The organism is Azospirillum sp. (genome assembly GCF_035627195.1).
Classification (GTDB): Bacteria; Pseudomonadota; Alphaproteobacteria; order Azospirillales; family Azospirillaceae; genus Azospirillum.
The window spans coordinates 1-42953 of sequence record NZ_DASPMG010000113.1; the positions used below are offsets into that span (position 1 = coordinate 1).

General features: G+C 70.3%; 32 protein-coding genes. 11 read left to right on the plus strand and 21 right to left on the minus strand.

The genetic code is table 11. The annotated features are described in order from the left end of the window. Positions 1-229: 229 nt before the first annotated feature. Both VED21_RS10175 and VED21_RS10180 read right to left on the minus strand, forming a co-directional pair. On the minus strand, positions 230-460 hold the full coding sequence (locus VED21_RS10175; RefSeq protein ID WP_324882231.1) for a hypothetical protein: 231 nt from the start codon (positions 458-460) through the stop codon (positions 230-232). A gap of 74 nt (positions 461-534) precedes the next feature. Beyond that, on the minus strand, positions 535-1143 hold the full coding sequence (locus tag VED21_RS10180; RefSeq protein WP_324882232.1) for a HupE/UreJ family protein: 609 nt from the start codon (positions 1141-1143) through the stop codon (positions 535-537). Positions 1144-1791: 648 nt separating this feature from the next. Between VED21_RS10180 and VED21_RS10185 the strand changes: the two genes are divergently transcribed. The 3 genes from VED21_RS10185 (at position 1792) to VED21_RS10195 (ending at position 3728) form a co-directional block, all read left to right on the plus strand. Next, entirely contained in the window at positions 1792-2109 is a 318-nt protein-coding gene (locus VED21_RS10185) for a hypothetical protein (RefSeq protein WP_324882233.1), read from the plus strand. A 52-nt stretch (positions 2110-2161) separates the two neighbouring features. Beyond that, entirely contained in the window at positions 2162-2668 is a 507-nt protein-coding gene (gene nikR, locus VED21_RS10190) for a nickel-responsive transcriptional regulator NikR (protein ID WP_324882234.1), read from the plus strand. A 130-nt stretch (positions 2669-2798) separates the two neighbouring features. Then, on the plus strand, positions 2799-3728 hold the full coding sequence (locus VED21_RS10195) for an NAD-dependent epimerase/dehydratase family protein (RefSeq protein ID WP_324882235.1): 930 nt from the start codon (positions 2799-2801) through the stop codon (positions 3726-3728). Here the strand turns inward: VED21_RS10195 and VED21_RS10200 are convergent. Continuing rightward, on the minus strand, positions 3709-4173 hold the full coding sequence (locus tag VED21_RS10200) for a hydrogenase maturation protease (protein ID WP_324882236.1): 465 nt from the start codon (positions 4171-4173) through the stop codon (positions 3709-3711). The genes VED21_RS10195 and VED21_RS10200 overlap by 20 nt on opposite strands. After that, the gene (locus VED21_RS10205; protein WP_324882237.1) at positions 4170-5048 is read right to left on the minus strand and encodes a LysR substrate-binding domain-containing protein; all 879 of its coding nucleotides are present in this window, start codon (positions 5046-5048) and stop codon (positions 4170-4172) included. Before VED21_RS10205 ends, VED21_RS10200 begins: the two co-directional genes overlap by 4 nt. Before the next feature lie 106 nt (positions 5049-5154). Between VED21_RS10205 and VED21_RS10210 the strand changes: the two genes are divergently transcribed. Further along, the gene (locus tag VED21_RS10210) at positions 5155-6069 is read left to right on the plus strand and encodes a DMT family transporter (protein ID WP_324882238.1); all 915 of its coding nucleotides are present in this window, start codon (positions 5155-5157) and stop codon (positions 6067-6069) included. Here the strand turns inward: VED21_RS10210 and VED21_RS10215 are convergent. The 5 genes from VED21_RS10215 to VED21_RS10235 are packed head-to-tail and all read right to left on the minus strand — an operon-like array spanning position 6044 to position 10708. Continuing rightward, on the minus strand, positions 6044-7360 hold the full coding sequence (locus VED21_RS10215; RefSeq protein WP_324882239.1) for a Ni/Fe hydrogenase subunit alpha: 1317 nt from the start codon (positions 7358-7360) through the stop codon (positions 6044-6046). The genes VED21_RS10210 and VED21_RS10215 overlap by 26 nt on opposite strands. Beyond that, on the minus strand, positions 7350-8129 hold the full coding sequence (locus tag VED21_RS10220; protein ID WP_324882240.1) for an oxidoreductase: 780 nt from the start codon (positions 8127-8129) through the stop codon (positions 7350-7352). The genes VED21_RS10215 and VED21_RS10220 overlap by 11 nt, the downstream gene beginning before the upstream one ends. Positions 8130-8131: 2 nt before the next feature. After that, complete coding sequence (locus tag VED21_RS10225) at positions 8132-8992, minus strand: FAD/NAD(P)-binding protein (RefSeq protein ID WP_324882241.1); 861 nt, start codon at positions 8990-8992, stop codon at positions 8132-8134. A 41-nt stretch (positions 8993-9033) separates the two neighbouring features. Further along, on the minus strand, positions 9034-9510 hold the full coding sequence (locus tag VED21_RS10230; protein WP_324882242.1) for a cyclic nucleotide-binding domain-containing protein: 477 nt from the start codon (positions 9508-9510) through the stop codon (positions 9034-9036). Between the two features lies 1 nt (position 9511). Further along, positions 9512-10708 carry a 4Fe-4S dicluster domain-containing protein gene (locus tag VED21_RS10235; RefSeq protein ID WP_324882243.1) on the minus strand — a complete coding sequence of 399 codons (1197 nt, stop codon included), beginning with the start codon at positions 10706-10708 and terminating at the stop codon, positions 9512-9514. Between the two features lie 194 nt (positions 10709-10902). Here VED21_RS10235 and VED21_RS10240 point away from each other — a divergent pair, with 194 nt between their 5' ends. Continuing rightward, on the plus strand, positions 10903-11727 hold the full coding sequence (locus VED21_RS10240) for an HNH endonuclease (RefSeq protein WP_324882244.1): 825 nt from the start codon (positions 10903-10905) through the stop codon (positions 11725-11727). A gap of 7 nt (positions 11728-11734) precedes the next feature. Here VED21_RS10240 and VED21_RS10245 read toward each other — a convergent pair whose 3' ends face one another. From VED21_RS10245 to exbB, 6 genes are all read right to left on the minus strand, one after another. After that, the gene (locus VED21_RS10245) at positions 11735-12907 is read right to left on the minus strand and encodes a PepSY-associated TM helix domain-containing protein (RefSeq protein WP_324882245.1); all 1173 of its coding nucleotides are present in this window, start codon (positions 12905-12907) and stop codon (positions 11735-11737) included. 25 nt (positions 12908-12932) lie between these two features. Next, entirely contained in the window at positions 12933-13616 is a 684-nt protein-coding gene (locus VED21_RS10250; protein WP_324882246.1) for a Fe2+-dependent dioxygenase, read from the minus strand. A gap of 98 nt (positions 13617-13714) precedes the next feature. Further along, on the minus strand, positions 13715-15919 hold the full coding sequence (locus VED21_RS10255) for a TonB-dependent siderophore receptor (RefSeq protein ID WP_324882247.1): 2205 nt from the start codon (positions 15917-15919) through the stop codon (positions 13715-13717). A gap of 136 nt (positions 15920-16055) precedes the next feature. Then, positions 16056-16907, minus strand: coding sequence for a TonB family protein (locus VED21_RS10260; RefSeq protein WP_324882248.1), 852 nt, complete (start codon positions 16905-16907; stop codon positions 16056-16058). Positions 16908-16921: 14 nt separating this feature from the next. Further along, complete coding sequence (gene exbD / locus VED21_RS10265) at positions 16922-17359, minus strand: TonB system transport protein ExbD (RefSeq protein WP_324882249.1); 438 nt, start codon at positions 17357-17359, stop codon at positions 16922-16924. Positions 17360-17365: 6 nt separating this feature from the next. Further along, positions 17366-18220 (minus strand): tonB-system energizer ExbB, encoded by an 855-nt coding sequence (exbB, locus tag VED21_RS10270; protein WP_324882250.1) that lies wholly within the window; start codon positions 18218-18220, stop codon positions 17366-17368. A 695-nt stretch (positions 18221-18915) separates the two neighbouring features. Between exbB and VED21_RS10275 the strand changes: the two genes are divergently transcribed. Together VED21_RS10275 and VED21_RS10280 are read left to right on the plus strand one after the other, a co-directional pair. Continuing rightward, positions 18916-27114 carry a hypothetical protein gene (locus VED21_RS10275; protein ID WP_324882251.1) on the plus strand — a complete coding sequence of 2733 codons (8199 nt, stop codon included), beginning with the start codon at positions 18916-18918 and terminating at the stop codon, positions 27112-27114. 23 nt (positions 27115-27137) lie between these two features. Then, complete coding sequence (locus VED21_RS10280; RefSeq protein ID WP_324882252.1) at positions 27138-29153, plus strand: O-linked N-acetylglucosamine transferase; 2016 nt, start codon at positions 27138-27140, stop codon at positions 29151-29153. Here the strand turns inward: VED21_RS10280 and VED21_RS10285 are convergent. The 5 genes from VED21_RS10285 to VED21_RS10305 form a co-directional block, all read right to left on the minus strand. Then, positions 29116-30552 (minus strand): efflux transporter outer membrane subunit, encoded by a 1437-nt coding sequence (locus VED21_RS10285; RefSeq protein WP_324882253.1) that lies wholly within the window; start codon positions 30550-30552, stop codon positions 29116-29118. The two genes, VED21_RS10280 and VED21_RS10285, sit on opposite strands and share 38 nt — an antisense overlap. A 5-nt stretch (positions 30553-30557) precedes the next feature. Further along, on the minus strand, positions 30558-32507 hold the full coding sequence (locus tag VED21_RS10290; protein WP_324882254.1) for a MacB family efflux pump subunit: 1950 nt from the start codon (positions 32505-32507) through the stop codon (positions 30558-30560). Further along, a complete protein-coding gene (locus VED21_RS10295; RefSeq protein WP_324882255.1) occupies positions 32504-33676 on the minus strand; it encodes an efflux RND transporter periplasmic adaptor subunit in 1173 nt (390 codons plus the stop codon). The genes VED21_RS10290 and VED21_RS10295 overlap by 4 nt, the downstream gene beginning before the upstream one ends. Positions 33677-33799: 123 nt before the next feature. After that, positions 33800-34003: a DUF2892 domain-containing protein gene (locus tag VED21_RS10300; protein WP_324882256.1), complete on the minus strand. Its 204-nt coding sequence runs from the start codon at positions 34001-34003 to the stop codon at positions 33800-33802. After that, positions 34000-34293: a metalloregulator ArsR/SmtB family transcription factor gene (locus VED21_RS10305; protein WP_324882257.1), complete on the minus strand. Its 294-nt coding sequence runs from the start codon at positions 34291-34293 to the stop codon at positions 34000-34002. The genes VED21_RS10300 and VED21_RS10305 overlap by 4 nt, the downstream gene beginning before the upstream one ends. Before the next feature lie 114 nt (positions 34294-34407). Here VED21_RS10305 and VED21_RS10310 point away from each other — a divergent pair, with 114 nt between their 5' ends. From VED21_RS10310 to VED21_RS10325, 4 genes are read left to right on the plus strand one after another with little or no spacing between them, the layout of a single operon-like run. Continuing rightward, entirely contained in the window at positions 34408-35457 is a 1050-nt protein-coding gene (locus VED21_RS10310) for an efflux RND transporter periplasmic adaptor subunit (protein WP_324882258.1), read from the plus strand. A gap of 11 nt (positions 35458-35468) precedes the next feature. Next, positions 35469-38744: an efflux RND transporter permease subunit gene (locus tag VED21_RS10315; protein WP_324882259.1), complete on the plus strand. Its 3276-nt coding sequence runs from the start codon at positions 35469-35471 to the stop codon at positions 38742-38744. Continuing rightward, on the plus strand, positions 38741-40771 hold the full coding sequence (locus VED21_RS10320) for a M3 family metallopeptidase (RefSeq protein ID WP_324882260.1): 2031 nt from the start codon (positions 38741-38743) through the stop codon (positions 40769-40771). Before VED21_RS10315 ends, VED21_RS10320 begins: the two co-directional genes overlap by 4 nt. Before the next feature lie 32 nt (positions 40772-40803). Next, positions 40804-41805 (plus strand): aldo/keto reductase, encoded by a 1002-nt coding sequence (locus tag VED21_RS10325; protein ID WP_324882261.1) that lies wholly within the window; start codon positions 40804-40806, stop codon positions 41803-41805. A gap of 23 nt (positions 41806-41828) precedes the next feature. Here VED21_RS10325 and VED21_RS10330 read toward each other — a convergent pair. Beyond that, the coding region (locus VED21_RS10330) for a helicase-related protein (RefSeq protein ID WP_324882262.1) at positions 41829-42953 on the minus strand (1125 nt) is incomplete at its 5' end.

Sequence of the window (42953 nt, forward strand, 5' to 3'; positions counted from 1 at the left end):
GACCGCGACCGATGGTCTCTGGACCGTCCATTTCGCCGCCGAGGCGATCGCGCAAGTCGACTTGCGCGATCGCCTCGGTTCGGTCCAACCTGTCAACCATGTCTCCGAACACCTGTAAACCAAGTGTCCGGTCTGAACAGCGCGAGCCGCAAACCCAACGTCCTTGGCGATGCGAGGAATGTTGGGTCCAGACCCAACCTACGCGTTCGTACCGACCTTCCTGAAGGCCCTACGCCAGAACGTCCAGGAACATGCCGCGGCGGTAGTTGCGCGGCAGCGTCAGGATGCCGTTGACCACGAGGCTGGCCAACTGGCGCACCGTGGGGATCTTCTGCCGCCCCCCGGCCCCGCCGACCCGACCGGGGCCGCCCGGCGGTCCAGGCGGCAGCACGCGTCCGCCGCCCACGTCGGTGCGGACGGTCTCGTTGCCCCAGTCTGCGATGCGGCGTGTCTCGACCATGGATTCAACTTACCGCAAATCCCCGCCGCCGGCAATCCGGCGGCGGGGGACAAGAACGTGACGATGGAGCGAGGTCAGGCGACCAGCAGCAGGCCGGTGGCGGCCACGCCGGCGCCGGCGAGGCGCACGGCCTTGGCACCCAGGCCAGCCCACAGCGGGCGCGCCGTCGCCGCCGCGGCGAGCGCGATACCGGCGGCGTGCAGCAGCACCGTGGCGGCCAGGAAGCCGGCGGCGTAGAGCAGCGGCGAGGCCGCCTCCGGCACCTCGGCGCCGTGCGCGTGACCGTGGAACACGGCGAAGGCGCCGACGACCGCCATGCCCAGCGCCAGCGGCGGGCGGACGGCGAAGGCGACGGCGCTGCCCAGCGCCATCAGCGACGCGGCGATGCCCAGTTCCACCGCCGGCAAGCCGATGCCGTCCAAACCCAGGTAGCCGCCCAGCGCCATGGCGCCGACGAAGGTGGCCGGCATCAGCCACAGGGCGCGCCCGCCGCGCTGCACGGCCCACAGGCCGACGGTGACCATCGCCAGCAGATGGTCGAGGCCGCCGAGCGGGTGCATGAACCCGTGCGCCAGACCGGCGTCGTGGGCGCCGAAGGTGTGCGCCTGCGCGGTGCCGGCCACGGCGGAGAGGGCGAGAGCGGCGGCAAGACCGGCGGCGAGCCGGCGGTGGGCGTGCGTCATGGAAGGCTTCCTTGTCCCCGGTTTGGAAAGGTCCGGCGGTTTCCCAACGGCAACCGGCGGCTGGGCCGTATGATGCTTTGCAAAAACTTCCTACGCAAGCGCGCGTTGGCGAGAACATCTCACAACGCCACGCAACCTGATGCAGCATACCCCCTGTCCACTGGGTGACGGCACGCCGGGGGATCCACATCGAATCACGATGTGACGCACCTGGACAGGTCATCGCGCCGCGGCCAGGCCGGACGGGCATGCCCGCATGCCCGCCGGCGTCGATCGGTACAGGTGGCTTGCGGCCTCCCGCGACCGCTCCAGGGTCGCTCTGGTCCACGGCAAAGCACAGGAGGATCCGCCATGTTGACGCGCCTTGCGTTTCTGTTGGCATTCGGCCTGAGCGTGGCTGCGTGCGGCGGCTTCACGGGAGACGGCGGAAGTGCGCTCTCGGGAAGCCATGCGTCGCCGGTCGGATACTGACGGGCACGGCCATGAAAGGGGTGCTTCGCCCCCCTTTCATGGCATGGAGCTTTCCCGAAGTCCCAGGACTTGTCCCTTATTGAAGGCGTCCCTTCCCGAGGCCGGTGATAGAATCGGTGCCGCGTCGATCGCCCCCTCGGGGAGGAGGGCCGGATGCGCCGCACGCGGACAGCCGCCATGCTCTTGGTCCTCACACTGCTGCCGGTGCCCACCCTTGCCAGGGATGAAGGGCTGCCGGATGGTAGGGTTTGCGCCGACGCCAAGCCGGCCAGCGAGGCGGAGGCCAACGCGCTCTGCCAATCCGGCAAATGCCGGCCCGGCCCCTCCGTGCGCGCCCGACCGCCGGTCTGGTACTGCACGGCGCGGGAAATGGCCTGCGCCCTGCCCGGCGCCGAGGGGGCCGGTGCCGACGCCCTGATCACGCTCGACGGGACACGCTACCAGTGCCTCGATCCCGGCACGGGGGGACACCACCGGTTCGCTCCCATCCGCTGACCGCGCGTGCTATGCAGGACCGTGGGAGCGGAACGAACCGGAGAAGGGCACCATGGAACGCGTCACCGTGTCGCTGGACGAGGACCTGCTGGCCCAGTTCGACGAGTTGATCCGCCGCCGTGGCTACGCCAACCGGTCGGAGGCCGTGCGCGACCTGATCCGCGCCGAGTTGGAAGCCGAACGGCTCGCGCACGGGCAGGCACAGCACTGCATCGCCTCGCTCAGCTACGTCTTCAATCACCACGAGAGGGAGCTGGCGCGCCGCCTGACCCAGGCGCAGCACGACCACCACGACCTGACGCTGTCCACCATGCACGTGCACCTGGACCACGACAACTGCATGGAGGTGACGGTGCTGCGCGGGCCGACCGACGCCGTGCGCGCCTTCGCCGATTCCCTGACGGCCGAACGCGGCGTGCGGCACGGGCAGCTCAACATCGTGCCGGCCGACATCAACGTGTCGCACCACCACAGCCATGCCCATGGGGAGCGCGACCATTCGGGGCACGGCCACGGGCACGGGGGCACCCCGCACGTCCACAGCCATCCGAAGACCTGACACCCAACCGGCTGCCCACCCTGCGACGCCGCCCCCCACCGAAGAGGTTTTGTCCCACGGCCGCCGGATCGCCTATCAAAGGTTGCCATGCCGCACGGCGTTGCGGCGGAACCGGAAGGAGGGCGGCGGGATGGCGCATTATCTGGTCACCGGCGGCTGCGGGTTCATCGGATCGCACCTGACCGACCGCCTGCTGGCCGAGGGGAACTGCGTCACCATCCTCGACGACCTGTCCACCGGCCGTCTGGAGAACAAACCCGTCGGCGCCCGCCTCGTGGTCGGCGACGTGGCCGACGCGGAAGCCGTGCGCCAAGCCATCGAGGGCGTGGACGGCGTGTTCCACCTGGCCGCCGTCGCCTCCGTCCAGCGCTCGCGCGAGCTGTGGGCGGAGACGCACCGCACCAACCTGACCGGCGCCGTCACGGTGTTCGAAGCGGCGCGCACCGCCCGCTTCGGCGAGCCGGTGCCGGTGGTCTACGCCTCCTCCGCCGCCGTGTACGGCGACAACCCGCACACGCCCCTGGGCGAGAACACCCCGGCGCAGCCGCTGTCCGCCTATGGCGCCGACAAGCTGGGCTGCGAGCTGCACGCCCGCGTGGCGTGGGAGATCCACGGGGTGCCGACGGTGGGCTTCCGCTTCTTCAACGTCTATGGCCCGCGCCAGGACCCGAACTCGCCCTACTCCGGCGTCATCTCCATCTTCGCCCGGCGCGTCGGGCGCGGCGAGGACGTGGACATCTTCGGCGACGGGGAGCAGGTGCGCGACTTCATCTTCGTCGACGACGTGGTGCGTTTCCTGTCCGGCGCCATGGCGCGCCGGCCGCGCGGGGCCGGCGTGTTCAACCTGTGCACCGGCCGCCCGACGTCCATCAACATGCTGCTGGCGGTGCTGGAGGAGCTGGTCGGCAACCGCGTGCGCCGCCGCCATCATCCGGCGCGGGCCGGCGACATCCGCGTGTCCATCGGCGACCCGACCAAGGCGCGCACCACCTTCAACATGGCCTGCCGCACCGGCCTGCTCGACGGCCTCGGCCAGACCGTCAGCTGGGCGGCGGCGTAACCGACCCGACACCCGTTTCGGCCGCGATGCGGCGGGCGACCTCGTCCGCCGCCGCGGCGACGGCCGGCGTGAGATCCTCGCCGAAGCCGAACTCGGCGCCCTCGATGCCCCAGATCACCAGATCGCCCGGCAGCCGGCCCAGCGCGCGGGCCATCTCCACGGCCTCCGCCACCCCGAACAGGTGACTGGAATAGCGGAACAGGCCGCGCGGCAACTCCTGCGTCCCCGCATCGAGGCGCACGAACGTCCCAGGCTCCGCGCCCGACTGCGTGGCGTCGACGACGATCACCCGCTCCGCCCCGCTCCACGTGTCCATCAGCCCGGCGCCTTCGCCGGAGTGCTCCCGCACGGCGATGCCCAGCGCCGCCAGCCGGTCGGCCACCGCCGGGCCGACGCCGTCGTCGCGGCGGTAGCGGTTGCCGACACCGAGAATGAGCGGGCTCACGCCGCGTCCTCCGCCACCGGCAGCCGGTCGACCAGCGACTGCTTCAGCATCTCGACGACGAGGCGCACGCCGTCGCCCGCGTGCTCCGCGGTCAGCAGCGCCATTTCCGTATCGGGGAGCGGCGGCAGCCCGTCCGCGGGCCCGAGCACGCGCGCGGACGCCGGCACCGCCGAGCGCGCCAGCACGCTGACGCCCAACCCCGCCGTCACCGCCGCCTGCACGCCGGACAGGTTGGGGCTGCAATAGGCCACCCGCCAGCGCCGGCCGGCGGCATCCAGCTCGTGCACCGCGCGGTGCCGGTAGACGCAGCCCAGCGGGAACAGCACCAACGGCAGCGGATCTTCCCTGTGCACCTCCTCCCCAGGCGTGCCGACCCAGCACAGCGGCTCCCGCCACACGGCGGTGGCGCCGGGGCGGCCGGGCTCCTGCTTCAGCAGCGCAGCGTCCAGGTCACCCGTCTCGAAGGCGGCGCGCAGGCGCGCACTGATGTCGCAGCGCACATCCAGGCGAATGCTGCGGTTGCGCCGCGCGAACGCCGACAGCAGGCGCGGGAGCCGGTCCACCGCGTAATCCTCCGGCACGCCCAGGCGCACCACCTCCACCGTCTCCCGCCCGCCGGACAGCGCCGCGCGCGCCTCGTCGTTCAGCGTCAGCATGCGCCGCGCGTAGGCCAGCAGCCGCTCCCCCTCGTCGGTCAACTCCACGGAGCGCGTGCCGCGATCGAGCAGCGCCACGCCCAGCGACTCCTCCAGCCGGCGCACCTGCTGGCTGATGGTGGATTGGGTGCGATGCACGCGCTCGCCCGCGCGGGTGAAGCCGCCGGTCTCCACCACCGAGACGAAGGTGCGCAGCAGCGTCAGGTCCAGTTCGGCCATCGGGGAGCATCCATTTTTCGAATGAATTCCATCATACCATTTCATTTCCGAATGAAAAGCCTCTCGCATAGCCTCATCCCAGCAACGACAGACGACGGAGGACGGAATGACGGCGATCAGCGAAGCGATGGAGGATCGGCGGCCGGCGGCGCCGCTGACGATGGTGGTGCCATTCTGCCTGGGCTGGAGTTCGGCCTTCGCGGTGGGAAAGATCGGGCTGCTCGACGCGCCGCCGCTGCTGTTCCTGGGCGCGCGCTTCCTGCTGGCCGGCGGGGTGCTGCTGGCGGCGGCGGCCATGCTCGGCCACCTGCGGCGGCTGGACGGACGCGGCTGGGCGGTGCTGGCGGCGCTGGGCGTGGTCAACACCGCGCTCTACCTGGGGCTCAGCTTCACGGCGATGAAGACGGTGTCGTCGGGGCTGGTCACCATCATCGTCAGTTCCGCCCCCGTCCTGACGGCCGGCGCCGCGGCCCTGCTGCTGGGTGAAGCGCTGACATGGCGCAAGGCGGCGGGGCTGGCGCTGGGCGTGCTGGGTGTGGCGCTGATCGTGCGCGGGCGGCTGGGCATCGGCGCCGACGACCCCGGCGGCATCCTGCTGGCGGTCGGCTCGCTGGTCGCGATGGTGGCGGGCTCGCTGCTGTACAAGCGCTTCGCGCCGGCCGCCGGACTGGTGGTGAATGGCGGCGTGCAGGCGCTGGCCGGCGGCTTGGCGCTGGTGCCGGTGGGCTTGCTGCTGGAGGATCCGGGGGCGGTCAACGTCACCGCGTCACTGGCGGTGTCGCTGGTCTACATGGTGCTGGTGGTGTCGATCGGCGCGCACCTGCTGTGGTACGCGCTGCTCACCCGCACCACGGCGACGGCGGCCAGCGCGTACCATTTCCTGATGCCGCCGCTGGGCCTCGCCTTCGGCTGGCTGCTGCTGGGCGAGGCCGTGCAGCCCTGGGACCTGATCGGCATCGTGCCGGTGGCGGCGGGCATCTGGCTGGTGACGCGCGCTACTCCCGCTCCACGGTCAGTTTGAGGAAGTGCGTGGCGCAGGAGATGCAGGGGTCGTAGTTGCGGATCGTCTGCTCGCAGCGCCACTTCAGGTCCTCGTCGGGCAGGTGCAGGTTGGCCTGCACCACGCCCCACAGATCGCGCTCGATCTGCTTCTGGTTCTGCGAGGTCGGCGGCACGATGCGGGCGGTGAGGATGCGCCCCTCCCCGTCCAGGTCGTAGCGGTGCCAGCAGAGGCCGCGCGGTGCCTCGGTGCAGCCGTGGCCTCGCCCGGCCCTGATTTCGATGGAAGCCGACGGCGGGTCCGGTTCCTCATACGCCTCGGCGATCTTCAGCGCCTCTTCACACGCGTACAGCGTCTCCACGGCGCGCACGACGATGCTCTGGAACGGGTTGCGCACGATTGTACCGAGCCCGGCCTCCTTCGCCGCCTGCTTGGCCAGCGGCGACAGCTGCTCGTGATTCAGCGCGTAGCGGGCCAGCGGGCCGACCATGTAGGGGCCGCTGCCGTCCTTCATCACCCCATGCAGGGCGTTGGAGTGGCGGACGTGCTCCTCGTCGAAATGCTCCTCGAATTCCGAAATGTCGATGTCCAGCCCCCGGTTGGACATCAGCCGGCCGCGCTCGATCGCGTAGTCCTGTTCGTGGTGCATCGCCACGAAGGTGTAGTCGTATTCGTAGGCTGGGAAGTCCAGCCCGGCGAACAGCTTGACGGTGGCCAGCGAATCCTCGACCGCGCGCTTCAGCGGCTCCGCCAAGGCGCGCACCTCGGCTTTCCGTGGCGCCTTATAGAACCCGCCGACCTTCGTGTTCACCGGGTGCACGGCGCGCCCGCCGACCACCTCCAGGATCTGGTTGCCCAACTTCTTCAGCTGCAGCGCCCGCTCGACCACGCCGGGGTGCGTCTTGGCGATCTGCAACGCGTCCTGGCAGCCCAGGAAGTCCGGCGCGTGCAGCAGGTAGGCGTGCAGCACGTGGCTCTCGATCCACTCGCCGCAGTACATCATCCGCCGCACGCGGCGGATGGCGTCGCCGACCTCAACGCCCAGCGCCGCCTCCATAGCCTGGCTCGATCCCATGATGTAGGCGACCGGGCAAATGCCGCAGATGCGCGCGGTGACGTCCGGCGCGTCGGAATACGGGCGCCCCTGCAGCAGCGCCTCGAAGAAGCGCGGCGGCTCGAAGATGCGGAACTTCACGTCGGTGATGACGCCGTCTTTCACGCGGACGGTCAGCGCCCCCTCGCCCTCCACCCGGGCAAGCGCGTCCACCTTGATGGTGCGGGCGGCCGACGTGGCCTGCGGCTCAATGGTCATGCGCGTCCCCCTCCAGCCGGAAGGCCTCGGCGTTGGCGTTGAAGGAGCGGAAGGCCAGCGCCACGTCGCGGCGCTCCATGCCCAACTCCAGCATGTGTCTGGCGAGGCTCGCCGTGTTCGGCGTCTCCTTCGGGCCGAAGCAGCCGTAGCAGCCGCGGTCGTGGCCGGGGCACAGGTTGCCGCAGCCGGCCTGCGTCACCGGGCCAAGGCAGGGCGTGCCGTGCGCCACCGTCACGCAGACGGTCCCGGCCATCTTGCACTCCACGCACTGGCTGTGCGTCGGCACCACCGGCTTGCGGCCGTTCAGGAAGGCGTTCAGCACCTCCAGCAGCTGGTACTTGTTGACCGGGCAGCCGCGCAGCTCGAAGTCCACCTTCACGTGGTCCTGGATGGCGGTGGAGGTCGCCAGCGTGTCGATGAACTCCGGGTGCGCGTAGACCGCCCGGATGAAGCCGTCCACGTCGCGGAAGTTCCTCAGCGCCTGGATGCCGCCCGCCGTGGCGCAGGCGCCGATGGTGACCAGCGCCTTCGACTGCTTGCGGATCTTCCGGATGCGCTCGGCGTCGTGCGGCGTGGTGATGGAGCCCTCGACCAGCGAGACGTCGTACGGCCCCTTGATCTCCACCCGCGTGGCTTCCAGGAAATAGGCGATCTCCACGGCGCCGGCCACGGCCAGCAGCTCGTCCTCGCAGTCGAGCAGGCTCAACTGGCAGCCGTCGCAGGACGAGAACTTCCAGACGGCCAGCTTGGGTCTTCTCACCTCGGCCATGGCTACAGCTCCCGCAAGGAGAAGATGCTCTCGATGGTGTCGTAGCGGTAGACGGGCCCGTCCTTGCACATGAAGGACGATCCCATCTGGCAATGGCCGCAGAAGCCGACCGCGCATTTCATGTTGCGCTCCAGCGTCACGTAGATGCGCTCCGACGTGACGCCGCGGTCGTGCAGCGCCTGCACCGCCGGGCGCGTCATCGTTTCCGACCGGCAGACGTAGGCGGTGGTGTGCTCGGGATCGAAGCGGGCGATCTTCACGAGGCCGGCGACGCTGCCCACCCGGCCGCGGTAGCCGGCGGGGGCGGAGTGCGCCGTCACGTGCACCTGCATGTCGAACCGGCCGCGCCACTGGTGCAGCAGCTTCTCGTAAAGGATGTCGTGCAGCCCGCGCGAGCCGTAGCACAGCACCACCTTGCCGAAATGCTCGCGCCGGTGCAGCACCTCGTAGATCAGCGGGCGCAGCGGCGCCAAGCCGATGGTGCCGGTCACGAACAGGATGTCGTTGCCGTAGGACTCCTCGATCGGCCAGGGCGTGCCGAAGGGGCCGCGCACGCCGATCACGTCGCCGGGCTTCAGCTTGGCCATCGCCTTGGTGACCGTGCCGACCTCGCGCACCGTGTGCACCAGCGTCGTCAGGTCGCGGCAGTCGCCGGAGATGGAGATCGCCACCTCGCCCACGCCGAAGACGTAGAGCATGTTGAACTGGCCGGGCCGGTAGGCGAAGGGGCTGCCGTCCTCCGCCCGCAGGTGCAGCGTGAAGCAGCCGTCGACCTCGGCGATCCGCCGCACGATGCGGAACGGCCGCGTCAGCATCGGGTCCGGCGCCGCGGCCTGTTCGCGGTCGAGGACGGCAACGGTCATGGCGCTTCCTCCCATCACGCTCCCTCCCATCAGGGACCCGGTCAACCCGCGTATGGGTCGACCGTCAGCTCGACGATGCGCAGGCGCGCCTCGGCGATGCGGCGCCCCATGATCGGGATGAAGCGGCGGTAGAGTTCGTAGCCCAGCTCGTGGTTCGCCTCGATCTTGCGGCGCAGGCAGGCGCCATCGATGGTGATGGCGCGCACCTGGTCGGTGGCGCGGGCGTCGAAGGTCCAGCGGTACGGCTCCACCAGCCAGGACCAGCCGATGATGTCGCCCTCGCCGATGTTCTCCACCACCACGCCGGGGCGGCCGGGGGCATGCACCTCCACCGCCACGCTGCCCTCGCGGATCAGGTAGAAGTGGTCGGCCTGCCCGCCCTCCTTGAACAGGAACTCGCCCGGGCGGTAGTGCGCGTTGGCGCAGCAGCCGACAACGATGTCGCGCACGTCCGGCTGCATGTCCTTGAAGAACGGGTGTTCGGCCAGCAGCCGGCCGAGGCCTTCGATCGCGACCATGTCACCTTCCCCCCTCGTTGGCCGAGGCGGCGACGTCGTCGCGGATGGCGCGGGCCTCCTCGGTTATGTCGATTCCGACCGGGCACCAGGTGATGCACCGGCCGCAGCCGGTGCAGCCCGACGTGCCGAACTGCTCGTGCCAGGTGGACAGCTTGTGGGTGATCCACTGCCGGTAGCGCGACGCCGTGCTCTGCCGGATGCTGCCGCCGTGGATGTAGGAGAAGTCGATGGTGAAGCAGGAATCCCACCGCCGCTCGCGCCGCGTCTCCGCGCCCGTCAGGTCGGTGACGTCCTCCATGGTCGAGCAGAAGCAGGTCGGGCAGACCATGGTGCAGTTGGCGCACGACAGGCAGCGCTTCGCCACCTCCTCCCAGCGCGGGTGCTCCAGGTTGTCGGCCAGCAGGCGGGGCGCGTCCGCCACCATCTCCCGGCCCATCTGCACGGCGGCGGCGTCGGTGACGGCCTGCGCCGCAGCCATGTCCGCGGCCTCGGCCGGCCGGGCCGGCAGGGTGTCCAGCAGCTCCGCCCCGCGTTCGCTTCCCGCCTCGACCAGATAGGTGTACCCGTCCTCGCCGGGAAGTTCGGTGACGGCGAGGTCGAAACCGCCGTCCGCCTTCGGCCCGCCGTCCATGGACACGCAGAAGCAGGTGCCGCCGGCGCGTCCGCAGTTGACCGCAATGACGAAGGTCCCGGCGCGCTTGCGGGCGTAGCCCGTGTCGGTGAACTGCGGCGTGCGGGTGTCGCGGCCGGGGAAGTCGGTGACGCCGAACACGCGGTCCTGCACCTGCATGGCCCGAAGCTCGCACGGCCGCACGCCGAGGAAGGCATAGCGCGGTGGCGCCGCATCCTCCGGCATCACCGCGAAGCCGCTGCCGGTCCGCTTGGCCGACCACAGCGTCTGGCGCGGCGGGTACAGGTAACGCTTCCAGGTGTGAGGGCCGACCGTGGTGGCGAAGAGGGCACCCGCCGGCCCGTCGACCAGCCGGTAATGCCCGCCGTCCTGCTCGTCCGCACGCCCGACCGGCAGGTCGGCCGTCGAGTCGACGGGCTCGTAGGCGATGGCGCCGTCGCGTGGGCGCGGCCCGATCACCTCGTACCCCTCGCCGTGCAGCGCGGCGATGAGGGCATCCAGGCCGTCGCGGCGCATCACTGCGCCTTTCTCTCCCGTGCGGTCGATCGTCGTTGCCGTGCGATCCATGGGCTCCGTCCCCGCGAAGCGATCCGATTGGGGGGAGTATACGACGCTTTGGGGACGGCATTATGCGCTATGTCAGCCGAAAGTGCCGGAATCGGGGGGCCGCGTCGGAATGTCGCCGCATTCTCTTCAGGGAGGTTGACGTCGGGGCCGCGACACGGCAGGCACGGGCATACAGGAATATGGTGAGGAATGGGATGGTCGGGCGTGGGAGGATCCCCGGAACGGGGCGGTCGCGGCGGCCGCTGACGCTGGGCGGGCTGCTGGTCGTCCTGGCGCTGATCGGCGGCGCGCTTCTGCTGGAGCGCATCGACGTCCTGCCGACGGGCACGGTCGCGCGGATGCTGGGCCTGGAGGAGGAGAAGCCGCGCCGCCGCCCCGAGAAGCACGACGCGGTGGCCCGCCGCGTGCCGCCGGTGGCGCCGACCGGCCCGCGCATCGATTACGCCCAGGTCGACGCCTGGCTGACGCAGATCCGCGTGGAGCCGGAAGCACGCCGCGGCTACGAACGGGACGACTGGCCGCACTGGCTGGAGCGTCAGGGAAGCTGCCTGAACACGCGGGAGGAGGCGCTGATCCGCGACAGCATCGTTCCCGCCCAGCTGTCGCCCGACGGCTGCCGGGTGGTGCGCGGCCGCTGGCTGGATCCTTATACGGGCGAGGAGTTCCGCGATCCCAAGGCGCTCGACGTCGACCACCGCGTGCCGCTGGAGGAGGCGCACAACAGCGGCGGCCACGCCTGGGACCGGGCGCGCCGCGCCGCCTTCGCCAACGACATGACCGACCCGCGCACGCTGGTGGTGGTCTCCGCCGCCGCCAACCGCGCCAAGGGCTCCAAGGGACCGGAGGAATGGCTGCCCCCGGACGATGACGAGCTGTGCCGCTACGTGGTCGACTGGGTGGCGGTGAAGGCGCGCTGGCAGCTGACCATGGACGAGCGCGAGCGCGTCACCGTCGGCAACATCCTCGCCGACTGCCGCAAGCAGGTGCACCGGGACGGCGCAGCGCTGGGGAGGCGGTGAGGCGGCGTTACACCGCCCCCGCCCGCGCCGCGGCCCGTTGCGCATCCTGCGCCCGCCGCGCCCGGCGCTTCAGCAGCCACATGTAGGTCCCCGTCACCGCGAACAGCGGCGGCAGGACGCCCGACAGGAACGTCAGGATCTTCCAGGTCCAGCCCAACCCCTGCCCGCCGTGCAATGGGCGCTGCCAGCCCATGATGACCTCCCCCACCGAATAGCCGCGCGGGTCGCGCACCTCGACGACGCGCTTCGCCCACGGATCGACGAAGGCCGCGATCATCGGCGCCCCGTGCTCGTGCCCCGGCGGGGCGAGGGTGACGCGGTAGGGCTGGTCGGGCCGCGCCGGCAGGCCGACCATGCGCAGCTCGCCGTCCGGCACCTCGGCCCTGGCCAGCGCCACCGCCGTGTCCACGTCGGCCGGCGCGGCGCCCCGCACCGGTTCGACCTTCACGTTGGCGCGCAGGTCGCGGGCCGGGAACACGGACGACATCGCCTCGCCCAGCGTCTGCGGGAAGGCCAGGTAGACGCCGCTGAAGCTGATCACCATGAAGACCACCAGCGACCAGATGCCGACCGCGCCGTGCAGCTCGCGGTGCAGGCGCACGCCGCGCGCCCCCGGCTTCACGGTGAAGGCAGCCTTCCAGCGGCCCTGCCGCGGCCACCACAGCACAAGGCCGCTGACGCCCAGCACCAGCATCACCACGCCCAGCCAGCCGACGATCTCGCGGCCCGTCCGGCTGGGCGCCAGCAGGTTGGCGTGCAGCAGGAAGATCTGCCGCATCAGCCCGGCGGTCGGCGCCTTGGTCTCCAGCACGGTCAGCGACACCGGGTCGATCAGCATCACTTGCCCACCCGGGCCGGGGCCGCCTCGGCCGGCCGGCATCAGGCGCACGGTGGCCGGCTCGCCCGCTGCCTCCGGCAGGATCACCATGCCGGGCGACAGGTCCTTGGGTGCGGCGGCGCGCGCCGCGTCGACGATGGCGGCCAGCGGCTTCGGCTCCCCCGCCGTCAGCGTGTAGGCCGGCGGGGCGGCGAAAAGGTCCTCCAGCTCGTGCTCGAACACCAGGATGGAGCCGGTGATGCCCAGCATGACCAGCGGCAGGCACAGCAGCAGCCCGACCCACAGGTGGATCTGCTGGAGTGCGCGGTACCAGAGCCGTTGCGTGCGGTGAACAGTCGTCATGGCGGTCGTCCCCTGGCCGGCCGTGTCAGGTATCCGCCCAGCGGCGGACGAGGTTGTGGTAGATGCCGGTCAGTTGCACGACGGCCGGGTCCTTGTGGCCCTTCTCCGCCCCCAGCTGCTGGACGGTGGCGTCCAGCTGGAACAGCAGCGTGCGCTGCCCCACGTCGCGCACCATGCTCTGCATCCAGAAGAAGGAGCAGACGCGGGCACCCCGCGTCACCGCCGTCACCTCGTGCAGGCTGGTGGAGGGGTACAGCACCATGTGCCCGGCCGGCAGTTTCACCCGGTGCTCGCCGTAGGTGTCCTCCACCACCAGCTCGCCGCCGTCGTAGTCTTCGGGATCGCAGAAGAAGAGCGTCGCCGACAGGTCGCTGCGGATGCGGAAGTCGCTGCCGCGCATCAGGCGGATGGCGTTGTCCACGTGGATGCCGAACGACTGCCCGCCGGAATAGCGGTTGAACAGCGGCGGGAAGACCTTCAGCGGCAGGGCTGCCGCGACGAACAGCGGGTTGGCGGACAGCGCGTTCAGGATGATGTCGCCGATCTCGCGCGCGGCCGGGCTGCCCTCCGGCAGTTGCATGTTGTTCTTGGCCAGCGCGGACTGGTGTCCGGCCGTGACCTTCCCGTCCACCCACTCGGTTCGGTCCATGATCTCGCGGCAGTAGGCGACCTGATCTCTGGTCAGGACGTCGGGAATGGTCAGCAGCATATGTCGGTCCCCCTGGCTAAGGTGCCCCCGCACCATGGTGCGGGGGCATGGCTAAGGTACCCCCGCCCTGTGTGGGCGGGGGCGTTGCTCCGTCGCGGTCAGAACTTGAAGCTGGTGGTCAGCAGGGCCGACCGGCCCGGCGCCACCGTGGCGAAGTGGGTGGTGTAGGGCTTGTCGAAGTAGCGCTCGTTGAAGATGTTCTGGACGTTCAGCTGGACGTTCACGTTCTCCGTCACCTGGTAGGAGGCCATGGCGTCGAAGCGCCAGAACGGCGGCACCTCCTTGGTGTTGGCGGCATCGCCATAGCGCCGGCCCATGTAGAAGGCGCCACCGCCGACGGTGACGCCCTTGGCCGGCTCGTACGTGCTCCACAGGCTGAAGCTGTGCGGGGCGGTGTTGGGGAACTCCTTGCCCTCGTTCACGCGGGCCGGGCCGCCGTTGACGATCTTGCTGTCCAGGAAGGTGTAGCCGGCGAAGACCTTCCAGGCGTCGGTGATGCTGCCCTGCACGCCGACCTCGAACCCGTCGACGCGCTGCTCGCCCACCAGAAGCTGGTCGCCGCCCAGCGGGTTGGTGACGCGGGCGTTGGTCTTCTCGATGCGGAACACCGCACCGGTGACCGACAGCTTGCGGTTCAGCAGGTCCCACTTGGTGCCGATCTCGAAGCTGCGGTTCTGCTCCGGATCGATGTTGGCGTTGGTGGCGGACAGGCTCGCCGTACCCTCGCCCGCCGTCTCGCCCGACGGGTTGGAGGACGTGCCGTGCGACACGTAGATGCTGCCATTGGGCAGCGGCTTGTACACCACGCCCAGCTGGTAGTTGAGGAAGCGCGAGTCGTTCTTCAGATTCGTCGGCGCCACCTCCGTCGAATAGCTGTCGAAGCGCAGGCCGACGTTGATCGACCACTGCGGCGACAGCTCGATGGTGTCGAAGGCGTAGGCCGATGCCGTGTCGGTGGTGGTGCGGGTGAAGGTGGTGGCCGGCGTGATGTTGCCCGACCACGGGTCGTCCGGGTTCGGGGTGTACAAGCTGGTGCAGTTGTAGCCGGTGCCGGCCCCCGTGGTGCGGCAGGTGCTGCTGCCGCTGGGCACGGCGAAGGCGCGGTTGCGGGTGTTCTCGCGGCTGAACTCGATGCCGGTGGCGACGCTGTTCTTGAAGCCGGCGACGGTGAACTCGCCCACCAGGTCGGTCTGGTTGACCAGCGACCAGGTGTCGGCGTTTCGCGACTTGGGCGAGCGCCAGACGAGGCCGCGCACCACGTTGCCGCGCGTGTCGTCGGGGTTGGTGACGATGTAGCGGTTTTCCGACCACGTGTAGCGCGTGGTGTTGCGGATGGTGAAGGAGCTGGAGATGTCGTGCTCCAGCCGGATCGTGCCGCTGTCGGTCGTCACCTTCTGGAAGTCGCGGTTCTTCAGGCCGTAGAAGGTGTCGCGCGGCACGTCCACCGGCTTGCCCGTGCGCGGGTCGTACGGCAGGCCGTAGTCCGGGATGTCGTCCGTCTGCATGTGGTAGTAGCTGAAGGTCGCCCGCGTCGGCCCGTTCAGGCCCAGCGTCAGCGACGGCGCGATGCCCCAGCGGCTGACCTCCACGTCCTTGCGGCCGGCCACGTCGGCGTCATGGAACATGGCGTTGAGGCGCAGCGCCACGCCGTCGGCCACCACGCGGTTCACATCGCCGGTGACGCGCTTGGTCATGTCGGTGCCCAGCGCCACCGAACCGGCGATGAAGTTCTGCGCCTTCGGCGTCTTGGTGACCAGGTTCAGGCTGCCGCCGGTGGCGCCGCGCCCGGTGTAGGCGGAGCCGGGACCCTTGGCGATCTCCACCTGCTCCAGGTTGAACACCTCGCGTGACTGCGCGGCGGTGTCGCGCATGCCGTCGATGAAGGTGTCGGTCATGGCGTCGAAGCCGCGGATGAACGGCCGGTCGCCGATCGGGTTGCCGCCCTCGCCCGAGCCCAGCGTGATGCCCGGCGTGGTGCGCAGGATGTCGGCCAGGGAGGTGGAGGCGCGCTCGGTGATCACCTCCTGCGGGATCACGGTGACGGAGCGCGGCGTGTCGACCAGCGGCGCCGTGTACTTCGGCGACTGCAGCTGGTCGACCTTGTAGCCGTCGGCGGCACCCTGCCCCTCGACGGAGATGGACGGCAGCTGCGTGGCGCCGGCCGGATTCTGGGCGGCCGTCTGCGCGCCGGCCGGGGCGGCGGCGAAGCTGAGCGCCAAGCCCAGGGTGGAAGCGCCGAGGATCTGGCGCGAGGCCCGGGCGGACTTAACGCCCGAAAGTGCGCCGGAAAGCGATTGTGACACGTGGATCCCCCAATCCGAAGTTCCATAGAATGCGAATAATTCTTATTATCATTCTGTCACAATCGCGCAACCGGAATCTGCGAATAATTCTCGTTCGCAATAACTGAGGGTGATCCTGGGTTATTCGGCTGCACGCTCACCGCACGAAGAACTGTACCGGCACGACCAGTTCGATCCGCTCCTGCGGCATCTCCGGCGGGGGCGCCGGCAGTGGCGAGGCGCGCTCGACCAGCGACACGGTCTCTTCGTCCAGGATCTCGTGGCCGGAACTCTTCTCCAGGCGCGCCGACAGCACCCGGCCCTGCCGGTCGATGACGAAACGCACCTGCGCCACCCCCTCCTGCCGGCGCACCTGGGCCGAGCGCGGGTAGCGCTTGTGCCGTTCCAGGTGGCCCAGAACGAGGCCCTGCCACGTAGGAACCGCCCGGCTGGTCTGCGTCGACACCGGGCCGGGCGCCGGGGCGGCGGCGACCGGGGCCGGCGGGGCCGGCAAGGCGGGCGCCGCGGCGGCCGGCGGCGTGGGCCGGGGCGCCGGTTCGGGCTTCGGGCGCTCCACCTTCGGCGGCTGCGGCTTCGGCTTGTCCTTGGGCTTCACCTTGGGCGGGGGCGGCGGCTCGGGCAGCGTCACCTCCGCCTCCACCGGCGGCGGTTCCGCCAAGGGTTCGGGAAGCGGCTCGACGATGGGTTCCGGAAGCGGCTCCGGGACCGGTTCGGGAATCGGTTCGACCACCGGTTCCGGGGGCGGCGGTTCCGGCAGCGGTTCGGGCTGCGGCGGCAGTGGCTCCGGCGGGGTCTCCTGCGGCTCGGCCGGCGGGGCCTGCGGCATGGGGGCCAAGTCGATCATCACCGCGGCGGGCGGCGGCTGCACCGGCTCCACCGGCATGCGCCACGTCAGCATCGCGGCGGCGACCATCGCGTGCGCGCCCAGCACCACGGCAAGGCTGCCGCCCCAGCGCGTCAGGATCGGATCGCGGCGATCCTCATCCACCAAGGCCACCACGCTCATTGCGCACCGGCACCGGCGGCCGCACCCTCAAGCCCGACCAGCGCCACCTTCAGGTAGCCGGCGGCGCGCAGCGCGTTCATCACCTCGGTCAGCTCGCCGTAGTCCACGGTGCGGTCGGCGCGCAGGAACACGCGGGTGCCCTTGTCGCCGTGCGTCACCCCGTCCAGCGCCGCGCCCAGCGCCTCGCGCGCCACCGGCGCGTCGCCCACCGACAGCGTCTTGTCGGCCTGGATGGTCAGGAACAGCGGCTTGTCCGGGCGCGGGTTGGGCTGCGCGGTCGAGGCCGGCAGGTCCACCGGCACGTCCACCGTCGCCAGCGGCGCCGCCACCATGAAGATGATCAGCAGCACCAGCATGACGTCGATGAACGGCGTGACGTTGATCTCGTGGTTCTCGGAAAGGTCGTCGGAGCCATGGTCGAGGCGGGCGGCCATGGCAGCTTACTCCGCGGCCGAGGCGCGCGGCAGCGCGTGGCGGTCGATGTCGCGGCTCAAGAGGCGCAGCACCGCGGCCGAGGCGTCGCCCAGCTGGGCGCGGTAGTTGCCGATGGAGCGCGAGAAGGCGTTGTAGATGACCACCGCCGGGATGGCGGCGACCAGGCCGATGGCGGTGGCCAGCAGCGCCTCGGCGATGCCCGGCGCCACGACGGCGAGGTTGGTGGTCTGCGTCTTGGCGATGCCGATGAAGCTGGTCATGATGCCCCACACCGTGCCGAACAGGCCGATGAAGGGGGCGGTCGACCCGATGCTGGCCAGGATGCCGGTACCGCGAGTCATGCGCCGCCCGGCCGCCGCCTCGATCCGCTCAAGGCGCGAGGCGGCACGCTCCTTCAGCCCCTCGCGCGATGGCGCGTCGGCCGATTGGTGCGCCTCGGCGATGACGGCGCGCAGCAGCGACGCCGCCGGCCCCTTGTCGAAGCCCACCTGCTCCGCCGCCTGGGTCAGCGAACGGGCCTGCTCCAGCGCCTGCAGCGCGGCGGCCGTCTTGCGCCGGGCCGAGGACAGCTCCAGCGCCTTGGCGAGGCAGACCGTCCACGTCGCCACGGAGGCCAGCGCCAGCCCGACCATGACCGCCTGCACCACCGGGCTGGCGGCCATGAACATGCCCCACGGCGACAGGTCGTGCGGCAGCATGGCGTTGGCGATGGGGGCGGCGATCGGGGCGACGGCGGGAGCGGCAGCCGGCACCGCGATGGCGGGGTCCGCGGCGGGTGCGCCGGCCTCCTGCGCCAGCGCGGCACCCGCGGACAGGAGCGCGGCGAACCCGCAGGAAAGCGGAAGAAGCGGATTGGGCATCGGCAACGAACTCCCCCGAACGCGAAACGATCCTGCCGTTATAGTGAGACTGATTCGCATTCGCACGCATTTTCTTGGGGTGACGGCTGATAACCCCCTTCCGCAGTTCAATTTTTTCGCAATTCCCGCATCACAGTTAAGGTTTATGTCGCGCCGCAACATTGTTTCCGGCCGGCCGTGGAGAATCGCAGCGTCACGTGTCGGCACGAGGTGCGGCAACTTATCCCCATCAGACCCGGAAAAAAATTGCGGCACAAATTTTGACAGAATCGCCGCGCTCGCTTACCGTGTGTGCCGGTAGCGGTGCTCAACGTTCAGAAGGGAGCGACGTCATGGCGGTCCTTGCAGCGATCCTTCGATCGTAGGCGGGAGTCCCGACGACGCGGTCTCCCTCCTCATCCGAACAGCCTCGTCCTTGGCGAAGCGAGCCGTCCACCGACCATGTCGACGATGTGACCTAACGGAAGACGCGAACGGCTTGCCGGTGGGCATGGCAAGAACAGAGCGCCGACCATGGGAATCAGGAACACCCATCAAGCTGGGACCACGACGTGCGCCGGATCCTTGTCCGCGTGCCGGCGCTGGTCGCGGCCTGAACCGATCGTCAAGGAAAACAGCCGGGCGGCACAGGCGCCGTGGCATGGCACTGCCATGGCCGCGCCTCCGTCCGCGGCATTCGCGGGAGGCACGTGGTCATGAGCATCAGCATCTCCTCCCTGTCGCCTTCGCAGTTCGCGCAGCTCTCGACCACCAACATCCGGTCCTTGAACAAGACCGACATCGGCTCGATCAGCACCTCGCAGATCGCGGCGATGACCCGGACGCAGCTTGCGGCGCTGACAACCACGCAGATGACGGCCCTGACGACGTCGCAGATCAGCATGATCAGCGCCGCCCAGATGGCCTTCAGCGGCTCCCAGCTCTCGATCCTGCTTGACGCGCAGATGGACGCGTTCGGCGTGGACGCAATCGCCGCGCTGACCACCAACCAGATCCGTGGATTGACCGCGGCGGACATCCGCGAACTCACCGACGCTCAGTTCCAGATCCTCTCGCCGGTCCAACTCGGGGCGCTGACGACCGCCCAGGTTCCTGGACTGACGACCACCGAACTGGGGCTTCTGACCACCACGCAGCTCAGCGGCATGACGTCGACCCAGATCGGCGCGCTGTCGGCCACGCAGCTGTCCGGCCTGTCTTCCACGCTCATCGCCGCCCTGACGACGACCCAGCTTGACGGCCTGACGGCGGGACAGCTTGCCGTGCTGAGAACCGATCAGTTCGCGGTCCTGTCGTCCACGCAGCTCGGCTCGCTGAACGCGACCCAGATCCGCGGAATGACCACGACGGCGGCCGCCGCCCTGACCGCCACACAGGCCTCCGGCCTGACGGCGGGGCATTTCGCCTCGCTGACCTCACCGCAGATCGCCGCCCTGACGACGGACATCATCCAGACGCTGGCGACCACCCAGGTGTCCGGCCTGACCTCAACAGGGGTCATGGCGCTGACCATGGAACAGCTCGCGGCACTGTCGCCGACGCAGATCGGCGCGCTGACCGTCGCCAGCATCCGCGGACTGAGCGTCACCGACATCGCCGACATGAGCGTAGCGCAGATGAGCGGCTTCGGCACCGCCCAGATCGCCGCGATGACGGCCACGCAGATTCGCAGCATGTCGGTGTCCGACATTGACAACCTGACGACCACGCAGATCGGCGCGCTGAACAGCGCGCAACTCGGGTCGCTCACCACCGACCAGTTCCTGGCGCTGACCACCGCGCAGCTGGCGGCGCTGACCACGCCCCAGCTTGCCGGACTCGCCGGGAGCCACCTGGAAGTCATCGCTGGCACCCAGCTCGCCGCACTGTCGCCGACACAGTTTTCGGCGCTCTCCCCCACGTCGTTGCGGGGGCTGACGGTGACCCACCTGGCGGCGCTGACCGCGACGCAGTTTGCCGCGATGACGTCCACCCAGCTGGCGTACATGACGCCGACCCAGTTCGAAAGCCTGTCGACGACGCAGATCTCGTCACTGACGACCACGCAGATCGGCGGCATGAACGTCAGCAAGCTGCGCGTGATGAGCAACCAGCAACTGGCGGCCCTGGCGCCGACCCAGCTCGGGGCGATCAGCAGGACCGCCATCGTGGACCTGACCGAAACGCAGATCGGCGCCCTCACCGTGACGCAGTTCAGCGGACTGCAGGCGACCCAGATCAACGCATTTACGCCGACGCAGATCTCCGGCCTGACCGGGGAGCAGGTTGCCGCGCTGACGACGACGCAGACCGCCGCGCTGACCCCGGCCCACCTTTCGAGGCTGTCGGCCGACCAAGTCGGCCAACTCGCTCCGACGGCCCTCGGAAGCCTGAACGCCACACAGATCAAGGCATTGAGCGGCACGTCGGTGGCAACCTTGAACGCCACGCAGATCGGCGGGCTGACGCCGACGCTGGTGTCGGCGTTGACCGCTACCCAGATGCGCGCGCTGACGAGTACCGGCCTTGAGGCGCTCAACACGTCGCAGTTGGCGGCCCTGTCGGCTGCGCACGTCGCTGCCTTGACGACATCCCAGGTCAGCGGGCTCAGCACGACGCTGATCGGCCGGCTAGGCGTTGCGCAGATCACCGGCCTGCGGTGGGATCACGTCGCGACGCTGGCCCTGGACCAAGTCGGCGCGCTGACCGCCACGCAGATGCGTGCGCTGACCACCACCGCCGTCGGCGGGCTCACGGCGGACCAGGTGGGGGCGTTGAGCGCCACCCAGCTCGGCGTGCTTTCGGCTGCGCAGATTGGCGCCCTGAGCGCCGCCGGCGCCCAGGGCTTGACGGGCACGCAGGTGTCGTCCCTGACCACCACTCAGCTTTCGGGGCTGAAGCCGGCACACCTCGCCGCCCTCTCCGCCGAAAGCATGGACGCGCTGGGGAGCACCCAGATCATCCGGTTGGACGTCACTCAGATCCGCGCGCTGAGCACAAGCAAGGTGGAAGCGCTGACCGTCACGCAGCTCGGCGCCCTCAGCTCAACGCAGCTGTCGTGGCTGACCGGCGCACAAATCGGCGCCTTGAGCGCCACGCAGATCCAGTCGCTCAGCACGACCCAGGTCAAGGGCTTGGCCACGAGCCAGATGTCGACCCTGTCGACCACCGGCATTTCCGCGCTGACGACGTCACAGATCGGCGTGCTGACCCGGACCCAGCTTGGCGCGCTGAACGCGGCCGGGGTCGCGGCGCTGACGAGCACGCAGGTTTCCGCCCTGGCGCCCACGCAGATGGCCGGGCTGACGGCCACGGCGATCAAGGGGCTGACCGACGAGCAGGTGGCGGCACTGACCACCGAACAGCTGCGGGGCCTGACCACACAGCAGGTCGCGGCTCTGAGCGCCGATACGGTGGACAGCCTGACGACGACCCAGATCTCGGGCCTGACTGACGAACAGACCCGGAGCCTGACGGCCGCCCAGTTCGCCGCGATGAGCGAAACCCAAGTCCGCGGGCTGACGGCAACCGACGTGGCGTCGCTGTCCACGACCCAGCTCCGAGGCATCACCGCGACGATGACCGCCGCGCTGACCGCCACCCAACTGGGCGCGTTGAATCCGACACAGATCACCGCCTTGTCCGGCGCCGGCATCAGCGGCCTGAGCGACACGCAGATCCAGGGTCTCACCACCACGCAGTTCCGCGCGCTTACGGCGACGCAGATCGGCGCACTGACCACCAGCCAGGTCGGCGGTCTGACGACGACGACACTGTCGATGTTGAGCACGACCCAGGTGACCGGGCTGCGGGATACACAGGTGGCCGCGCTGAGCGCCCCCCAGCTTGCCAGGTTGTCGACAGCGCAGCTGGCGTCGCTATCCGCCACCGGCGTGCGCGGGCTGACCGCGACGCAGATCGGCGATCTGGCCCGAACCCAATGGAACGCACTATCGTCCGGCCAGATCGCGGCCTTGAGCGCAAGTCAGATCGGCTCGCTGTCCTCGACCGACGTCGGCACACTGATGGTCACCCAGATCAAGGGGCTGACCGCGGCCCAGATGGGAGCCCTGTCCACCACGGGTGTTACCGGCCTGACCTCGACGCAGATGGCGGCGCTGAGCGCGACGCAGGTCTACGGACTTGGGGAAACCGGCATTCGGGCGCTGACGACGCAGCAGCTGGATCATCTGACCTGGACCCAGATGGCCGCGCTGACCGCGGTCGGTGTGCGGAGCCTGAATGAAACCCAGGTGGCGTCGCTGACCACCACGCAGATCAGCGGTCTCACCGCAACGCAGATGGCGCAGCTGTCGACCGAAGGGCTCGACGGGCTGACCGGCACGCAGGTTGCCGCCCTGACGGCCACGCAGGTCAGGGGACTGACCGCGACGGCGCTGGAGAGCCTGGAGGCGACCCAGCTCGGGGCCTTCACCGCGACGCAGATGGGCGTCCTGACGGCCACGGCGCTCCGTGGCCTGTCGGCCGAACAGGTGTCGTCCCTGACGACCACCCAGATCAGAGGCCTGACCGCAGCCCAACTTGGAAGTTTGGCCAACTCCCAGATCGCCGCCCTGACGACGACGGAAGTCGCAGCGCTGACGTCCACCCAGGTCAAGGGCCTGACGGCGGCCCAGTTCCAAGCCATGGACACGGCGCAACTCCAGGCCTTCACGACCACCGCGGTTTCAGCTCTGACGACCACCCAGCTGCGCAGCCTTCCCACGGCCGTGATGAGCAGTCTGACCGGCACCCAGATGGGCGCCTTGAGCACGACGCAGATGGCCTCGCTGGCCGCAACCGGAGTAAGCGGGCTGACAGCGACGCAGATGGCCGGCCTGAGCGCGACGCAGCTGGGTGCCTTCACGGCGGCCCAGATCGCCTCCCTGAGTACGACGCAGGCCAGCAGCCTGACGACGACGACGCTGGCGGCCCTTTCCACGGCCCAACTCGCCGGCTTCACAGCGACGCAGGTCGGCTCGTTCAGCACCGAGCAGATCGCCAGCCTGACGGCGACCCGCATCGCCGCCCTGTCGCCGGCGGCGATCACCGGACTGAACGAAACCCAGCTCGGCGCACTGGCCACCACCCAGCTTGCCGCCCTCACCACGGCGCAGGCGGCGGCCTTGACCGCCACTCAACTCGGCGGATTGACGTCCACGGGCGCCGCCGCGCTGACCGTTACGCAGACCCGTGCGCTGCGGACGACGCAGCTGGCCGCCCTCTCCGAAGAGGCTGTCGGCGCATTGACGACGGCCCAGCTCGGCGCGCTGGCCGCCACGCAAGTGTCGGCCCTGGCCGAAACCGGGGTGGCGGCGCTGACCGTCACACAGCTCGGCGCGCTGACCACCACGCAGATTGCTGCGATCTCCACGGGCTCGATCGACGGGCTTCGTGAAACGCAGCTCGCCGCACTGACCACCACACAGGTGCGCGGCCTGACGGCCGCCCAGCTCGGCGCGCTGTCGCCCGACGAGATCGACGGGCTGACCACGACGCAGATCACCTCGCTGTCGGCCGTACAGATCGGCGGATTGTCGGCGTCCGGCGTGGCGGCGCTGACGCCCGCCCAGCTCGGCGCCTTGAACCGGACGCAGATCGCGGCCCTGTCCACCGCCGCGGTCAAGGGGCTGGCGGACACCCAGCTAGCCGCCCTGGACGCCACGCAGTTCGGCGCGCTTACCTCGACCCAGATCAGCGCGCTCACCCCGGCTCAGGCCGCTGCCCTGACCACCACCGGCGTGGCGGCGCTGACCACCACGCAAGTGCGGGGGCTGACGGCAACCCAGGTCGGGGCGCTGGAATCCACCCAACTCGCCGCGCTGACCACCACCGCGATATCCTGGATGAACGTCACCCAGCTCGGCGGGCTGACGACGGCCCAGGTCGGTGCACTGGCCGCGACGCAGCTGTCCGTCCTTTCCGAGGCGCAGATGGCGGCCCTGTCCGGCGACGGCGTGGCCGGCCTGACGGACACGCAGATGGCAGGGCTGACCTCGACCCAGCTGCGGGCCCTGACGCCGACGCAAATCGGCGCGCTGACCACCACCCAGGTGAGCGGCCTGACGGCGACCCAGATGAACGCGCTGAGCACCACACAGCTCGGCGGACTGAGGGGAACGCAGATCGAGGCGCTGACGCCGGCCCAGCTCGGCGGGCTGTCGACGACGCAGATCGCGACGCTTTCGGCGAACGGCGTCAGCGGGCTGAGCGCCACCCAGCTCGGCGCGCTGGCCACCACCCAGCTTGCCGCCCTGACGCCGCAGCAGATCGCCGGTCTGCCAACCGACAGCGTCGGTGGGCTCAGCGCCGCGCAGATCGCGACGCTGAGCACCCTCCAGATCCGCGGCCTGACCGCGAGCCAGCTGGGCTCGCTGAACACCACGCAACTGGGCGCGCTGGGCACAGCCGACATGGCCGTACTGACCACCACCCAGCTCGGCGGGTTGAAGGACACGCAGGTTGAGGCGCTGACCGCCACGCAGATGGCCGCGCTGTCCGCCACGCAGATCGGCGGGATTTCCGCCAGCGGCATCGGGGGGCTCACGGCGGCGCAGGTCGCCGCCCTGACGGCCACGCAGCTGCGCGGCCTCACGGCGACGCAGATCGGCGCGCTGTCCGACATCGGGTTGCGCAGCCTGACGGCGGGGCAGATGGCGGCGCTGACCACCACCCAGATCAAAGGCTTGGCCGCCGACGACATCCGCGAGTTCAGCACGACGCAGCTCGCCGCCCTCTCGGCGACGCAGCTTGGCGCGCTCACCGCAACGGCGCTGGGCGGGCTGACCGACCCGCAGATCGCGGCGCTGACCACCACCCAGATGTCCGGGCTGGCAGCCGCGCAGATCGGTGCGCTGACCGATGACGCGGTGGACAGCCTGACGAACACGCAGCTCGCGGCGCTGACCGCCACGCAGTTGCGCAGCCTGACCGTCACGCAGCTCGGCGCCCTGACGACGGAGCAGATCGCCGGACTGGGCAGCACCTCGGTAGCGGCGTTGACCGCCACCCAGATGCGCGGCCTGACCGATGCGCAGGTCGGAGCGCTGTCCGCCACACAGCTCGGCTGGCTGACGGCGGCGCAAATCGGCGGCCTCTCCACCACGGCGGTGGAGAGCCTGAGCACGACCCAGATCGGCGCCTTGACCTCCTCCCAGGTGCGTGGCCTGACGGCGGCGCAGATCGGCGCGCTGGCCACGGAGCAGATCGCCGGGCTGACGGCCGACACGCTGGCCGCCTTCACGACGACTCAGCTTGGCGCGCTGGCGGTGACCGGCATCACGGCGCTTACGACGACTCAGGTCGCCGGCCTGACCACCACCGAACTGTCGGCACTCACGGCGACCCAGCTCGGCGGCCTCGCGGAGACGCAGATGGGCGGCCTGTCCACCACGCAGCTCCGTGCCCTGACGGCGAACCAGATGAGCGGACTGTCCACCTCGGCGCTCAATGGCCTGACCAACACCCAGTTTGCGGCGCTGACGACCACGCAGATGCGCGGGCTGACGGCGGCCCAGATGGCCGGGTTGTCCACCGCCCAGGTCGCCGGCTTGTCCACCACGGCCCTTTCGGCCCTCACCACGGTCCAGTTCGGCGGGCTGAGCGCTTCGGGTGTCGAGGCTCTGACACCTGCGCAGTTGGCGCAGCTCACCTCTACCCAGGTGGGCTGGCTGTCCACCACCGGCGTTGGCGGCCTGAGCGAGGATCAGATCGCGGCGTTGACGACCACGCAGCTGCGCGGCCTGACGGCGACGCAGATGGGTGCGCTGGCCACCACCCGCATCGACGCCCTGTCCACGACGCAGCTCGCCGTGCTGACCTCCACGCAGATGCGCGGCCTGACGGCGGCCCAGATGGGCGAGATGACCGCCACGCAGATCGCCGGCCTGCCCAATGCAGGGCTCGCAACGCTGACCAACACCCAACTCGGCGGCATTTCCACCACCGGCATGGCCGCGCTGACCACCACCCAACTCCAGAGCCTGACGACAACCCAGGTGTCGTCGCTCTCCATCACCGGCATCGGCGGCCTGAGCGAGACGCAGATCAGCGCGCTCAGCACCACGCAGTTGCGCAGCCTGACCACGGCGCAGATCGCGTCGATGACCGGAACCCAGATCGGCGGCTTGTCCACCACCGCCATCGCGGCGCTGACCACCACCCAGATGGGTGGCCTGAACGCCACCGGGACGGCCGCGCTGTCCACCAGCCAGCTCGCCGCCCTGACCGCGACACAGATCGCCGCCATGTCCGTCGCCGGCATCAGCGGTATGACCGGAACCGGGCTCGCCAGCCTAACGACGACGCAGATCGCCGGGTGGGCGGCGGCGCAGATCGGCGCGCTGTCGACCACCGGGATCGCCGGCCTGACCGCCGGGCAGATCGCTGCGCTGAGCACCACGCAGATCGGCGGCCTGCGGGCGACGCAACTTGCCGCGCTGACGGCGACGGAGATCGGCGCACTGTCGAACACCCAGATCGCCTCCCTCTCCACCACGCAGATCAACAGCCTTGGCCGCGTGCAGCTGCGCGCCTTCTCGACTTCGCAGATCGGCGCGCTGACCACCACGCAAATCAGCGCCATGTCGTCCACACAGCTGACCAACCTCGCCGTCACCGAATTGCAGGCGCTGAGCCTCACGCAGTTCGCGGCGCTGTCGGCCAGCCAGATCGGCACGCTGACCGTCACGCAGATCGCCGGCCTGACCCCGGCGGAGATCGGCGCGCTGAGCCCGGTCCAGCTGACCGGGCTGACGACCACGCAGGTGGCGTCGCTCACCGACACCAACATCGACGCGCTGACCGAAGCGCAGATCGGGGCGCTGGCGGCGACCCAGCTCGACGCCTTCACCGCGACGCAGATCGCCGGCATGACGCCGGAACAGGTGGTGGCCATCGAGGCCGCGCTGGCGTAAGAGGATCAAGGTAGGAACGGCGCATGAACAGCGACACCCTCTCGACGGCCATGCAGCGGGCGAAGGACCGCGATCTGAGCGTCATGGACCTGATCCGCGTCGCGGAGGAGGTCAAGGTGACGGCGGGGCCGGCCGCGGTCCTGGCGCTCTACGACGCCTGGATCCGGCACAACGGCGACCACCCGCTCCTCTACGCGGTGCTGTTCAACCACAGCGTCGTCCTGGCCGACGGCGGCGAACTGGACGCCGCGCGCGATTGCCTGGAACAGGCACTGAGCATCAACCCGGACTTCATGCCGGCCTACATCAATCTTGGTCGCGTCTGCGAACGGCTGGGGGACGCCGGCAAGGCGGTTCTCCAGTGGTCCGTCCTGGTGGACCGACTGGCGCCGGTGAACGGCAACGCCGTCACCCACAAAACGGCGGCACTCAACCAGATCGCCCGCGTGCTTGAGGAGAACCAGCAGGACGCCGGCGCCGAGGCGATGCTGCGCCAGACCCTGGACCTCGACCGCGAACAGCGGGAAGCCCTGCAGCACTACGTCGCGCTGCGCCAGCGCCAGTGCGAATGGCCGGTCATCCAGCCGTGGGAGCGGGTCAGCCGCGAGGCGCTGGTGGGCGGGATGTCGCCGCTGTCCATGGCCGCCTACGCCGACGATCCGATGCTGCAGCTCGCAGCAGCCTGGAACTACAACCTGCGCGACGTCGGCGCGCCGGGTGAGGGTCTGGTCACCTCCCACTGGGCGGCGCGGGAAGGGCGACGGGGCCGGCCGCTGCGCATCGGCTATCTGTCGTCGGACATGCGCGACCATGCGGTGGGGTATCTGACGGCCGAAATCTTCGAGCTGCACGACCGCACCGCGGTGGAACTGTTCGTCTACTACTGCGGCCCGGCGCCGGGCGGTCCCTTGCAGGAGCGGATAAAGGCCGCGGTCGACCACTGGGTGCCCATCAACGGCATGGACGACGCAGCCGCCGCCCGCCGCATCGCCGACGATGGCATCCAGATCCTCGTCGACCTCAACGGCTACACGCGCGACGGCCGGACCAAGCTTGTGGCGCGGCGGCCGGCTCCGGTCATCGTCAACTGGCTCGGCTTCCCCGGAACCATGGGCAGCCCTTACCATCACTACATCATCGCCGACGACTGGATCATTCCGCCGGAGGACGAGATCTACTATTCCGAGAGGGTCCTGCGCCTGCCCTGCTACCAGCCCAACGACCGGCAGCGCGCCGTGGCGCCGCAGGCGCCGTCGCGGGCCGACGTCGGGCTGCCCGCGGACGCGATGGTCTACTGCTGCTTTAACGGCCTGCACAAGCTGACCCGCACCACCTTCGAACGCTGGCTGACCATCCTGGAGCGTGTCCCGGACAGCGTGCTCTGGCTGCTGTCAGGGGCGGACACGGCCCAGGACCGGCTGCGCGCGCTCGCGGCGCAGCGCGGCATCGCGCCGGAGCGGCTGATCTTCGCCGACAAGATGGCCAACGCCCAACATCTGGCGCGTTATCCGCTGGCCGACCTCTTCCTCGACACCACGCCCTATGGGGCGCATACCACGGCTTCGGACGCGCTGTGGATGGGCGTGCCGATGCTGACGCTCAGCGGGCGCTCCTTTGCGTCCCGCGTCTGCGGCAGCCTCGTGCGCAGCGCCGGCTTGCCGGAACTGGTGTGCGCATCGCCCGAGGAATACGTCGACCGCGCCGTGGCGCTGGGCCGTGACCGGACACGGCTGAGCGGCTACCGGGAGACGCTGGCGGTGCGGCGGGATACCTGCACCCTCTTCGACACACCGATGCTGGTGCGCCGGCTGGAGGAGTTGTTCGGCCGGATGTGGGACGACCTGGAGCAGGGCCGCCTGCCGCGACCCGACCTGACGAACCTGGACGTCTATCTGGAGGTCGGTATCCAGCACGACCACGAGGAGACGGACGTCCAGTCGGTCAAGGACTACCGCGCGTGGTGGACCGGCAAACTGGCCCGCCGTCACGCCTACCGGCCGATCACCCCGGACGCGCGGCTGTGGACGGCGGCGGACTGACCTCCGGAACCCGCCCGTCCCAACCGCCACCCAGCGCCTTGTACAGGCTGACCTGCGCGTTGAAGCGCGCCAGCGTCGCCTGCACCACCGCGTCGTTCGCCTGGAACACGGTGCGCTGCGCGTCCAGCACGTTGAGGAATGGCACCGTACCGGTGCGGAAGCGCGCGTTGACGATGCGCAGCGCCTCGGCCGCCTGCTCCTGCGCCTCGCGGGCGAAGCGACGCTGCCCCTCCGTGTTGGTGGTGGCGCTCAGCGCGTCCTCGGTGTCGCGCAGCGCGGTCAGGACGGTGGCGTGGTAGGCCTGCGCCACCTCGCGTGCCCGCGCGGCGGCTTGGTCCTCCTGCGCCTCCAGCCGGCCGCCCTCGAACAGCGGCGCCGCCAGCGAGGCGGCGGCGTTGTACAGCACGCTGGCCGGGTTCAGCAGGTCGCCCAGCGCCGCACTCTGCACGCCGCCCCGGGCGGTCAGGCTCAGCGATGGGAAGCGCGCCGCGCGCGCGGCGGCGCGGTCGGCGGCGGCGGCGCGCAGGTCCGCTTCCGCCGCACGCACATCGGGACGGCGGGTCAGCAGCTCCGACGGCAGGCCGGCGGTGACCGGCGCCAGCGTCAACTCGTCGAGCGACCGGCTGCGCACCGCGAAGCCCTGCGGGGCGCGCCCCAGCAGCACCGCCAGCGCGTCCAGCGACTGCCGCTCGGCCTGTTGCAGGCTGGTGACGCTGGCGCGCTGGCTGGCGACGCTGCTGCGCTGCTGCGCCAGTTCCAGGTCGGACGCGAGGCCAATCTGCACCTGCCGCTCCAGCAGCGCCAGCACCTCCTCCGCGATGCGCAGCGTCTCGCCCGCCAGCCGCAGCCGGTCGCGCGCCGACAGCAGCTGGAAGAAGGTGGCCGCCACGTCGGCGCGCAGCGTCAGCGCCACCGCCTCCAGGTCGTAGGCGTTGGCCTCCAGCCGTGAGCGCGCCGCCGACGCAGTCGCCGCATTGCGCCCGAACAGGTCGACCTCGTAGCCGACCTGCAGGGTGCCCTGGTAGCTCGACGCGACGGAGGCGCCGCGCCCCGGCGCGTTCGGCGCCCAGCTGCGGCTGGTACCGCCCGACGCGCCCAGCGTCGGGAGCAGCGCCGCGGCCGCCGCGCGGGCCGCCGCCTCCGCCTGCTCGATGCGGGCGACGGCGGCGGCGAGGTCGCGGTTGTTGGCCTCGGCCTCCGCGATGAGCGCGTTCAGCTCGGCGTTGCCGAAGCCCTGCCACCACGTGGCGTCCGGCCATTGCCCGGCGCCAGCAGTCGGCGTGTCCCAGGCGGCGGGCAACGCGGCGCGCGGCGGCTCCGCAACCGGGTTCAGCACGCAGGCCGACAGCAGCAGGGCGCCCGTGGCGAGCACGGCGAAGGGAGGTATCGTCCTGGTCATGGTCCTCATTCCGATGCGAGCGCCACGACCGGATCCAGGTCGGCGGCCTTGCGGGCCGGCAGGTAGCCGAAGAGAAGCCCGGTGGCGAAGGCGCAGCCGAAGGCCAGCGCCACCGGCCCCGGCGTCACCAGCACCGGCCGGCCGAAGGCGGCGAAGGCCCAGGTGGCGCCTAAGCCCACGCCCACGCCGATCGCCCCGCCCAGCGTGCAGATGGCCAGCGCCTCGCCGTTGAACTGCAAGAGGATGTTGATGCGCCGCGCCCCCGTGGCCATGCGCACGCCGATCTCGCGCGTGCGCTCGGTCACGCTGACCAGCATGATGTTCATCACGCCGATGCCGCCCACCAGCAGCGAGATGGCGGCGATGGAGCCCAGCAGCAGCGTCAGCGTGTTCTGCGTCTCCGTCGCCGTCTGCAGGATGGAGGCCATGTTACGGATCTGGAAATCCTCCGCCTGATGCCGCGCCATCAGCAACTGGCGGATCGCCTCCTCCGTGTCCTCGATGGCGTCGACGTCGGCGACCTGCACGGTGATGGAGCGAACGTAGCGCTGGCCGAACAGCCGCAGGCTGCCCGTCGTCAACGGCACGTAGGCCACGTCGTCCATGTCCGACCCCATGGGGGACGCCCCCTTGGCCGCCATTGAGCCGATCACCTGGAACGGGATGTTGTTGACCAGCACGTAGCTGCCCACCGGGTCCTCGCTCGGCGCGTACAGCGCCTTCACCGCCGTCTGGCCCAGCACGGCGACGGGGGCGTAGGTCTTCACGTCCCCCTCCTCGAAGAACAGCCCCGAGGCCACCGGCCAGTCGCGCGCCTTCGGGAAGTCCGCGCTGGTGGCGTTGACGGAGGTGGTGTAGTCCCGCCCGCCCCGGCGCAGCGTGGCGTTGCCCGGATACTCCGGCACGGCGGCGGCGATGTTGGGCAGTTCCGCGATCGCCTCGGCGTCCGCCGCGACCAGCGTGGCGGTGACGCCGCCGGACGGCCGGATGTTCGGCGCGCCGGGGCGGATCAGCAGCAGGTTGGTGCCCATGGACGTGATGCGGCTCAGCACCTCCTGCTGCGCGCCGTTGCCGATCGCCAGCATGGCCACCACCGACGCCACGCCGATGATGATGCCTAGCAGCGTCAGCAGCGTGCGCATCAGGTTGTTGCGCAACGCGTGCAGCGCCATGCGCCCGGCCTCCGCCACGTCGCCGGCCGTCACCGCCATGCCGTTGCCGGCCGCGTGCGGCGCCTGCGGCGCGACGGCCGGCTCCGGCCCGGCGTCAGGCTGCACGGTGTCGGAGACGATCAGCCCGTCCTTGATCTCCACGATGCGCCGGGCCTGCCGGGCCACGGCGGCGTCGTGGGTGATCAGCAGCACCGTGTGCCCGCGCTCGTTCAACTCGCGCAGCAGGCGCATCACCTCCTCGCCGCTATGGCTGTCGAGCGCGCCGGTCGGCTCGTCGGCCAGGATGATGGCGCCGCCGTTCATCAGCGCCCGCGCGATGGACACGCGCTGCTGCTGCCCGCCCGACAGCTGCGAGGGGCGGTGGTCCAGCCGCTCCCCCAGGCCCAGCATGGTCAGCAGTTCCCGCGCGCGGGTCCGCCGGGCATCCTGCGGCATGCGGGCGTAGACCGCCGGCATCTCCACGTTCTCGCTCGCCGTCGACGTGGTCAGCAGGTTGTACTGCTGGAAGATGAAGCCGAAGCGCTCGCGCCGCAGCACCGCGCGGCGGTCGGCGTCCAGGCCCGTCACCTCCTCCCCGTCCACGCGGTAGCTGCCGCCGCTCGGCCGGTCCAGAAGGCCGATCAGGTTCATCAGCGTCGACTTGCCGGAGCCCGAGGCACCCATGATGGCGACGAACTCGCCCGCCCGGATGTCCAGCGAGATGCCGTGCAGCACCGGCACCTCGACGTCCCCGCGCCGGAACGCCTTGGTGACGTCGCGCAGTGAAATCTGAGGTTCGGTCATAGGCGCGGCGTCCGCGCCATGCCCGGCGGGCCGCCGGGGGGACCGCCCTGCGGGCCGCCGGCGTTGCGCGCGTTGGTGCTCGGCGCCGGCGTCTCCAGCACCACCTGATCGCCGGGCTGGAGGCCCTTGCGCACCTCGGCCGACACGCGGTTGCTGACGCCGATCTCCACTTGGCGTTCCACCGGCGCGCCGTTCTCCAGCACGCGCGCGGTGTACTGGCCACGGCTGCGCGGCACCGGGCGCAGTGCGGCCATCGGCACCACCGGCACGTTGCGCGCCTGGGCGGCCACGAAGAACACGTGCGCGCTCATCTGCGGCAGCAGCTCGTGCCCCGGGTTCGGCACGTCGAACAGCGAGGCGAAGAGCACCACGTTGTTGACCACCTCCGGCGTGGGCAGTATCTGGCGCAGCGTGCCGGTGCGCCGCCGGTCGGGCTGGCCCAGTGTGGTGAAGTGCGCGGGCATGCCCAGCTTCAGCTTGGGCACGTCGGCCTCCGACACCTGCGTGCGCACCGTCATGGTGTCCAGTTCGGCGATGCGCAGGATGATGGGCGCCTGCTGGTTGGCGTTCAGCGTCTGGCCCAGGCGCGCGGTGATGTCCACCACCGTGCCGGCGATGGGCGCGTAGATCTTGGTGTAGCTGAGGTTGGCCTGGTCGCCCTTCAGCGTCGATTCCGTCTGCTTGATCTGCGCCTCGATGGCGGCGATCTGGGCGGCGGCCGACTTGCGCCCGGCGTCGGCGCTGTCGAAGGCGTCCTGGCTGGTGGCGCGTTCGGCCAGCAGGCGGCGCTGGCGGTCGAACTGCTTTTCCGCCAGCGCCAACTGCACCTGCCGGTCCTGCAGCTGGGCGCGCAGGTTCATCAGCTGCGCCTCGTCGGCGGCGACGCGCGCCTCGTACACGGTGGGGTCGATCTGCGCCAGCAGCTGCCCCTGCTCCACCTTGGCGCCGAAGTCCACGTGGATGGCCTTCAGCTGCCCGGACACCTGCGTGCCGACGTCCACGTAGGTGCGCGCCTGCAGCGTGCCCACCGCCGACACGGTGTCCTCGATGTTGCCCAGCACCACCGCGTGGGTGCGGAACGTGGGGCCGGTGCTGGCGTTGGCGCCCCACAGCCACCAGCCGAGCGCGGCCAGGGCCACCGGGACCGCGATGAGGAGCAAGCGTTTCACGAAGGCGTCCGTCTGCGAATGCGAATCATTAACGCTTTCAAGCCACGCCTGCGCATGAAACGCAAGCGCCGCTTTGTTTCAGAGTGTAACGCTTCGCAGACGGTCGATTCTTCGCGTGTCCTGTCAGCTGAAGGCGACGCCGGGGCGCGCGCCCAGCTTCTTCAGGATGATCGCCAGCGGGCAGAAGCCTGTGAAGGCCGCCTGGAACATGTTGGCGCCGACGAAGGCGGTCAGCCACACCCACTGCGGGCCGTGCCACTGCGTCAGCGCCAGGCTGACCAGGATCACGGTACCGGCGAAGGCCATCACGATGCGGTCGATGCTCATGTCGAACTCTCCTCTGTCGCGTCTCGGGGGATGAAGGGAAGCGATTCGCCGCAGTACAGGCCGGCCAGGACGTTGATGACCGCCGCCGCCTCGGCGCTGCACAGCGAATAGAACACGGTCTGCGACCGCCGCCGGGTCTTCACCAGCCGGTCCGCACGCAGCTTCGCCAGATGCTGCGACAGGGCCGACTGGCTCAATCCCACGGCGTCCGCGAGCTGACCGACGCACATCTCTCCCCGGCCGAGATGGCAGAGGATCGAGAGCCGGCGCTCGTTGGCCAGCGCCTTCATCAGGCGGGCCGCGGGCCGGACGTGTCGGTCGCCCGGTACATTCGTTGACACTAAATTAGAAAATACTAAATAATAGGTCAAGCGACAAACGCACCCTCCCCCGCGAGATCGCCAATGCTCCTGCGAACCGCTCCTCTTGCCCTGGCCGCCGCCCTGCTGGCCTTCGCGCCTCTCACCCCGGCCGCCGCCCAGCCGGCCCGTCCCGAGACCGCCGACCGGCTGACCGTGCAGCCCCGCCCGGTCGAGGACCTGAAGGCCGTGTACGCCACGGTGGAGAGCGTGCACGAAACGGTGGCCCGCACGCGCATCGGCGGCACGCTGGCGCAACTCGCGGTGAAGGAGGGTGACACCGTGACCGCGGGGCAAGCCGTGGCGTCCGTGCGCGACCCCAAGCTGCCGCTCCAGCTGGCGGCCCTCGACGCCCGCATCCAGGCGCTGCTGGCACAGCAGCGTCAGGCGGAACTGGAGCTGGACCGCGCCCGCCAGCTGCGCGCCAGCGGCACCGGCACCCAGCAGCGCCTGGACGACGCGCAGGCGGCGCTGGACGTCGCCCGCGCCCAGATCGCCGCCATGAAGGCCGAACGCGCGGTGGTCGAACAGCAGGAGCGCGAGGGCGAGGTGCTGGCCCCCGCCAACGGCCGCATCCTCCAGGTGAAGGCGGTGGACGGCGCGGTCGTGCAGCCGGGCGAGCCGGTGGCGACCTTGGCGACCGAGACCTACGTGCTGCGCCTGCACCTGCCCGAACGCCACGCCCGCTTCCTGCGCGAGGGCGACCCGGTGCTGGTGGGAGAGCGCGGCCTCGCCCCGGCCGGCGCCCCCACCAATGCGCCCGAGGCGCTGAAGCACGGCGCCGTCCGGCTGGTCTATCCGGAGCTGTCGCTGGGCCGCGTGGTGGCCGACGCCACCGTCACCGGCCTGGGCGACTTCTTCGTGGGCGAGCGGGTGCGCGTGTACGTCGCCACCGGCACGCGCATGGCGGTGGTCGTGCCACCGGCCTACCTGATCCGCCGCTTCGGCGCCGACTTCGTGCGGCTTGCCGACGGGGCCGAGGCACCGGTCCAGGTGGGCGGCGCCATCCCGGCCATCGCCGACCAGCCGGGCGGGCTGGAGATCCTGTCCGGCCTCAAGCCCGGCGACGTCATCGTGCGGCCGACCGGCGCATAAGGGGGCGTGTGATGAACCTCGGCATCTCCGGGCACCTGACGCGGACTTTCATCCGCTCACCCCTCACGCCGCTCCTGCTGCTGGCCGCCATCGTCGTCGGCACCGTGGCGCTCCTGTCGCTGGCGCGGGAGGAGGAGCCGCAGATCAGCGTGCCCATGGTCGACATTCTCGTGCGCGCCGACGGGCTGAAGGCCGGCGACGCGGTGGAACTGGTCACCAAGCCGCTGGAGGAAATCGTCAAGGGCATCGACGGTGTCGAGCACACCTACAGCCAGACGCAGGACGACCAGGCGGTGGTCACCGCCCGCTTCCTGGTCGGCACCGATGCCGACGACGCCATCCTGCGCGTGCACGAGAAGGTGCGCGCCAACATGGGCCGCATCCCGCTGGGCATCCCGGAGCCGCTGATCGTCGGCCGCGGCATCAACGACGTGGCGATCCTGACGCTAACCCTGGCGCCGAAGCCGGAGGCCGCCGAGCGCTGGACCGACAACGCGCTGCACGCGGTGGCCGACGAGCTGCTGGCTCGCATCGTGCCGGTGGAGGACGTGGGTCTCGCCTACCTCGTCGGCGGCCGGCCCGACCAGATCCGCGTGGAGCCGGCCCCGGAGCGGCTGGCGCTGTACGGCGTCACGCTGAACCAACTGGTCGAGAAGGTGAAGAACGCCAACCGCTCCTTCGTCGTCGGACAGGTGCGCTCGGCCGGCGGCAGCCTGCCGGTGGTCGCCGGGCAGACGCTGCAGGGAACGGCGGACATCGGCCTGCTGCTGGTCACCACGCGCGACGGCCGTCCGATCTATGTGAAGGACGTGGCGAACGTCGTGGTCGGCGCACGGCCCGACGAAAGCAAGGCGTGGCACCTTGTGCCGGACGGCAAAGGCGGGATGATCCGCGTACCGGCCGTGACGCTGGCCGTCGCCAAGCGCGCCGGTGCCAACGCCGTGACGATTTCCGAACGCGTGCTGGAGCGCGTGCACGCCATCGCCGCGCACGAGTTGCCCAAGGATCTGACCGTCACCGTCACCCGCGACTACGGCGAGACGGCGAACGAGAAGGCCAACGAGCTGCTGTTCCATCTGGCGCTGGCGACGGTGTCGATCGTCGTGCTGATCGTGCTGGCGATCGGCTGGCGGGAGGGGGTGGTGACGCTGATCGTCATCCCCACGACGATCCTGCTGACCATGTTCGCCTCCTGGCTGATGGGCTACACCATCAACCGCGTCAGCCTGTTCGCGCTGATCTTCTCCATCGGCATCCTGGTGGACGACGCCATCGTGGTGGTTGAGAACATCGACCGCCACTGGTCCATGAAGGACGGCCGCTCCAAGATCCAGGCGGCGATCGAGGCGGTGGCGGAGGTCGGCAACCCGACCATCGTCGCGACGCTGACGGTGATCGCGGCCCTCCTGCCGATGATGTTCGTGTCCGGCCTGATGGGCCCGTACATGAGCCCGATCCCGGCCAACGCCTCGGCCGCCATGCTGTTCAGCTTCTTCGTCGCCATGGTGCTGACGCCCTGGCTGATGGTGAAGCTGCGCCCCGGCGACGCCCCGGCGCATGGCGGCGGGCATGGGGGGCATGCTTCCGACGGCGGCAAGCTGGGCCGGGCCTACCTGTCGGTGGCACGGCCGGTGATCCGTTCGAAGCGCACGGCGTGGATCTTCCTGCTGGCCGTCGGCGTGGCGACGCTGGTCTCGACCGGCGCCTTCTACACCAAGGACGTCACGGTCAAGCTGCTGCCCTTCGACAACAAGTCGGAGCTGCAGGTCGTCGTCGGCCTGCCGCGCGGCGCCTCGCCGGAGGACACGGAACGCGTGCTGCTGTCGGCCGCCGCCAAGCTCGCCGACCTGCCGGAACTGGCCAGCGTGCAGGCCTACGCCGGCACCGCGTCGCCCTTCAACTTCAACGGTCTCGTGCGCCATTACTACCTGCGCAACCAGCCCGAACAGGGCGACTTGCAGGTCAATCTGGCGCCCAAGGAGGCTCGCGCCCGCGCCAGCCACGCCATCGCGCTGGACATCCGCGAGCGGCTGAAGGACCTGCCCGTGCCCACGGGCACCACCGTGAAGGTGGTCGAGGTGCCGCCCGGCCCGCCGGTGCTGTCCACCCTTCTCCTGGAGGTCTACGGCCCGGACACCGACACCCGCCGCACCACCGCGCGTCTGGTGGAGCAGGCGTTCCGCGGCGTCGACTTCGTCGTCGACGTGGACGGCACGGTGCGCGAGCCCGGCGAGCGGCTGCGCTTCGCCCTCGACCGCGAGAGCCTGGAGTTCCATGGCGTCGAGGAACAGGCGGTGTACGACACGCTCCAGTCCCTGGTGGGCGGCGTGCCGGTCGGCTATTCGCACCGCGGCGCCGGCCGCGCGCCGATCGAGATCGCCGTGCGCCTGCCGAAATCCGACCTTTTCCTGTCGGAGCGTATCCTCGCCACCCCCGTTCCCGGTGCCCGCGGCAACGTCGAGCTGGGCGATCTCGTGACCATGACGCGGGAGCCGGCGTCGTACTCGATCTTCCGCCGCAACGGGCGGCCGGCCGAGATGGTCATGGCCGACCTTGCCGGCCGGTACGAGGCGCCGGTCTACGGCATGCTGGCGGTGCAGGACCGGCTGGCCGCCATCGACTGGAAGGCGGCCGGCCTGCACGGCGCGCCCGAAGTCCTCCTGCACGGCCAGCCGGACGACCAGAGCGCGCCCAAGCTGCTGTGGGAGGGGGAGTGGGAGATCACCTACGTCACCTTCCGCGACATGGGTGCCGCGTTCGCGGTGGCGATCCTGGGCATTTACCTGCTGGTGGTCGGGCAGTTCGGCAGCTTCAAGCTGCCGCTGGTGATCCTGGTGCCGGTGCCGCTGACGCTGATCGGCATCGTGTTCGGCCACTGGCTGTTCGGGGCGGCGTTCACGGCGACGTCGATGATCGGCTTCATCGCCCTGGCCGGCATCATCGTGCGCAATTCGATCCTGCTGGTCGACTTCATCCGTCACCTGCGCGAACGCGGCCTGCCGCTGCGTCAGGCGGTGCTGGCGGCCGGCGCCATCCGCTTCAAGCCGATCCTGCTCACCGCCGTGGCGGCGATGATCGGCGCCGCCTTCATCCTGACAGACCCGATCTTCCAGGGTCTGGCGATCTCCATGCTGTTCGGCCTGCTGAGTTCCACGCTGCTGACCGTGCTGGTCATCCCGGCCATCTACGTGGTGCTGCGCGACAATGACCGACAGTCGAAGAAAGGGGCTGGGCAGCCGGTGCGGAACGCCCTAGATGCAAGGGACCCAATCCGAGAGCCCGCATGACCGACAATCCCTTCTTCGAGGCCTGGACCACCCCGTTCGGCCTTCCCCCCTTCGACCGCATCGCCCCCGAACACTTCCCGCCCGCCTTCGACCAGGGCATGGCCGAGCAGATCGCGGAGGTGGAGGCGATCACAGCCTCCACCGAACCGCCGACCTTCGCCAACACGGTGGAGGCGATGGAGCGCAGCGGCCGGCTGCTGACGCGGGTCAGCTCGGTGTTCTTCAACCTGAACTCCAGCAACACCAGCGACGCGCTGGAAGCCATCGCGCGCGACTACGCGCCGAAGCTGGCGCAGCATCACATGCGCATCGCGCTCGATCCCACGCTGTTCGCGCGCATCGCCGACCTTTTTGCCCGGCGCGACACGCTGGGCCTCGCCACCGACCAGATGCGCCTGATCGAGCGGATGCACCTGGACTTCATCCGCAGCGGCGCCGGCCTTGAGGCGGAAGCCAAGGCGCGCATGTCCGCCATCTCCGAACGGCTGGCGACGCTGCACACGCTGTTCAACCAGAACGTCCTGCACGACGAGAAGGAGTGGCACCTCGCGCTCGACGAGGGCGACCTGGACGGCCTGCCCGGCTTCGCGCGCGACGCGGCGGCCGGTGCCGCGCGCGAGCGCGGGCTGGAGGGGCGCTACGTCATCACCCTCTCGCGTTCCTCGGTCGAGCCGTTCCTCACCTTCTCCGCCCGCCGCGACCTGCGGCAGACGGTGTACGAGGCGTGGAACCGCCGAGGCACCAATCCTGGCGAGCACGACAACACGCCCCTGATCCGCGAGATCGTGGCGTTGCGCGCCGAGCAGGCGCGGCTGCTGGGCTACGCCACCTACGCCGACTACAAGCTCGACGACGCCATGGCGAAGACCACCGGGGCGGTGGAAAACCTGCTGCTGAAGGTGTGGGAACCGGCCAAGCGCAAGGCGGCGGCGGAACGTGACCTTTTGCAGGCCCAGGCCCGCGCCGAGGGGCTGAACGCCGCCATCGAGCCGTGGGACTGGCGCTACTACGCCGAAAAGGTCCGGCAGGCGGAGTACGACCTGGACGAAGCCGAAGTGAAGCCGTATTTCGTCCTGGACAACATGGTGCGCGCCGCCTTCGACACCGCCACGCGCCTGTTCGGCGTCACCTTCGCGGAGCGTGACGGCCTGCCCGTCTACCACCCCGACGTCCGCGTCTACGAGGTGCGGGACGCCGAGGGCGCCCACGTCGGCCTGTTCCTGCACGACAACTTCGCCCGCGCCGGCAAGCGCTCCGGCGCGTGGATGAGCAGCTACCGCGACCAGGAGAGCTTCGACGGCCCGGTCGCACCGATCATCGTGAACAACAGCAACTTCGCCAAGGGCAGCCCGACCCTGCTCAGCTTCGACGAGGCGGAGACCCTGTTCCACGAGTTCGGCCACGGCCTGCACGGCCTTCTCAGCAAGGTGCGCTACCCGTCGCAATCCGGCACGTCCGTGCGCCGCGATTTCGTCGAGTTTCCGTCGCAGGTGTACGAGCACTGGATGGCGGCGCCGGAGACGTTGCGCACCTACGCCGTCCACCACGAGACCGGCGAACCGATTCCGGAAGACCTGCTGAAGCGCCTGCTGGCCGCCCGCACCTTCAACCAGGGCTTCGCAACGGTGGAGTACACAGCCGCCGCCCTCCTCGACCTCGCCTTCCACACGCAGGAAAAGCCGGACGGCCTTGACGTCGCGGCGTTCGAGCGCGAGGTGCTGGGCCGCATCGGCGTGCCGGCGGAGATCGGCGTCCGCCACCGCCCGGCGCATTTCCAGCACCTGTTCGGTGGTAGCGGCTATGCCGCCGGCTATTACTGCTACCTGTGGGCGGAGGTGCTGGACGCCGACGGCTTCGAGGCGTTCAAGGAAGCTGGAAACGTCTTCGACCCGACGCTGTCGGCCGGCCTGAAGGCGATCTATTCCTCCGGCGACACCCGCGATCCCATGGACCTCTACGTCGCCTTCCGCGGCCGCGCGCCGGAGATCGAACCGCTGCTGAAGCACCGCGGGCTGGTGGACGCCTGACGTCCACGACGAAAACAAACGGGAGGAATGGCATGCATTACCGCAAGCTGGGCCGCAGCGGCGTCAAGGTGTCGCCGCTGTGCCTGGGCACCATGATGTTCGGCGGCCCGACAGACGAGCCGACGGCCGGCCGCATCATCGCGCACGCGGCCGAGGCCGGGATCAACTTCATCGACACCGCCGACGTCTACAACGAAGGCCGGTCGGAGGAGGTGGTCGGCCGCGCCATCCGCACGGAGCGCGAGCGCTGGATCCTCGCCACCAAGGTCGGCAACGCCATGGGCAAGGACCCGAACCGGCGCGGCCTGTCGCGCCGCTGGGTCACGCTGGCCTGCGAGGCGAGCCTGAAGCGCCTGGGCACCGACTGGATCGACCTCTACTACCTGCACCGCGAGGATCCCGACACCCCGCTGGAGGAGACGGTGGCGGCGCTGGGCGACCTGATCCGCGCCGGCAGAATCCGCGCCTTCGGCCTGTCCAACTTCCGCGCCTGGCGCATCGCCGAGGTCTGCCGGATCTGCGACGCGCTGGGCATCGACCGCCCAGTGGCCTGCCAGCCCTACTACAACGCCATGAACCGCATGCCGGAGGTCGAGGTGCTGCCCGCCTGCGGCCACTACGGCCTGGGCGTGGTTCCCTACAGCCCGCTGGCGCGCGGCGTACTGACCGGCAAGTACGCTCCGGGCGGCGAACCGCCGGCCGACACCCGCGCCGGCCGCAAGGACACCCGCATGATGAACACGGAATGGCGTGCCGAGAGCCTGGAGATCGCCCAGGTGATCAAGCGCCACGCGGAATCGCGCGGCATCACGCCCGGCCAGTTCGCGGTGGCGTGGGTGCTGAACAACCGCCTGATCACCGCCCCCATCGCTGGCCCGCGCACCGAGGAGCAGTGGCGCGACTACCTGGGCGCCCTCGATTACATTTTCACGGCGGAGGACGAAGCCCTGGTGAACGGCCTCGTCGCCACCGGCCATCCGTCCACGCCCGGCTACAACGACCCGCAGTACCCGATCGAGGGACGGGTGGTGTAGGCCGGTGCATGACATTGGGCCGCCTACCGCCTTCGCGGCCCGAACCTCTTCCTCGGCGCGCCTCGGAATCCTGCCTTCGGCGCCGGCTCCCGCCTCCGCGCCCGCGTGGCCAGCAGTTCCGACAGGCGCGCCCCCACCGCGTCACGCTTGGCGCGCACCAGGGTGCGATCGGGCAGCAGGTCGGGGAACTTGCGCGCCGCCCAGTGGTACAGGTCGCAGGCGCGCGACAGTTCCTCCAGCGCCTGGGCGTCCAGGGCGTCGATGCGCAGCGGCACCACGCGGCCGATGGGCAGCGGCTCGCCCGCCTCCACCGCGTCCAGGATGGCGGCCAGGATCCGCGCGTCGCCCGGCTCGTCCAGGTCGGCCGGCGCCAGCAGCAGGTCGAGCTTCGCCCCAAGCGTCAGCCGCCGCCCGTCCAGCAGCACCGCCAGCCGCCGCACGCGCGACAGGTCGCTGACGCGGTAGGGGGAATCCGCCGTGCGGGCGGCAGCGAAGCTGTCGACCAGCAGCGTGGCTTCCGCCGTCCCCACCTGCTCGGCCAGCCGCGCCAGCATGGCGCGCGTCGGGCGCACGGCCAGCGGCGCGTCGGGGCGAAGCCGGTGGTCGGCCTTGTCCAGCAGTTGCCGCAACGTCTGCGGCGTGCCGCGGGCGACGACGCCGAAGGCACCCTCGTCGTGCTTGCCGAAGCGCCCGGCGCGCCCGGCGATCTGCTTCACCTCCGTGGCGGTCAGCGCACGCACGGCGCTGCCGTCGAACTTCTCCAGCGCGGTGAACAGCACGCGCCGGCACGGCAGGTTCAGCCCCATGCCGATGGCGTCGGTCGCCACCACCACGTCCGCCTCGCCGGAGACGAAGCGCGCCGCCTCGCGCCGCCGCACCGCCGGGGCCAGCGCGCCGTACACCGTGGCGACCGACAGCCCGCGCGCCAGCAGCGTGTCGCGCACGCTCAGCACCTCGCGCCGGGAAAAGGCGATCAGCGCGTCGCCGGGCTCCACCTCCGGCCATTCCAGCCGGCGCTCCAGCAGGGTGAGCGGCGTCTTGCGCTCCAGTTCCACCACCTCCAGCGGTTCGCCCAGGTGCGCGGCGGCGCGTTCGACCAGCGGCCGGGCCTCGGGCGCGCCCAGGATGTAGACCGCGCGCGCCGGGGC

Coding starts and splice junctions, on each gene's coding strand:
- VED21_RS10175 (WP_324882231.1), bottom strand. CDS start 460: ATGGTCGAGACACGCCGCATCGCAGACTGGGGCAACGAGACCGTCCGC.
- VED21_RS10180 (WP_324882232.1), bottom strand. CDS start 1,143: ATGACGCACGCCCACCGCCGGCTCGCCGCCGGTCTTGCCGCCGCTCTC.
- VED21_RS10185 (WP_324882233.1), top strand. CDS start 1,792: ATGCTCTTGGTCCTCACACTGCTGCCGGTGCCCACCCTTGCCAGGGAT.
- nikR (WP_324882234.1), top strand. CDS start 2,162: ATGGAACGCGTCACCGTGTCGCTGGACGAGGACCTGCTGGCCCAGTTC.
- VED21_RS10195 (WP_324882235.1), top strand. CDS start 2,799: ATGGCGCATTATCTGGTCACCGGCGGCTGCGGGTTCATCGGATCGCAC.
- VED21_RS10205 (WP_324882237.1), bottom strand. CDS start 5,048: ATGGCCGAACTGGACCTGACGCTGCTGCGCACCTTCGTCTCGGTGGTG.
- VED21_RS10210 (WP_324882238.1), top strand. CDS start 5,155: ATGACGGCGATCAGCGAAGCGATGGAGGATCGGCGGCCGGCGGCGCCG.
- VED21_RS10215 (WP_324882239.1), bottom strand. CDS start 7,360: ATGACCATTGAGCCGCAGGCCACGTCGGCCGCCCGCACCATCAAGGTG.
- VED21_RS10220 (WP_324882240.1), bottom strand. CDS start 8,129: ATGGCCGAGGTGAGAAGACCCAAGCTGGCCGTCTGGAAGTTCTCGTCC.
- VED21_RS10225 (WP_324882241.1), bottom strand. CDS start 8,992: ATGACCGTTGCCGTCCTCGACCGCGAACAGGCCGCGGCGCCGGACCCG.
- VED21_RS10230 (WP_324882242.1), bottom strand. CDS start 9,510: ATGGTCGCGATCGAAGGCCTCGGCCGGCTGCTGGCCGAACACCCGTTC.
- VED21_RS10235 (WP_324882243.1), bottom strand. CDS start 10,708: ATGGATCGCACGGCAACGACGATCGACCGCACGGGAGAGAAAGGCGCA.
- VED21_RS10240 (WP_324882244.1), top strand. CDS start 10,903: ATGGTCGGGCGTGGGAGGATCCCCGGAACGGGGCGGTCGCGGCGGCCG.
- VED21_RS10245 (WP_324882245.1), bottom strand. CDS start 12,907: ATGACGACTGTTCACCGCACGCAACGGCTCTGGTACCGCGCACTCCAG.
- VED21_RS10250 (WP_324882246.1), bottom strand. CDS start 13,616: ATGCTGCTGACCATTCCCGACGTCCTGACCAGAGATCAGGTCGCCTAC.
- exbD (WP_324882249.1), bottom strand. CDS start 17,359: ATGGCCGCCCGCCTCGACCATGGCTCCGACGACCTTTCCGAGAACCAC.
- exbB (WP_324882250.1), bottom strand. CDS start 18,220: ATGCCCAATCCGCTTCTTCCGCTTTCCTGCGGGTTCGCCGCGCTCCTG.
- VED21_RS10275 (WP_324882251.1), top strand. CDS start 18,916: ATGAGCATCAGCATCTCCTCCCTGTCGCCTTCGCAGTTCGCGCAGCTC.
- VED21_RS10280 (WP_324882252.1), top strand. CDS start 27,138: ATGAACAGCGACACCCTCTCGACGGCCATGCAGCGGGCGAAGGACCGC.
- VED21_RS10285 (WP_324882253.1), bottom strand. CDS start 30,552: ATGACCAGGACGATACCTCCCTTCGCCGTGCTCGCCACGGGCGCCCTG.
- VED21_RS10290 (WP_324882254.1), bottom strand. CDS start 32,507: ATGACCGAACCTCAGATTTCACTGCGCGACGTCACCAAGGCGTTCCGG.
- VED21_RS10300 (WP_324882256.1), bottom strand. CDS start 34,003: ATGAGCATCGACCGCATCGTGATGGCCTTCGCCGGTACCGTGATCCTG.
- VED21_RS10305 (WP_324882257.1), bottom strand. CDS start 34,293: ATGAAGGCGCTGGCCAACGAGCGCCGGCTCTCGATCCTCTGCCATCTC.
- VED21_RS10310 (WP_324882258.1), top strand. CDS start 34,408: ATGCTCCTGCGAACCGCTCCTCTTGCCCTGGCCGCCGCCCTGCTGGCC.
- VED21_RS10315 (WP_324882259.1), top strand. CDS start 35,469: ATGAACCTCGGCATCTCCGGGCACCTGACGCGGACTTTCATCCGCTCA.
- VED21_RS10320 (WP_324882260.1), top strand. CDS start 38,741: ATGACCGACAATCCCTTCTTCGAGGCCTGGACCACCCCGTTCGGCCTT.
- VED21_RS10325 (WP_324882261.1), top strand. CDS start 40,804: ATGCATTACCGCAAGCTGGGCCGCAGCGGCGTCAAGGTGTCGCCGCTG.